Genomic DNA, 57671 nt, shown 5'->3' with positions numbered 1-57671 from the left:
CGCATTAAATTATGATAAAGATTGGTCAGTTTGATCACTTCATCATGTTGATCGCCCAGCTGTATGCGTAAGTTTTGAATAGATTGATCTAAATTAAACAACATATGACGTTCTGCTTCATCACGAATCATGCTTTGCAGCCAAAAAAATGAGGCAATACGGCAACCTGAGGTGACAGCTGTCACTTCATGCAAACTGGTCGATGGGTAGAGAATCATGTCGCCGGCCGGCAATTTGACTTCATGGTAGCCATAAGTGTCTTCAATGACTAAATCGCCCCCTTCATATTCCTCTGGCTCGCTTAAAAAAACCGTACAGGACAGATCAGTTCTTAAGCGCTCATTGGTTCCTCGGATTCGACGAATTGAATTGTCGACATGAAAACCAAAGGCTTCATTATTTTCATAACGGTTAAACAGCGGAGGAATAATGTCTAAAGGAATGGCGGCAGACAAAAATAAAGCATGCTGTCCTAATGACTCTAAAATAATGGTACTTAAATGGTGGGTTAGCGGAAGATCTTCAGGCAGTTGTTGGTTTTGTTTGACTGTGGCCGAAAGCGTACCCGCAGTGACTTTACCATTGACCCATTCAATTTTACTCATTTCTTCACGGAAATATTGAACTTGTTCTTTAGTCAGTACGTTAGGAATATGATGGATCACGGCAATACACCTTTGCAAGAATGAATTCTTTTAGCTATAAAAATAGCCTCATTATTATGAGGCTATTTTAGATTAAATCCATAATTAATTTATGGTTTTAACTGAACTTAGTATTTGAAGTTTAGCGATAATACTGCGCTACGACCTTCTGCTTCAGTTGCATAGTGAGATGCATATGCTTTGGTGAAGTAGCGTTCGTTAGACAGATTGTTTACGTTAAGTTGTAAATCAACATTTTTATTCACGTTATAACGCGCCATGGCATCGTAACGTACGTAACCTGGAACATATTTGGTATTTGCTGCATCACCATAGACTTTGTCCATTGCAATTGCGCCAACACCTAAATTAAGTTGCGGGTGTACTTGGTAAGTTGTCCAAAGTGTTGCAGAGTTTTTCGCCACGTTTTGAACTTGGTTGCCATTTGTTGAGCTTGGTACATATACCGCAGGTTGACCAGTTGCAGCAGTATTTACAAATCCAGCATCAACAATTTCACTGTCTAAATAAGTATAACCCGCCGATACAGCCCATTTATCCGTTATATTGCCGTTCGCACCAAGTTCAATACCATCCACACGAGTTTTACCAACATTACGAGTAAAACCATCAGTATCTAATGCACGTGTATTTTCTTTTTCAGTACGGAAAATAGCTGCGGTTAAATTTAACTTATCATTCAGCACATCCCATTTTGTGCCAATTTCATAAGTTTTAACTTCTTCTGGTTTTAGGTTGTTAATAGCTCTAGATTGTTCATCAGTGGTATTTCGACCAGGAACACTTATACCTTCTGAGCCATCACCTGCATCAACACCAACGGGGTTTGCAGAAGTCGCATAGCTTGCATAAATACTACTATTCTCAGTAGGTTTGAATGTTAAACCAGCTTGATAGTTAAAGAAATCATTGCTTGAGTCATAAGCTGTACCAGCTTTGATTGTTCCAGAATCTTTATTGTACTTAACATCAGTGTCAAATTTATCCCAACGCACACCCAAATCTAATAGCCACTGTGGCGTGATTTCAATATTATTTAGGGCGTAGATAGACTGTGTTTTAGATGTAATATTGGTTACATTTGGATTTGCTGTAATATTTCCTAACCAAGGGTCTTTAGAGTTAGGGTTAAATGCATCTGTACACCAACCATTTGAATTCGCTAAAGTACATGCGTTAGTTGTACCACTACCACCAATTATAGATGTATTTGGATCGGTAACGATGTTGGTACCACGATTAGAATCTTGTTTACTGTATTCAGCGCCCACATTAAAGCTGTGCTTAAGTGAGCCTGTATTAAATTTACCTGCTAAAGATAACTGATCAGTAAAACTATCAGTAGTTGTTAGATTGGTATTAACACGACGCCAAACTTTACCATTTGCAATATTCTTTTGACTATCATCGGGTTGAGTCCAAAGATAGTTATTATCTGATTTACTATATACCGCAGTATTACTCAATGTAATATTTTCAGTTATATCGTGCTCTAATTTAATAGTACCACTTTGATTTTCTTGTTTTTGGAAATCACGATCTAACCAGCCATAGTAAACACCTTGTTTTACATCTAGCGGTTTACCTGTCGCTGTATTATCAGAAGAATTCCAATATGGAACACCTGAATCTGGGGTATCATCAGATTTTAGGTAGTAATAACTTAAAGTTGCACGAGTAGGGGTGTCTAGACCAAAAGTAATGCTCGGTGCAATACCTGCACGTGCATATTCAGCACCATCGGCTTGACCCGCTTTTTCATTGTGGTGTCCTAAAACTGCAACACGAGCTGCAATACCATTACCAAAATCCTTGTTACCATCTAAGGTAATACGCTGGTAATTGTCTGTACCTGCACCAACAGAACCTTCTAAAAAGTCACCTTTTTTAGCAACCTTAGAAATCATGTTGATGCTACCGCCCGTTGTACCCGCACCACCCATTGCAGATGCAGAACCTTTCGTCACTTCAACTTGTTCTACGGCAAACATTTCACGGTTTTGCGAAGTTGAGCTACGCACGCCATCCACATACATTGAACTTTCAGAGTTATAACCACGAATAAATGGACGATCGCCATTTGGGTTCCCACCTTCACCCGCACCCAAAGTAATCCCAGGTACAGTACGCAACGCATCGCTTAAAGTTGTGACTTGAGTATCGGCAATCAGCTGTTTAGAAATGATAGAAACTGATTTAGGCGTATCAAGCAGGGGAGCCACAAACTTGGAATTCGCAGATTTATCTACTTTTAGTGTTTGTTCAGCTTCTGCTTGCATACGGATAGTATCAAGTTGAGCAACTTGATCTTGTGCAATTACATTCCCTGCCATGACTGAAAGTGATGACACAATCGCAGAAGATACGATTTTTTTGCGTGTTTTAATGAAGGCCATTTCTAACTCAAAATGTGTACTGTGAAAATGTATGAGAATAATAATGATTCTTATTTTGTATAACTATTGATTTGAATTGTAGTTTGCGATCATTATATTCTTATTAATCTGTTTACTAAATAAAAAAATACAGCAATATTTAGCTAAGTTTTTGATTTTAATTTTATATCTATAAAAACAGTTAATTTTAGATTATTGATTGTGAATTTTAATCATACTAATATTAAGAACTTTTTAAGCAATTCGGGATGATGAACAGTTAACTTAATGTTACATCGTGTTTATTAGATCGAGTAGATTTCATTCATTTACAAGATTTTGATTTAAATATCAAAGTATGGACTCATTGCAGGTATCTTGAATTCAAGACTCATGCCAAAAGTAGAAATTAAGCTTGGCTTCAAATATATGGTCTTATTTCCAGAAAATTGCTATGCATTGAATAACTAAACAGAAGTATCAGTCATTATGAATCTACCATTCTCATTCGAATTAAGAGGCTATTCAACTTTGTTCTAGAGCTCTTGTAATTAAATTACACAAAGTTCAGCCGTTTTGGCTTTAGATGATAAATATGAAAAGATTTTAGAAAGACCGCATTAGTAAGTTATAAATTTTGCGATGTAATTAAAAAAATGACTTTCAATGAGCAGGATTGTGGCAAGTGGATGCACATTTTTTCTATTGTGAACAGGACGTGATGTAACTCTAATATTGGGATGTATAAATTAAATTAAACAAAGAATCAAAATGAAGCAAACTTTAAAAAAAACTACTATTAAAGCTAAAGCACACACAAAATGAAGGTGTTTAGTCAATGAAATGTGAGGAAATTGAAATAAAAACGGATTTTTATCGGAAGAAAGCTTAAAATTTAATGGTTAAATCATCCTGTTTTGTATATCTTCCAATGTTGTCATATAATATGGCACTTTCAAAATTGCAATTACTATTTCTATATCGAGGAAGCCATGCAAGTAACTTCTGAAGCGGTTTCGGGCGTTGCCCGTCGTTTAAATGTATCTGTACCGACGAGCCGTGTGAACGAGCAATTTGAAGCTCGTTTAAAACGCACTGCTAAAACTGTGAAGATCAACGGCTTCCGTCCAGGTAAAGTGCCTTTGAATGTTGTACGTCGTGAATATGGCGCGGGTATTTATCAAGAAGTTGTGAACGATGTAATTCGTGACACAGTATTCGAAGCAATTCAGCAAGAAAAAATCAATGCTGTTGGCATGCCAAACATTGATAAAGTTGAAAATAAAGAAGATGCTCTTGTTTATGAAGCAACTGTAGAAGTTTATCCAGAAGTTGAAGTAAAAGCTTTTGACGCTTTGGAAGTTGAACGTAAAACAACTGAAGTTAACGACAAAGACGTTGACCAAATGATTGAAAATCTTCAGAAACAACGTCAAGGTTGGGCTGAAACCAAAGGCATGGCTAAAAAAGACATGCAAGTAACTTTCGATTTCGAAGGTACTGTTGACGGTGAAAAGTTTGAAGGCGGTAGTGCTGAAGACTTTAAACTTGTTTTAGGTTCTGGTCGCATGATTCCTGGCTTCGAAGACGGTATCGTTGGAATGAAGAAAGGCGAAGAGAAAGTGATTGATGTTACTTTCCCTGAAGACTACCAAGCTGAAAACCTTGCTGGTAAAGCTGCACAGTTCAAAATTACTGTGAAACTGGTTGAAAAACCAAAACTTCCAGAAATTGATGCTGAATTCTTGAAAACCTTTGGTTTAACTGAAGAAGAAGGTGTTGAAAAATTAAAAGCTGACGTTCGCAAAAACATGGATCGTGAAGTGAAGAACGGTCTTCGTAATCAAGTTAAAGCTGCGACTTTTGACGCGCTTGTAGCTGCAAACGAAGTTGAAGTTCCTGAATCTATGTTGGCTCAAGAAATTGACCGTCAACGTCAACAAATGATTCAACAATTCACTCAACAGTTTGGTGCTCAAGGTGCGCAAGCATTTGACAGCAGCATGCTTCCAGATGACTTGTTCAAAGAACAAGCTCAAAAAGCAGTTAAATTGGGTGTGTTGGTGAGCAAAGTATTAGCGGATGCTAAAATTGAAGTTGATCCTGCTCGCGTTGAAGCTTATATCGACGACATGGCTTCTTCTTACGAAGACCCGACTGAAGTGATTGAATACTTCAAAAATGACAAACAGCAACGTGCTCAAATCGAAGCGGTTGTGTTAGAAGATCAAATTGTTGATCACATTTTAGCGTCTGCTAAAGTGACTGATACAGCGGTAAGCTACGAAGAATTGTTGAAAGAGCAACAAGCTCGTCAACAAGGCTAAGTTTAGCTGATCGAAAAAAGGCGCATCATGCGCCTTTTTTTATGCATTGGCTTATACTGAGCGTGGCTTGTATTAATAATGCGTATGCAAAAAATATCTGTTATTTAATTGGGAATATTTTGCAATTTCGACAATTATCCCTCATATTGTGACTATGAGTTGAGTAACAAAAAATTTAGGAATAAATAACGTATGTATGTTCCAACAATTAATAGCGCTTTAGTACCAATGGTCGTAGAACAATCGTCTCGTGGTGAGCGTTCTTTTGATATTTTTTCACGTCTTTTGCGTGAGCGTGTCATCTTTATGAGCGGTGAAGTTGAAGACAACATGGCGAACTTAATTGTTGCGCAGATGTTGTTTTTAGAAGCAGAGAACCCAGATAAAGATATACACCTTTATATTAATTCACCAGGTGGGTCTGTAACTGCCGGTATGGCCATTTATGACACCATGCAGTTTATTAAACCAGACGTAGTAACTTATTGTATGGGTCAAGCGGCATCTATGGGTGCATTCTTGTTGAATGCCGGTGCAAAAGGCAAACGTTATTGCTTGGAAAATGCCCGTGTCATGATTCACCAACCACTCGGTGGTTTCCGTGGTCAAGCATCGGATATTGAAATTCACGCACGTGAAATTCTATTCATCAAAGAACGTTTAAACCGTTTAATGGCAGAGCATAGTGGTCAAGACTATGAAACTGTTGCAAGAGATACTGACCGTGACAACTTTATGACAGCACAAGCTGCTAAAGAATACGGTCTCGTGGATGAAGTGTTAAGTAAACGTCCATAATTTTCAGATTTTAATATTGGAGTAAATATGTCCGAACATCCTCAAGGACAAAAGCATTGTTCATTTTGCGGTAAAACGCAGTCTGAAGTCGGGAAACTGATTGCAGGTGAAGACGCTTACATCTGTAATGAGTGTGTGGACGTATGCTTAGATTTAGTCCAGACCAGTCAACAAGTAGAATCGGGTGATTGGGCAACTAAGCCTTTGCCAAAACCACATGAAATTCGTGCTGCATTAGATCAATATGTCATTGGTCAAGATGTTGCCAAAAAAACGCTTTCAGTTGCAGTGTATAACCACTACAAACGTTTAAAAGTCAGCAATTCAGGTCATAAATCTGATGAGGCGGTAGAACTTGCAAAAAGTAATATTTTGCTGGTTGGACCGACAGGTTCAGGTAAAACTTTACTTGCACAAACTCTAGCACGTCTTCTAGATGTTCCATTTGCCATGGCAGATGCAACGACTCTAACCGAAGCAGGTTATGTGGGTGAAGACGTTGAAAACATCGTACAAAAACTTCTTCAAAAAGCGGATTACGATGTAGAGAAAGCGCAAAAAGGGATCATCTATATCGATGAAATCGACAAGATTACCCGCAAGTCTGAAAACCCGTCGATTACCCGTGATGTATCGGGTGAAGGTGTTCAGCAAGCATTATTAAAAATGATCGAAGGTACGGTTGCTTCAATTCCACCCCAAGGTGGTCGTAAGCATCCGCAACAAGAGTTCATTCAGATTGATACTTCGAATATCTTGTTTATTTGTGGCGGTGCATTTTCAGGTTTAGAGAAAATTGTACAACAACGTCAAGAAAAAGGCGGAATTGGTTTCACCGCAGATGTGAAGAAAAAAGACGAAAGTAAAAAATTGTCCGATTTATTCCGTCAAGTGGAAGCAAATGACTTGGTGAAATTTGGTTTGATTCCAGAATTCATTGGTCGTTTACCGGTTATTGCAACTTTGGAAGAGTTGGATGAAGAAGCACTTATGCAGATTCTGACCGAGCCAAAAAATGCCTTAACCCGCCAATACCAATATTTATTCGATATGGAAAATGTTGACTTGGTGTTTGAAGATTCTGCATTGCGTGCTATTGCGAAAAAAGCCTTAGAGCGTAATACAGGGGCACGTGGTCTGCGTTCAATCCTGGAAAATTCTTTACTTGAAACTATGTATGATTTACCAAGCCGTACCGATGTTGGTACCGTGATTGTAAATGATGCGGTGATTAGTGGTGAAGGAAAGCCAGAGTTAAAGGCAGAGCGTCAACCTAAAACAGAGACTGAAGCTGCGCCTAAAGTAGATTTTAAAGTTATAAATTCTAAATCTGCTTAATTCGCTATTCGTCTGAAACGTGCGGAAAACTGGTGTTTTCGCACGTTTTTTATTTCCAAAAATAAAACTCAATGTTAATCTCAATCACTAGGCGTGAATGCCTAAATAAAATCAACGAAGAAAATTAATGTCGCGATCAATATAGCGAAAAATTAAATGTTTAATTGAGTACAAAAATAAAAAATACGCGGTGAGGGAAAATCATGCGTGGAGTCTGTATTGCGGTCTGTGCAAGTATTATTTTAATGGGTTGTCATGGCAAGTCTGCTGTTGAACATGCTCAAGTAACATCAACCTTAAAACCTGTGGATTTTAACAGCGAACCTAGCTTTATTGAGCAGCACCGTCTGGGTATGTTTAGCATTGGGGCTTGGGTCAATCAAAAATTAGGACAGCGCTTTCAGCCTGTACAAGCACAAAATGATCAAGCTGCTATTGTGTATATGTACCGCCCTGACAGTAAATGGAATCGTCAAGAAATTGTGGCATCCAGTCTTTTTGTTAACAGTGAGCGTATTCCGAGTCTATTGAATAATCACTATTACTGGATGGAATTGCCCGCAGGAACCTATCGTTTATCGAGCAGTCGTCCGCTAGGTGCACAGCATTTTCAAAAGCCTAAATATTTAGATTTTACCGTAGAATCGGGGCAGTCTTATTTTATTAAATATGATGAAGAAAATTTAAGTACCCGTCGTGAGGTTTCTGGACCATTGATGATTGTGTCTGAAAAAACAGGCTTAAATGAAATCGCATTTACCCAGTTAAAGTCGGAAAGTTATAATTTTGTGGCCCAAGATTCAAATACAGGTAAGGTACGTAAAAAAGCTCAGAAGCTAAAAGCTGGGAAATATGATCCTGTGGAAGATGTACAGCTGACTGCACCCTTTAAGATGTGGGATCCACGAACGTGGTAAATACACATTTCTGGATTTGAAATTCAACATGCATTGTGGGTTGAGTAAAAAATATTTTTAGAGGAATAAAAAAAGCACCCGAATGGGTGCTTTTTTTGCTTGGAAAATTAAACCGCAGCAGCATCAACTACTGGGATTTTACCAATTTTCGCTTGCCAGATTTTTGGTGCAGTTGCGTGAATAGAAGTACCATTCACATCTACTGCTACAGATACAGGCATATCTTCCACTACAAATTTGTAGATAGCTTCCATACCCAAGTCAGCAAATGCAACAACGTCAGCTTGACGAACAGCTTTAGATACTAGGTAGGCAGCGCCACCGACGGCCATCAAGTAAGTTGCTTTGTTATCCTTAATTGCTTCAATAGCAGTAGGGCCACGATCCGCTTTACCAATCATACCGAACAAACCAGTATGTTCTAAAACTTGACGTGTGAATTTGTCCATACGTGTAGCGGTTGTAGGACCAGCAGGACCAACCACTTCATCACCCACCGGATCGACAGGGCCAACGTAGTAAATGAATTTACCTTTAAGATCTACAGGAAGCTCTTCACCGTTATTGATCATGTCAACCATACGTTTGTGCGCAGCATCACGACCGGTATAGATTGTACCGTTAAGAAGTAATGTGTCACCTGGTTGCCAAGAGTTCATTTCTTCTTGAGTAATGTTATCTAGGTCAACACGTTTAGAAGTAGAAGAATCCCAAGTTACAGCAGGGTAGTCAGAAAGTTTAGGCGCCTGAATATGAGCTACACCAGAACCGTCTAACTGGAAGTGGGCGTGACGCGTTGCAGCACAGTTCGGAATCATACCGACTGGTTTGCCCGCAGCATGACAAGGGTAATCTTTGATTTTGATATCGAGAACAGTCGTTAAACCGCCAAGACCTTGTGCACCAATACCCAAAGCATTTACTTTTTCGAAGATTTCGATTCGAAGTTCTTCAAGTTGGCTTTGTGGACCACGACGAAGCAACTCGTCCATGTTGATTTCTTCCATCAATGCTTCTTTGGCAAGCATCATGGCTTTTTCAGCAGTACCACCAATACCGATACCGAGCATACCAGGAGGACACCAGCCTGCACCCATGGTTGGAACAGTTTTAAGTACCCAGTCTACGATTGAGTCAGATGGATTTAACATCGCAAGTTTAGATTTGTTTTCTGAACCGCCACCCTTAGCAGCCACAGTAATATCGACTTTGTCACCCGGTACGAGTTTGTAATGGATCACAGCAGGTGTGTTGTCTTTGGTGTTCTTACGACCAAAAGCAGGATCCGCTAAAACTGATGCGCGAAGAATGTTCGAGTTTTCAAGATAACCCTGACGTACCCCTTCGTTAATCGCGTCATCCAAGCTCATGCTTAAATCAAATTTAACGTCTAAACCAACTTCAAGAAATACGTTAACAATCCCAGTATCCTGGCAGATCGGGCGATGGCCTTCTGCACACATACGAGAGTTAATTAAGATTTGTGCAATAGCATCTTTTGCGGCTTTGTTCTCTTCACGATCATAAGCACGGCTCATCGCTTGGATGAAGTCTTGTGGATGATAGTAAGAAATGAACTGAAGCGCATCTTTTACTGATGTGATCAAGTCATCTTGCTTGATAATAGTTGTCATATCAAATATCTCTTGAGCGGGCTGTTAGCTAGCGGGCTAAATTATAAGATAAAAAGCAAGTTCTGTGGGTGTTTTGACTGCTTTTTGGCCAAAAGTTTAATGGCAAATTTCAGCTCCAGTTCACTGTCATTTTTGTCAGGGTGTCTGTCATAAATTTGAAAAAAGGCTGTCATATTTGAGGCTAAATAGAGTATTTAAAATATTTATTAAAATATTATGAGGTTGTTTTTATATTAAGTATTTGAAAATTATAAACTAATATAGTGATTTCAAGTTGTGTAAAATATGACAGTACTGTCATAAAGTTGTCATAAAACTTTTACATAATAAGTGCATTAAATCTAGAGTGTAAGACGCATATGATTACTGCAGTGGTTTCAGTTGTTGGTTTCTCTTTATATATCGCAGCGACATGGATTTACGGTCAAAAAGAAGATCAGGCTTAAGCTCTATCTTCTTTTTTTTGCTTTAATTTTTTCATTCTAATAACTTCCTATAAATTCAAATCTTCAAATGTCGATCTAAATCTGCGTATACTATTTTAATAGTATGAAAACTTCGCTGATGAAAGATCACTCCGAATATGCACAAAATATAATTGAAATCTATAAAAAACATGCCCGTGCATGGACAGAATTGCGTGGTCAATTGCTTTATGAGAAAGCATGGCTCGATCATTTTCTTTCACTCCTTCCAAAGCATTCAACCATCCTTGATTTAGGCTGTGGTTCAGCGAAACCTATTGCCGCCTATTTAATTGCACAAGGTCATTCCGTAGAGGGTGTGGATAGTTCTGAGGGCATGATTGAAATGGCACAACAAAATTTTCCTGAACAGAGCTGGATTCAGGCAGACATGCGTCAGATAAATTTAGGACAAAAGTTTCAAGGCATTTTAGCGTGGGACAGTTTTTTTCATCTTGCTCCAGATAATCAGCTAGCGATGTTTTCAATATTTCAGCAGCATAGCAAGCCCAGCGCTGCATTGATGTTTAGCAGTGGGCCAAGTAAGTCATGGAGAAGCCATTGGAGATATGTTTGGCGATGCTTTGTATCATGCCAGTTTGTCGCTAGAGGAATATACCCAGTTATTGAAGGATCATGATTTTGAAGTCGTGAAAATGGTTGCTGAAGATCAGGACTGTGCCGGGCATACGGTGTGGCTGCTACAAAAAAATTGAGTTCTATCTTTTCTAGCAATAATGGTCAAAGTCATAGCTGAGCTGATCAATTGATGTTTCTAATTCTATATTCAAGATGCTAAATATCAGATCTGTAGATGCCTGATCTTACTGAAAATAATGTTGCCTATAAAAAATGCTAAAAGCATTCATGCTGATCAATAAGAAAGTCTATTATCTGTAGTGCTTGTTCTTTTTCAAAATAAAACTCTTCACCCATCCATAGCAATTAAACACATAATTTCATCATGAGCACTGTCATAGAATTCAGAGAAATTATGATCAATATTCAGGCATAAGCTTGCTGTCTCAACAGGATCAAAGTCCGTGTTTATCCGGGTCCTAATATTTTTAAGCTCTAATTTTAAATTAAGCATGAATACAATGAGTTGTTTTCAATCTTGATGAGTTTAAAATCAGCCTATACATCATAAAAAAACCACCCAATTTTTCAATCAGATGGCTTGGAAAACTAAAATTTAACAGTTATTGAGCAGCTTGTTGCTCTGCTTGAATCGCTGTTAAGGCAATTGTGAACACAATATCATCCACCAAAGCACCACGAGACAAGTCATTCACAGGTTTATTTAAACCTTGCAACATTGGTCCCACACTCACTACATTAGCCGCACGCTGTACGGCTTTGTAGGTGGTGTTACCGGTATTTAAATCCGGGAAAATAAATACATTGGCACGGCCGGCAACCGGCGAACCCGGTGCTTTGGATTGCCCCACACTTTCAACCGATGCTGCATCGTATTGAAGTGGACCATCAATCAGCAAATCAGGACGACGTTCTTTAGCAATGCGTGTTGCTTCAGCCACTTTCTCTACATCTGCACCTGTACCGGAAGTACCGGTTGAGTAAGAAATCATGGCAATACGCGGGTCAATGCCAAAGGCTTTGGCGGAATCGGCAGATTGAATTGCGATTTCAGCTAGTTCTGTGGCATCTGGATCTGGGTTAATTGCACAGTCACCGTAAACGTAGACTTCATCCGGTAACAACATAAAGAACACAGAGGATACCAATGAGTAATCAGGTGCGGTCTTAATCAACTGGAATGCAGGGCGAACTGTATTGGCGGTGGTGTGTACTGCGCCAGAGACCAGTCCATCAACTTGATCAAGGGCAAGCATCATCGTACCGAGTACCACGGTATCTTGTAATTGCTCACGCGCTTGTAATTCGTTAATTTTACCTTTACGCAGCTCCACCATTTTCGACACATAGTTTTCACGAATTAGGTCAGGATCGATAATTTCAAGATCATGCGGCAATTCGATATTACGCGCTTTGGCAATTTCAATCACAACTTCAGGTTTTGCCAATAACACACAGCGTGCGATACCACGCGATTGACAAATGGCAGCCGCTTGAATAGTACGCGGTTCATCACCTTCAGGCAGCACAATACGTTTTTTTGCTATAATGGATTTTTGAACCAACTCATGACGAAAAGCAGACGGCGATAAACGAGGCTTATAAGAACCATTTAGCAGTAGGGCAATCCAGTCTGCATTCAGGTGACTGGATACGAAACGGCTGACTTGCTCTGCGCGTTCAGTATCATCGATTGGAATTTCATTGCTTAAATTTGAAAGTCTTTGTGCCGTTTCAAAGGTACTGAGCGGTGTATGCAGAATCGGTAAACCATTTTTGATAGCAGTCTGGCAGAAAGCTAAAACCGAAGCATTTGGCTCATGGTGTTCAGTTAACACCAAGCCGGCTAGAGGAATGCCGTTGCTGCTAGCGAGGCTACTTGCCAGTAAAACATCAATACGGTCAGAGGCACTAATAATCAGTTCACCGGCTACAAATTTATTCAGTTCATGTTCAATGTTTGAGGCAATTAAACTGCTGTGCAATACACGACGCTTTGATGCTTCACCCTGGTTAATCCATTCAGCTGAAATATGCGAAGCCAGATCCGAAATTCGCGGGACACTTAAGGTGTCGCTGAAGGGCACTAAGCCAATCACTGGAAGCTTTTCGGAACCCAGATGGGGATGAGTTTTTTGAATTGCTGTAACAAATTTTTGGGTCTCACCAATCAGGCGTAAACTGGGGTCAAATGTGACCGGCACCTGAGCAGAATCTTCATGCAAGCCCTTGGTGCGCATAAACAAGATGCCCGCCATACGGGTAGAAGAGGCACCGCCAAAATAGCGTAACTGATTTTCGACTTTTTCTGCGCTCAATTCTGGCGTATTAATATCGGCATTGCTGACAATAATGACTTTGGCATCGAGTGCTTGCGCCAAAGTCGCATTCATTTCAGAAGCAAAAGCATCCCGACTGTTCGGTAATAAGCCTTCAACAATAATCAGGTCATGATTCTTGGCGATCTGACGATGCAGACGTACTGCTTCTTCGAGTAGTTCATCACTTTCATCTTGATTAATTTGCTGAATTAATTTGGCATAAGAAATCGGTTCAACTGTTTCACTATTTGATAAATGACGATACAGCGCTGTTGTACCATCTAGTTGTTGATTTTGTTCTTGTGAAAATGGTTTAAGAAAACCGGCTTTTACCCCTTGGCATTCCAAAGCATAGACTAAACCCAGGCTGGCTGAAGTTAACCCTACGCCTTCCCCGGTTGGAACTAATAAAATTGTTTTCATAGCTTGATTCTAAATAAAAAGGATTCAGTGATGAGCATCATAAAATGTGCGATGGCTTAAGCCATCTCCACATCTGCTTCAAACTTTTTTGCAGCGGCTTGACTCACCTCATTCACAACATTTTCGGTTTCTTGTGCAATGCGACCTTCTTCATCGGTAGGAACAACCCAAATTTGAGGACCGGTACCTGCGTCTATACGACCCTCTGTTCCGCGTTTCAAGTTGTCGTTTTGTTCTTTGCTTAAGTTGAAACCGAAGTGCGGCAGGTATGCCAATGTTTTTTCACGGATATAGGCAGAGTTTTCACCGATACCACCGGTAAAGAACAGACCATCGATACGCGGCAAGCCACAGCTTAAGGCTGCAAGAGATTTAGCGAGGCGGTAGCAGAATACTTCAATGGCAATCGCGGCATCTTCATTGCCCTGTTCAGAGGCTTCAATTAAGGTGCGCATGTCATTGGATAGATTATTCGATAAACCCAATAAACCACTTTGGCTATTTAGCATTTTATCAATTTTATAAATGTCCCAGCCTAGGTTGCTGGCCAAGAAGCTATGAATACTTGGGTCAACATCACCACTACGGGTTCCCATCACGATACCTTCAAGCGGAGTTAGACCCATAGAGGTATCAACACTTTCACCATTCCAAATTGCACACGTCGAGCTACCGTTACCGAGGTGAGCAGTTAACCAGCCGCCTTGTTTGAAGCTGCCTGCCAGTTCTGAACCGCGTTCCGATACATAGGCATGGCTTGTGCCGTGGAAACCGTAACGGCGGACATTGTGCTCGGTATATAAGAATTTTGGCAAGGCATAACGGAAAGCATGTTCCGGCATGGTTTGGTGAAAAGCTGTATCAAATACAGCGACTTGCGGCAAGTCGGGAAAAAGACGTTTGGTTGCTTCAATACCGACTAAATGTGCAGGGTTGTGGAGCGGGGCAAGTGGCGTTGCTTCACGAATTTTTTCAATAATATCATCAGTCAATAATTCAGCTTTGGTGAGCGTGCCACCATGCACAATACGATGACCGATTGCATCGGGTTTATAATTGGCTAGACGTTCTAAACCTACTTCTAACGCTTCTTTGTGATCAGCATTCGGAATACGAATATCCACAGGTTCATTGCCTACGGTCACGCCTTTGATGCGCGCTTCAGGCGTACCCAAGTTTTCAGCCAAACCATAGATGCGGAATTCTTTATCTTCAAGCAAAAGTGCAAACTTAATTGATGAAGATCCGCAATTGATGACGAGTACTGATTTAGGCATGACGTATTCCTTAACTGAAAATTATCGTACTTGAATTGTTGTATTACCCCTGATCGGTAACCTTTATTTTACTAGGCATCATCCGATCTATTTAATAGTTGTACCATGTTGGTTTTTATAGCCACAAGCTAGACTTTAGCAGATTAGACTTAAGCACTATCGACCGATAAGACAATAATAATTAAAATTTGTCAGTTGATAGATTTCATTTATTAATGAAATAGTACTTAATTATAAGATATCTGCTTGGCTTTACTCTAATCTAGCATGCATGGTCAATTGTGAGCAGGGGGTAAGCGTTGTTTTAATATTTACTTTTGATACTTTATTTCTGACCAACGTACAATCACATAGGCAATCAGCGCCACCATAAAAAATACCAGCATCATCCAGGCCAAGCCCTGTAATGTTTCAATAATCGTTCGATAAATTTCCAGTACCCAGCGTTCCTGTGTGAGCTCAATGACAATTTTTTTATCATTGTCGGTGTAGGTCAGGGGGGTGATGTATTTTTCCATATCGTAAATACGAATGCCGGACGATGTACCGACAACCATGCCGGCAAATTTGGTGTATTTTGCCCAGGCTTCATGAATGGGATCGTTAATGATTCGCGCCAGAATCTGATTAATAGAATGAGAGAAAATTTTCATTACCGCAAATGAAACCAGTAATGCCAATACAAATGTACTGATCATTAAATAATAAAACATCACATTTTCCCTTTTATGATTATTTTTATCATCTTATAAAATTTAGCTTAAAAATAATGTAGTTGCTGTGTTCAGCCTCATTATTGAAGCTGAACATAGCACTGATTTTATTAAGGGTTGTACTTATTGGCGAATTTGGCCATCCCCAAACACCACCCATTTTTGTGAAGTCAGACCTTCAAGACCCACAGGACCGCGGGCGTGAATCTTGTCGGTTGAAATACCGATTTCTGCACCTAGGCCATATTCAAAGCCATCGGCAAAACGGGTAGAGGCATTGATCATCACCGAGCTTGAATCAACGCGAGCCAAGAACTGGCGAGCAAGACTGTAGTTTTCAGTAATGATGGCATCGGTATGGTGTGAACTATATTTGTTGATATGATCAATCGCCTCCTCAATACCGCTGACCACTTTAACCGCCAAAATTGGACCTAAATATTCGGTGTACCAATCTTCTTCGCTGGCAGGTTTTACAGTTGAACCTAGAATGCGCTGCGTTTCGCGGCAGCCCCGCAGTTCAACCTGTTTTTCTGCATAGAGTTCAGCAATGCTTGGTAAGAAGTCTTCAGCGACTTTCTCATCGACCAACAGGGTTTCCATGGCATTACAGACGCCATAACGATGGGTCTTGGCATTCAGCGCGATCGGTAAGGCTTTTTGCAAATCGGCTTGTGCTTCAACAAAGACATGGCAATTACCATCTAAATGCTTGATCACCGGAATACGTGCTTCATTGCTCACCCGTTCAATCAGCCCTTTGCCGCCACGTGGAACAATCACATCCACATATTCAGACATGGTAATCAGATGACCGACCGCTGCACGATCAGCTGTATTGATCACTTGCACTGAAGTTTCAGGTAAACCTGAAGTTTTTAATCCATGTTGAATCGCTTCGGCAATGGCTTTATTGGATTGCAGTGCTTCAGAACCGCCACGTAAAATAATGGCATTGCCTGACTTGAGCGCAAGTGCTGCTGCTTCAAGGGTAACATTCGGGCGCGATTCGTAAATCATGCCGACAACACCTAAAGGTACACGCATTTTACCGAGTTGAATTCCGGAAGGGCGGAAGGCTAAATCGGTGATTTCCCCAATAGGGTCGACCAGACTCATGACATCTTTTAAGCCGTGCAGCATGCCTTTAAAGCGTGTGGGGGTGAGTTCTAAGCGATCAAGTAATGCACTGTCCAAATTGTTGTTACGACCTTGGGTCATATCCAGTTGGTTCGCAGCTAAAATCGCAGCTTCACTGTCTTGTAAAGCAGTGTAAATTGCAGATAAAGCATTGTTTTTTATTTGGGTAGAAGCGCTTGCTAACACGCGAGAAGCTTGGCGTGCTTGTTGTCCTACCGTTTGCATATATTGTTCAATTGAATCTTGCATAGCGGTTGATCACTTAGAAATTACACTTCGATAGTAACAGTCTAGAACAAGACAATGAAGCATCTATCTGGAAAAAAGCGCTGAAAATTTTAAAGCACTTAATATTTTGAAATCCTTTTGTTTGTAAATTTAGATGAGTGGTCATGGAATAAGTTGCGTGTCAAATGATCCTCTGTATAGAATAAAAAATAGTGACATTGATGTCTGATAATTAAAGCAAATGAATGGATGCAGTGCAGAAATTCAATATTTATTTTCTTGAAAAATAAAAATAAGGCAAGATGGAGGAAGGGATATGAATTCCATGATCCAAATGGACTCGGAAGTACAAGAATCAAACACGAGTTTTGGCTTTTTTGATCTTTACCATAGAAACAGTTTTAAACAACCTGCACGTACAACGTGGATCAAGGGCTGGAAAATTGAATATATGGCGATTACTCAACCTGAAACGATTCACAACACTCCAATCGTCATTGTTGGCGGGGCATTTCAAAATTTTAACTCTTATAAATATTGTGTTGAACAATTGCTGAGTGCAGGTCCGATTATCCTCATTGACTTACCTTCTATGGGTGCCAATCAGCAAATTACCAATCGTGATACAGGAGTTTCCGCAGGAACTTTGGAATTACCGGATTTGGCATGTATGCTCGGTGAATGGCTGGATATAGAAAATTTGTCCAAAGTTTCAGTCATGGGGATGTCTTTAGGTTCAGTAGTGGCTTCAGGCTTGGCACATCAACGCCCTGAATTGATTGACCGGATGATTCTGATGGGCGTGATGCAAAAAACCCGTAAAAGCTGGCGTATGCTGCTGGAAGAGTCTTTGCATTTAATGAAAGAACAGCGCATGGATGAGTTTGGTCAAGCGGTGATTTTGTATTTGGTCAATCATGCCAAAATGGATAAAACCCGCATGTCACCGACTGCAAAACGTTTGTTCTTTAAACAGATGGCTGAATTTACTGCAACCGAGCAAGATCGCTATGAAATTAACTGTAGTCGTTTATTGCGTTTAACCGATGTCCCTATTCCGCAATGTAAAGTACTAGTCGCATGTGGGCAATATGACAGTTTTACCTTGCCGCATGAAAATGCAAATTTTGCCTTGCAATGTCCCGATATGGAATTTGCAATGATTGCCAATGCAGATCATGTACCGCAATTACAGCGCCGTAAGGAAACCATGAGTTTGTTTGCAACTTTTTTACAGGGTCAATCGATTGATCAGGTGGAAGGGATTATTGCGATGACACGGGCGCAGTTGTTGACTTTGGAACGTCGCGGTGAAGAGCGGATTGCGGTACAAAGCCCAATGACTGTATTGACTCATCGTCATTCAGCATTGCAATTGCCTACTCATATTATTGATCTAAACTTCTTTGGGGTTTTACTTGAGTTTGCTGAAGGCTTAACTAAAAAAGCTGAACAATATCCGCGTGATTTGGCTTTGCATTTGGAAGATGATGAAGGCCAGTTTAAAATCGAATGTTTAATATTTTCAGTAGACTCAACACAAATCCGTGCCCTATTTAAACATGGCAGTTTTGAGGTGGCAGAACGTTTATTGCGTTATGTGCAACGACAAAAAGAAGCGATGCTGGTACTGGAATCAGTCAGTTAAGCGCTTCCTTGCCAAAATGAAAACAGCGTTATTCAACGCTGTTTTTTTTGCTCGCATGGATCATCCAAACCAAATCCCCCAAGTGTTCATCGCTAGGTAATTGGTGGTTTTTCTGATTCTGAAAATACTGCTGAGGTTGAACAACTGTGGTCTGTTCAAAACCGGCTTGCTGGAAAAAATCTTGCGCTTGTTGAGGGTTGATGAAATGGAAACTAAATGCGCTACGCGACATCCATTTCAGTAACTTGCTGCTGGCCCAAATAAAATTGGCTAATTTATTTTTCACTGGTTCCGGGTAAACATCGGTCAGGTAATGCAGTTCTTTGAAGTCCTGACCATAATGGGTAATTGCTTGCAGCAATTGCAATAACATGTCTTTGTTAAAGTAGTTAATTAGTCCTTCACTAATCACCACCAATGGGCGAGTTGGGTCAAATACCTGAAATGCCTGTGCAAAATCTGTCGTGAATAAATCAACTGATAAAACCTCAGGGCTATTCACATCAATTTGTTTCAAGGCTTGAGTTTTGACTTTTGCCATAGCGGGTAAATCGAGTTCACGATAATTAATGTTGGGATACTTTTGTCGAAAGTTCCAACCGCGTGGTGATAAGCCACTGGCGATTTCAAGGACCTGTAAATCTGGATGTTGCTCAATTAATTGCGTGAGATGCTGATCAATCATACGGTGACGCTGTTTCAGCGTGGTACGCATACTGCCACCGACAAATTTTTCAGCCCAACTTTCTAAAGGATGTACCAGTTTGGCGAGCATTTTGCCTTTAGAAGTTGCAAAAACGGGATGTGAAATTCCCATGGTGTACCAAATATAGCCGGTATAATGCGCAGTAAATGAAATGTGGCGATGTTCTGAAAGCGGTTGTGTCATGTCATCCTGACCTTTTATGTTTTTGTATTTTTAAATAAAGAAATCATTGTTTGATAGGCTTCTCATATGACTGATTCATATCTTTTAAGAGTGAAGATCAGCAAATATGTACAGCAAGTCTATGACTTTATGTTTGATTATCATAAAGAAAAAGGAACACCTTGTCGTGTTCCTTCTGTCGTATTAATTAAATGAATTTTTAAACTTTTCGATCGTATCGCGAACTTTTTTCCATTCAGTACCTAACTCTAGTGTTTCGCCAACCGTAAGTTGAGGAATTTTTCCACGCATACGCTCTAAACGCTCCTGATTGGGTAAAGGCAAGTCACAAATTCCTTCTAAAGCAGTACACGCTGCAGCGCGGTCGTTACAGACCAAGCCCATGTCGCAGCCGGCTTTGAGTGCAGCCTGAATGCGGGCATCAGCACCACCGGCTACACAGGCAGCTTGCATGGTTAAGTCGTCTGAGAAAAGCACGCCATCAAAGTTCAACTGTTGACGTAAGATGGTTTGAATCCAGTATGGCGAGAAACCGGCAGGGTTAGGGTCGACCTGATCGTAAATCACATGCGCTGGCATGAGCGCATCCAGTTGCGGCATGAGCTGAATAAAGGTCTGCATATCCTTATTGTAGATTTCGTCATAAGAACGTGAATCTACTGGTGCTGCCACATGCGAATCCGCTTTGACTGAACCGTGACCTGGAAAATGTTTACCCGTATTGGCCATGCCCGCACGTTTCATGCCTTTTAAAAAGGCACGTGCCAGCGGGACAATGTCTTGAATATTTTTGGCAAAGCTACGATCACCTATCACATCGCTGACATCATTTAAGTCCAAGACTGGGGCAAAGCTAAAGTCGATACCGACAGCCAGAACTTCAGCTGCCATCAGCCAACCGCATTGCTCAGCCAAATCAACCGCCTGTTCAGGTTCAGTTAAATACAGTTCACCTAAAAGACCCATGGCAGGAAGCAGGCTAAAGCCCTGTTTTAAGCGTTGTACACGCCCGCCTTCCTGATCCACCGCAATTAAAATGTCGGGTCTGATACGACGCATATGATCGGTCAAAGCACGAACTTGTTGGGGGGATTTTATATTTCGAGAAAATAAAATCATGCCACCTACTTGCGGTGTTCGTAATAGTTCAATATCTTCTTGAGTAAGTTCTGTGCCAGCGATGTCTAGCATCAATGCGCCAATCATATCGGTGTCCGTGTTGGAATTTTATAAAGAAAAAACAATACCCGAATTCTGCAATGATTTGCTACATTTTGACAGTACAGAATATGATAAAACTACACGTCATACACATATTAAGTTGTTTAAGATTTTGAATATACTGCATTCATGTTGAAAAACGACGTTGCAATATTGGTCAAAGACCAAGGAATTACGAATTATTTATGAAACTTCAAACATTAGCTTGTGCAGTTGCAATTGCGACTGGCGGATTTTTCTTTTCTCATGTAGTGAACGAGGCCATTGCAGCTAATGATACAGTTGCAGTTTCTCAATCTATCCAACCCACGCAAGAACAAGCGCTGGTATCACGCCAGTTGGCCACGTTGGTTGACCGTCAGCATTATTTAAATCAGCGCTTAGATGCAGCGACCTCTAATCGAATTCTTGATTTTTATCTCGATAGCCTGGATGCAGATCATTCATTATTTTTAGCACCTGAAGTTGAACAATATAAGAAAAAGTATGGCGCAAATTTTGGTGCTGCGCTAAAAGCAGGGGATTTGTCGGGTCCATATTTAATTCATGCCCAATATCGTGAACGTTTGAAACAGTTTTATGAGTTCATGTTGGCTGAATTGAAAAAACCGCAAAACTTGAAACAAACCAATGTTTACATTGATACTGATCGGGAAAAAGCGCCTTATTTCAAATCTGCAACAGAGCAACATGCACATTGGCAGAAAATGTTGGTGTCGCAGCTGATTAACTTAAACATTAGTAAAGAAGAAGAGGCTGCAAAGCAGAAAGCACTCAAAGACAATCCTGCTTTAGCCAATGGTCAGGACTTAACCAGCCCTGAAGATTTAACTCCAGTGCAAACTTTGACCAAGCGCTATACCCGTCAACTTGAACGCATTAGCCGTGTTAAAAGTGATGATGTCTTGGACAAAACTTTAAATGCGATGATGTTGACCTATGATCCGCACAGTAACTATTTCCCGCCTGTCGATGCGATGGAATTGAACCGTCAAACCACCTTGCAATTAGAGGGGATTGGGGTTTCGATTCGTCCGGAACGCGGTAATGAAGATTACACCAAGATTGAAACCATTGTTGAAGGTGGGCCGGCCAGTAAATCAGGTCAGATTAAATCGGGTGATCGCATTATTGGTGTAGCACAAGACGGCGATAAAATGGTCGATGTTGTGGGTTGGGCAAGTAACGAGGTAGTGGGCTTAATCCGCGGTAAACGTGGAACCAAGGTCAGCCTGCGTTTACTCGGTCCTGGTGCATCCATGAGTCAGGCGCGTACCGTAAGTCTGGTTCGTGACGTGATTCAGGAAGAAGATGCCGGTGTACGTTCACGTACCGTGGATATTAAGCGTGATGGTAAAAACTACACTTTTGGTGTGATTGAAATTCCATCGTTCTATTTAAACTATCGCGCGCGCCGTGCAGGCACAGATTATCGTTCAGTTTCTGAAGACACCAACAATGCTTTAAAAGCGTTGGCTGCGAAAAATGTGTCCGGGATTATTATTGATTTACGTAACAATCCAGGCGGTTCACTTGAAGAAGTGGCTCGCATGTTGGGTCAAGTGATTAAGTCAGGTCCCGTGGTGCAAATTCGTGATGGCAATGGCAATGTCAGCGTGTTTGAAGATAACGATGGCGGTGCGCAAACCTATGCAGGCCCACTTGCAGTCATGGTCAACTTGGCATCAGCATCAGCCAGTGAAATTTATTCTGCAGCCATTCAGGATTATGAACGCGGTATTGTGATTGGTAGTACAACCACCGGTAAGGGTACAGCGCAAGTTCAACTGGATACTCTGGCGCATGGTCAGGCGACTCTAACACAACGTAAGTTCTATCGCGTGACGGGTGGAAGTACCCAAAATAAAGGCGTAGTGCCGGATATTAAACTGGTGGATATCTACAATGAAGAATTTGGTGAGCGTAAAGCCAAGAATGCCTTGAAGTGGGATACCATTCCAACTGCTCCATTTAAGCGTGAAGGTTCTGTACAACCCTATGTACAAAATCTGGCTAAAATGTCGCAACAGCGCGTAGTGGCCGATCCGCAATTTAAGTATTTAGAAGAACGCAAAGCGATTGCCAAAAAAACCGAAGAGCAAAAGCGTGTAGTTCTTGATATTGATCAGCGTAAAGCAGAGTTGAATGCGCTGGAACAAAAAACTTTAGAGGCAGAGAATCAGCGTCGTGCGGTGACAGGTCAAAAGCCGTATCCTAATTGGGAAAGTTACCAAGCGTCTATGGATGCATTGATTGAGTCACGTTCAAAAATGAAGGCAACACAACGTCCGGCTTTACCTGAGGAAGAAGTGTTTGTCACTGAATCTGCCCATATTTTATTGGATTATGCGAAATTACAATCGGGTAAAGCGACTGCAAACTAAGCTGACTCATTACACGTTACTTTTTTAAATATCCAAAAAACCAGTTAGTTCGTCTGACTGGTTTTTTATTTGTCTATGTATCGCTGCTTTTAAAATTAATCGTCCCTTTTAAAGAAGGTGGATATACAACAAGATATAATGCATCCGATTGGACTTTTGGTCGTCATTGGCAAACAGATTTTTTATTAGCGCTGAATTTTATCCAGAAACATAAAATGCCTTGAACCACAACAAATATGACCGGTGTAGGGATAATGAATAAAAGTTTGATCTATGTTTCTATAATTAAATAAAAAAATTAGTAATAAAAATGAATGGAGTAATAATCACTTGACCAAAATAGAATAGTATTAGATGCTTGTTTTAATTGACTGTTTTTTTATTCCTCTTTAATTGGTAAAAAGCTTCTGTGAAAGGATAAATGAGATTAATAACGTGGATTAAAACAAGAAAGATAACCTATACGGAAGCTTGATATGGTTCATATACATTATGATTTTAGCCTCGTGATAGGTTCAGTTATTGTTGCTGTTTTGGCCTGCTATTTTGCAGTGTCGATTGAACAATCATTATTCCGTGGCTTACGTCAACAATATGAAAAAATTCTTCTTGTGATAAGTGGAGCTATGTGGGGTGCTGCAATTTGGTGTATGCACTTTGTGGGCATACTTGCTTGTCATTTACCTGCTGACTACTCTTTTGACTACGGCTTTACTTTTCTGTCTTATGTGATCGCATTTGTCGCTTCTACCTTTGCGGTCTGGCTCACGACCAGAGCAACCTTACCATTTTTACGCCTTGTTTTAGGTGCGGTACTGATGGGCTTGGGCATCGCTGGAATGCACTATACCGGAATGATGGGTTTAGTCATTGATCAACATGAAATTTATTATCATCCGCTCTTAGCCCTTTTCTCAGTTTTGATTGCCATAAGTGGTTCAGGTTTAACCTTTTGGCTGACCTTTAAATATAAAAAATCAGTACACAAGTTGCTGTATATTAAAGCCTTTATTGCTTTCATGATGGCACTTACCATTGTCGGCATGCACTATACCGGTATGGCCTCTGCCGCTTTTTATTCTATTGATGCGAATCAGCTGCTTTCCAATTATAAAAATGGACAAGGATTAATTTTATTTAGCCTGGTTTTTGTAAGCAGTTTAATACTGGTGGCTGTATTTACCGTCGCGGTATTAGAACAACGCTTGGAAGCACGCAATAGACAGCTTTCTAAAGCCAAACGAGAGCTTGCCAATCAAGCAGTTCAGGATAATTTAACCAAATTGCCGAATCGTTTATTCTTGGCTGAATATTCACATTTGTTATTTACTGAACATCGTTATAGAGATGAAAAAATTGCATTTCTTTATATTGATTTAGATCGTTTTAAAGCAGTAAATGATGTATTTGGTCATCATGTCGGTGATCAATTGTTGGTCCAACTCTCTACACGCATTCAGCGCATACTGGAAAAAAAGGAAAAACTGCTTCGTATCGGTAGTGATGAGTTTTTGATGGTGCTCGAAACAGCAAACATTGAAAAAGCGATTGAAAAATCGGAACAAGTATTGCGGCTGATCCAAGACAGTTTCTTAATTGCCGGTAAAGAGATTAATATTTCGAGCAGTATCGGAATTGCAATGTATCCAGACCATGGCAATAATTTACAAGATTTGCTGATCAATGCCGATGCTGCAATGTTGATGTCTAAATATCATGGCCGAAATACTTATTCGGTGTTTAATTACAGTGTGGATCAACAGGAGGCCAAAAGCCAAACCAAACTGATCAATGATTTGTATAAAGCGGTTGAAGAACAACAATTTATTCTATTTTATCAACCTAAATTTAACACCAAAAGCCATGAAATTTGTGGTGTGGAAGCGCTAATTCGCTGGAATCATCCAAGCTTGGGACTGTTGACCCCGAATATGTTTATCGATGGTGCTGAAAAAACCGGACTGATTATTCAAATGGGTTATTGGGCACTCGAGCAAGCCTGTAAACAGATTCAAATCTGGGAACAAAATGGTTCAAATTATTTCCCACTCGCCGTGAATTTGTCGGCGGTGCAATTTGAACATAAGCATTTGTTTTCAACACTGGAGCGCTTATTTGATCAGTATCAAATTAATCCCAATCATTTAGCCATTGAAATTACTGAATCGACCGCGATGCATCATATTGATGCCAGTATTCGCAGTTTTGAGCGCCTACGTCAGATGGGCATTAAACTTGCGATTGATGATTTTGGAACAGGCCATTCCAGTTTCTTGTATTTAAAGAACTTACCTGTAGATGAATTGAAAATAGATCGAGAGTTTATTCGTGATCTGTCCGTCGGTTCAAAAGATGAAATGATTTTAGAAAGTATTATCCAGTTAGCGATTAAATTAGGCTTGGTGGTCACCGCAGAAGGCGTGGAAACACCATTACAGGCCGATATCCTAACTCGTTTAGGTTGTCAGCAATTGCAAGGATATCTACTAGGAATGCCAGTTAAGGTTGATCGATTGGAAGAGAGCAAATACGCGCTACCTATTTAAGATGGGTCAATTTTGAACAAGTTTAGTTCATTTCAAAAGTTGGATGATCTGCTACAATATCGCCAAATTTTTATATTGATCAGTTCTGATCTTTGACACTGCCATTCTGCAGTAGGTATCTTTCATGAGTTTTAAAGACGAATTAGCGGCACAGGTCGCGCAGCGACGGACGTTCGCGATTATTTCCCACCCCGATGCTGGTAAAACCACCATGACAGAAAAACTGTTGTTATGGGGTAAAGCAATTCAGGTTGCCGGGATGGTCAAAAGCCGCAAGTCAGACCGTGCTGCAACGTCTGACTGGATGGAAATGGAAAAAGAACGTGGTATTTCCATCACCACATCAGTTATGCAGTTTCCTTTTAAAAAGCATGTGATTAACTTACTGGACACCCCAGGACATGAAGATTTCTCGGAAGATACTTATCGTACGTTAACTGCAGTTGACTCGGCACTGATGGTGATTGACGGTGCCAAAGGGGTCGAAGATCGTACCATTAAATTGATGGAAGTGTGTCGTATGCGCGACACACCGATTATTTCCTTCGTCAACAAAATGGACCGGGAAATCCGCGAGCCGTTAGAATTGCTTGATGAAATTGAAAACGTATTAAAAATCCGTTGTGTACCACTGACTTGGCCAATGGGCACAGGACGTGATTTTGCCGGTGTATTCAATCTGTTAGAAGAAAAATTTTACGTTTACAAAGCCGGTTTTGGTTCGACCATTACCGATATTGAAATCCGCGATGGTTATGACTATCCAGACTTGCGTGAAAAAGTCGGTGATCTCGCTTTTGCTGCTTTTGAAGAGTCGTTAGAGCTTGTTCAAATGGCCAATGATCCGATTGATCGTGAGCTATTCTTGCAAGGTAAACAAACACCAGTTCTGTTTGGTACTGCTTTAGGTAACTTTGCGGTGGATCATGTTCTGGATGCTTTCATTAAATGGGCACCTGAACCGAAGGCGCATCCAACCAAAGAACGTATTGTAGAAGCGACTGAAGAAGGTTTCACCGGCTTCGTATTTAAAATTCAGGCCAATATGGATCCGAAACATCGTGACCGTATTGCCTTCATGCGGATCTGTTCAGGTAAGTATGAGAAAGGTTTAAAAATGAATCATGTCCGTCTGGGTAAAGATGTGCGTATTAGTGATGCATTAACTTTCTTGGCGGGTGAACGTGAACAGCTAGAAGAAGCGTGGCCTGGCGATATCATTGGTTTACACAACCACGGTACGATTCAGATTGGCGATGCTTTTTCATCGGGTGAAGATGTTCATTTTACCGGTATTCCGCACTTTGCGCCTGAAATGTTTCGTCGTGTCCGTTTAAAAGATCCGCTCAAATCCAAGCAACTGCAAAAAGGTTTGAAAGAGCTTTCTGAAGAGGGTGCAACTCAGGTCTTTATGCCGCAAATCAGTAATGACTTGATTGTGGGTGCAGTCGGTGTACTTCAGTTTGAAGTGGTGGCATACCGCTTAAAAGAAGAGTACAAGGTGGATTGCGTTTATGAGCCGGTAAACATTAATACGGTTCGTTGGGTTTCATGTGATGATGAAAAGAAATTCAACGAATTTAAGAAAAAAGCCCATGATCAATTGTCGATTGATGGTGGTGGTCATTTGACTTACCTTGCGCCAAGTCGTGTGAACTTACAGCTCATGCAGGAGCGTTATCCGGATATCCAATTCCGTGCTACACGCGAACACTAAACATAACGAAAAATAAAACAGCTTCTTTATGAAGCTGTTTTATTATGTAGAATCATTTAGATAGATATATTTATATAGATCAGTCACTTTAGAAAAAGAGTTGTAAGCATGAACGGGAAAATAGTGGGTGCATCAGTGATCATCATGGGTCTGCTGCTGAGTGCTTGCGATGCTTCAAAAAAAGAACAACCAGATCAATTACATGAAAAAGCTGAATCTCCGGTAGTGAAAACTGAGAAAGCAGAGGTTTTACCCTATCTAAATATTCAAGAACAGGATGCCAAAATAGCTTTACCCTTTTGTGAAACCAAAAACTGTATTGATTTAAGTATTCAAACGGTACATACCGAAGATGCCTGGTTAAATGACTGGATTGCCAAAAGCCAGGCCGTGGTCATTCAAGATCAGATTGGACTTAAACAGGACATGAGTTTACAGCAGGCGATCAATGCGTATGTGAAAAAGTCGGATGCATGGCAAGCTGAATTTTCCAAAAATAAAGCCTATGAACTCTCGATGTATACACGAATTGCCTATCAGCGTAATCAATATGTCTTGATGCAATTAGGGGTGGATACCAATCAGGAAGGTATTAAAGTTAAAGAACGCTATTACTTTTTTGTGGCCGATCGCAAGAAACAGAAAGCAGTGCCTGTATTGGAGTTGATTGAGCCTAAGCAGCAAAACAGCATGAATAGCATTGTGCAGCAGGCTTATCAAAAGTGGTTAAAAGAACAAACAGCTGAAGTAAAGCAGAAGGCACCGAAAAAACTGTCTTGGGGACAAGCGGACTGGTTCTTTGATCAAGAAGGGATTGGTTTACATTATCGTACCCATGAAATTGTTCAGGATGGTAAACAACTGGATATTTATTTAAGCAAAGAACAAACGCAACAGTTATTGAAAGTTGATGTGTATCAGCATATGTTCTAGTTATCTGTAGTAAATACAGGCATCTAACAGAAGTCAATTTACGAAATTAAAGTTATGGGTCAGATAATGGTAAAAAATAAAACAATATTTTCAATAACGGTGCTTGCCACAGCAATTGCATTAACAGCATGTCAACCTAAGCAAAGCGAACCTAAACAGGATCAAACGGCAGCATCGGAAGCGGTTCAAGCTGAAGCCTTAAAATTGGCAGGGGATTCTGAAAAATTAACTTTAGATTTACCTGAATGTGATGGCAATAGTTGTCCGGAAATTTCAATTGAACGTCTTTCCAGTAACCAAGCCTTTATTGATAACTTTATTGACCAGAAAATCCTAAAACAGCTGGATCAAATTTTGGATATTTCGCCAAAATTGTTGAAAGAAAATCAGCAGGCAACTACCGAAAATTTAAAAGATTCAAAAGCACAGGATCAAGCTGCTAAACAGGCAGCATTATTAGCAGTTGAAACGCCAAAGCAAAAACTGGAACAACAAGTTGCACCTTATTTAGAGAATTTCTTGTCTTTGGATAAAGAATTGAAGGCATTAAGTGCCAATCATCAAATCAGTTTAATGATTAAGCCGAAAATCTTAAATGCAGACTTGCCTTTAGCGACTGTTGTTTTGAATTCGAGTAGTTATTTGGGAGGAGCACATGGTTCTTCGTCTCAGCGCTACTATAACTTTGACTTGGAACAGAAAAAACAGGTTGAACTGAATGATATTTTAGCGCCGAATCAAAAAGCGGCTCTGGAAAAGAAAGCGCATGAAGTGTTTAAAACCTGGGTGGTAGAGTCTAAGTTAGCCAACAGTGTTGAAGAATATGAACAGGCATGGAAATTCACCTTATCGGATAACTTTTATTTATCAAGCCAAGGTTTGATTTTACAATATGGTGAATATGAAATTGGCCCGTATGTGGTGGGATTGCCACGTTTAACCATTCCTTATGATCAATTGCAAACTGTGCTGAAGAAACAGTATTTACCTCCGGTTGAAGTACCAGCAAGTAGCGCTATGGAAAATAAAGCTCAATCTTAATGTCTTATCCACTGTTTGATACCCACACCCATTTTGATGTTGCCGATTTTGATCCGGATCGGGAACCACTGGCGTATGCTGCAAAAGCGGTGGGGGTTGAACGGTTGATTTTGATTGGTTTTGTGCAATCTCGCTTTAAAAATTTAGTTCATACTCAGCATTTTTTAAATCACTTGCCGGATGCACCCAAAAGCTATCTAGCTCCCGGGCTGCATCCTTTTTATATTGAACAGCATCAAAGCTCACACCTTATAGATTTAGAACAACTTTTAAAAAATGAAGAATGTGTCGCGATTGGCGAAATTGGTTTAGATACTTTCCTAAAACAGCACAAGCAAGCTGAAATTTCTAAAAAACAACAAGATTTTTTCTCTGCGCAACTTGAATTGGCACAACAGTTTGATAAGCCTGTGTTATTACATATCCGTAAATCGCATGCTGAAACATTGGCTATTTTAAAGCAGCATCAATTTAAAGGAGGCGGTATTGCGCATGCGTTTAGTGGCGGCATAGAAGAAGCCAAAGCCTTTATTAAGCTTGGTTTTAAAATTGGTGTAACTGGGCAAATTACCAATCCGAATGCAAAAAAATTACATGCTGTGGTTCAGGAGGTGGGTGCTGAACATCTGGTTTTAGAAACCGATTGTCCGGATATGACGCCATTATGCTGTCAAAGCTCAACAGAACACCGCACCCGAAATACCCCGGCCAATTTGCCTTATGTTTTAGCTGGACTGGCACAGTCTCTACATCTTGAACCCGATAGTCTCGCCTTACAATTATGGCAAAATTCACTCCTTGCTTTAAAAATTGATATCTAAAAAATGATATGAAATAACCTTTTATCTATAAATATTCGTATTTCATTGCTGGGTTTGTTATGAATATAAGAGATTGAGTTACGCTGTTTTGTGGAATATTGCAAATATCCATCTTGTATCGTTAAAACCTGCCTATACTGTTTTAAAAATCTAAATGAAAAATAAAGAGTGAATTATGCAAAGTAATAACCCTATTTTAACCCGGGTGGAAACCCAGAGTGATTTTAACCAAACCATGACTGTGCAAGGCGCGATTCAAAAATCGGTATTGCTGACTGTGATTGCGGCTGCGGTAGGTTTGTCTCTGTTTTTTTATAGCTTCATAACCCTAAATTTATCTCTTGCCTATGCCGGGGCAATGGTCGGTGCGATTGGTGGATTGATTCTGGCACTTGTCGCGACATTTAAACCTAAGACAGCACCTGTATTGGCGATTCCTTATGCCTTGTTTGAAGGTGCTTTTTTAGGCGGAATTTCAGTGATCTTTCAGGTGAAATTCCCCGGCGTACCTTTACAAGCTTTACTGGCTACTTTTATTACCACTTTGGTAATGTTCGCGTTATATCGCTTTCAGATTATTCGTGCCACAGAAAAATTTAAAGCCGTAGTGCTATCTGCATCCATTGCAATCGCAATTGTCTTTGTGGTGCAAATTGTCATGCGTCTGGCTTTTAGCTCAAGTGTTCCTTACATTTTTGAAAGCAACTGGCTCGGGATTGGCTTTGCAGCATTTGTTGCAGTGATTGCCTCTTTAAACCTGATTCTCGATTTTGACCTGATTGAATCATCTGCTGCACAGTATGCGCCGAAAGCGATGGAATGGCTGTGTGGTATTGCCTTATTGGCGACTTTGGTCTGGATGTACTATTCATTCCTGCGTTTGCTCGGTTTATTACAGGGTGATGATTGATCATCCTTCCTATGCAACGAATTTAAATAAAATGCTCCTACAGAATAGGGGCATTTTTTATGATTTTTACAGAACATACTAAAAAAGGCGCATTATGCAATTTCGCAAATGCTCCAGACTTGGCATTATGCTTGTAAATTATTTTGAGTGAGATTCACATGGCACAAGGACTATTAGCGGGTAAGCGTTTTTTAATCGCAGGTGTTGCAAGTAAATTATCCATTGCATTTGGTATTGCTCAAGCCTTGCACCGTGAAGGTGCAGAACTCGCATTTACCTACCCAAATGAAAAATTAAAAAAACGTGTTGATGATTTTGCTACTCAATTTGGTTCAACTTTAGTTTTCCCTTGTGACGTGGCTGTCGATGCTGAAATTGATCAGGCTTTTATCGACTTGGCAAAACATTGGGATGGTTTGGATGGCGTGGTTCATTCAATCGGTTTTGCACCAGCGCATACTTTAGATGGTGACTTTACCGATGTTACCGACCGAGAAGGTTTTAACATTGCCCACGACATCAGTGCATACAGTTTTGTTGCAATGGCACGCGCTGCGAAACCATTACTCAAAGTTCGCCAAGGCTGCTTGCTGACGTTGACTTACCAAGGTTCTGAACGTGTGATGCCTAATTACAATGTAATGGGTATGGCGAAAGCATCATTGGAAGCAGGCGTACGTTATTTGGCGTCAAGCTTGGGTAGCGAAGGTATTCGTGTGAATGCCATTTCAGCGGGTCCAATTCGTACCCTTGCGGCATCAGGCATTAAATCTTTCCGTAAAATGCTCGATTTAAATGAAAAAGTTGCGCCCCTTAAACGTAATGTAACCATTGAAGATGTGGGGAATGCGGCTTTATTCCTATGCTCGCCTTGGGCAAATGGGATTACTGGCGAAATTATGTATGTTGATGCGGGCTTTAATACCGTCGGTATGAGCGCAGATTTGATGGCAGATGCTGAATAAAAAACACCTTAGGTCCTCTCCCCTATGGGGGGAGCGTTAGAGAGATTATTCATTAAGTTTATCTCTCCCTGAGCCTCTCCTTTAGGAGAGGGAATTTAGGCATTAAAAAAGACCGCAAAAGCGGTCTTTTTTATTAGGCAGGCTTATATGATTAAGCTTGACCTTCAGCAGCAACTTGAGCACGTTGCATATTCGCTTCGAATTCAGCATCGAAGTTAATTGGAGTAAGCAACAATTGCGGGAAGCTTCCTTTCGTTACCATGTCATTTACAGCTTCGCGTAAAAATGGGAACAAAATATTTGGGCAATATGCACCTAAAATATAAGGAAGACGTTCTTCTTCAACGCTATCTATCAAGAAAATCCCGGATTGGGTTACATCAACGATGAATGCTGTTTCACCTGCGTTATTCGCTTGAACAACCACTTGTAATGCAACTTCATAATGGGTCGCATCAATTTTTTCTGCCGAAGAAGACAGGTTGATATTTAATTCAGGTTGCCATTCTTTGGTAAATACTTGCGCCCCAGGAACTTCAAAAGAAATATCTTTAGTATAAATGCGTTCAAGTGCTAATTGCGGTTGAGCTTGTTGTTCACTCATTTTTTAATCCTTAATATGAGGGTGACTTAATGAAAGTGTTAAGCCAATAATTCGTTGAGTTTTCCTTCACGCTCTAAAGCATAAAGTTGATCAAAACCACCGATAAATTGGTCGTTAATAAAAATTTGTGGAACAGTACGGTGATTGGTGCGTTGCATCAATTCAAGACGTACTTCAGGCGCTTCTTTAGATAAATTAATTTCTTTATATGCAACGCCTTTACGCTCAAGAAGTTGTTTTGCGCGAACGCAGTAAGGGCATACAGTTGTTGAATAAATTACTACTTCAGCCATTAAGATATCTCCTTAAGCGAATTATTTACTTTTAATCAGCGGTAAGCCTTGGACTTTCCAATTATTCACACCGCCATCTAAACGGTAGCTATCAGCATGACCGACCTGTTGCAGAGCTGTACCTGCGATTTGACCGAGGTTACAAATAAACACCAGTGGACGCTCCGAAGATTTTAACTCTTCAAGATGGCTTGTAATTTGGCTATACGGAATATTACGGCTACCGCTGATATGACCTTCACGAAAGTCTTTCGCATCGCGTAAATCAATCAGCAGAGCATTTTTAGCTTTGACTAAAATACCCAAAGACTGTGGTGAAATCTTACGACCATTGCGTTGTCCTTCTAAAACGAAGAACAAAACGATGAGAACCCCAAGTGTTCCAAACAAGAAGGGGTGATTCCCCATAAATTCCAACCAACGTTCCACAAGTCACCTAAATACAATTTTAAATTGCGTAGAGTATAGCTCATAAATATGGCGATCAAAATCGCCGCTTCAAGGGCTAAGGGTTAAGAAAAACTAATTTTTTTGCTGTGCTTCAGCAATTTCATCGCCTAAACGTAAATAACTGTCTAAACGACGCTGTAAAATTTCACCATTCGCGGCTGCCTGACGCAACGCACATTGTTTTTCGTGCTTGTGGGTACAGTTACGGAACTGGCAATGGCCCAGCAGATTTTCTATTTCAGGAAAACCGCGCTGAACTTTGTCTGGGTTCAAATGCCATAAACCAAATTCACGAATTCCGGGGGAGTCGATCAGTGCCGCCCCTTCACCAAACGCAATTAAACGTGTAGAGGTGGTGGTGTGCTGACCCAGTGCAGAGTTTTCAGAAATGATATTGGTCTTTTGCGCAGCATTGGGAACCATGGCATTAATCAGCGAGCTTTTTCCCACACCAGACTGTCCCACAAAGGCAACAGTTTCACCTGCCAAACGATTGGCCAATTCCGATAAATCACCATCAGATTGAGTTTGCATTACTTCATAACCTAATGCTTGATACTCTTTCATCAAGTTTAAAATCGGATCATTTTCTTTAATTAAATCAGCTTTGTTCAACACCAAAAGCGCGGGAATTTCTGCATCGGCACACGCCACGATATAACGGTCAATCAGGCTAGGTGCAACTTCGGGGAAGGATGCAAACACAATCACAATTAAACTGACATTGGCTGCGACCGGTTTAACTTTATGGTAACGGTCAGGACGGGTCAGCAGAGATTGACGTGGATGAATCGCAGTAATAATCCCCAGTCCGGTATTCGGGTCAGCCTGCCATTTAACCCGGTCACCTGTAACCAATGCTTCTAAATTGGTCCGGGTATGACAGCGCCAGACACTGCCGAGTTCAATCGGCTTCCAGAACGGGTCTGGCTCACCTGCAGGTACTTCAGGTTTGATCGGATGCTCATCAGGCGTTGATAGGGCTTGAACCTCAAGTTGACGACCATAGTGCTGTACCACCAAGCCTTCTAAATCACTTGAAGTGTCGAGTTCTTCTTGACGTGTTTGCTGTTGTTTCTGAATGCGGCGTTGCTGCTGTTCAGTTAAACGACGTTTACGAATTAAAGCCATTCATATCCTAAAAAAACCATGAATTAAGAATGTCAAAAATAGCATGAAGCGGGGTACGAGTTACACCCAAGATGCAATAAATTTGCTACTATAGCGATTTTTAAGCCTAATAAGATTGCACATTTATGAGCAGCACTCCTGATACCCGCCTCATTTGGATTGACCTTGAAATGACAGGTCTCGATACTGATAACGACCAAATTATTGAAGTTGCAACTATTGTGACGGATGATAACCTCAATATTTTGGCGGAAGGCCCTGTGCTTGCTGTTCACCAGTCGGATCGCGTGCTCAATGCGATGGATGAGTGGAATACCCGTCAACATGGACAATCAGGTCTGATTGAACGTGTACGTCGTAGTAAACTCACGGCGCAAGATGCGGAACAACAAACTTTAGAATTCCTGAAAAAATGGGTGACACCAAAATCCTCCCCGATGTGTGGTAATTCTATTTGCCAAGACCGTCGTTTCTTGCACCGTTTAATGCCGGAAATGGAACAATTTTTCCATTACCGTAATCTTGATGTATCTTCAGTGAAAGAGTTGGCAAAACGCTGGCGCCCAGAAATCATGAGTGGCTTGAAAAAGAATGCCTCGCATTTAGCTATGGATGATATTCGTGATTCGATTGTTGAACTCAAATATTATCGTCAGTATTTCTTTATTACCAATTAAGTAAATATTGAGAAAAAGAGGCGAAAGCCTCTTTTTTTATAACTAAAAATTTTTTTCTCAATTGTATGAACATTTTTATATTTATTTCATCCATTGGAAAAAGCTGACGATATAGATTATCGAATATAGCCAGAATTTGATAAAATGCGCCGGTGTTTTTTAGATACCCGATGACGAATGACTGATCTTCCTGAAGATGATGAATATGAGCGCCGCTTTGCAGGGGTGGAAAAAATTTATGGAGATGAAGCTTTCCGTCAGTATGAACACAGCCATGTGATGGTAATCGGGATTGGCGGTGTCGGTTCGTGGGCGGTTGAAGCTTTGGCACGTACCGGTATTGCTGAACTGACGATCATTGATATGGATGTGGTTGCTGCATCCAATATTAACCGTCAGTTGCCTGCCATGAGTTCGACCTTGGGGCGTGAAAAAATTGAGGTGATGGCAGAGCGTTGTTATTCGATTAACCCACGGATTAAAATTAATCTGGTGGATGACTATTTAACACCTGACAATATCAAAGAACTTTTAGAAAACCAACCTGATGTGGTTCTGGACTGCATTGATGATGTCAAAGCCAAATTGGCCTTAATTCTACATTGCAGATTCAATAAAATTCCTTTAATTGTGTCTGGCGGGGCAGGCGGTAAGCTGGATCCCTTGAAAATTCGTGTTGCAGATTTGTCTAAAACCGAACAAGATCCGATGTTAGCCAAGTTACGTACTCAGTTACGCACCAAGGGGATTGGTAAAAAGCCCAAAGAGAAATTTGGCATTACCTGCGTGTATTCGATTGATAATTCATTATCAAACGCAGATGTGTGTCCAAGTGCCGGCTTGCGTTGCGGCGGTTATGGGTCAGCAGTCGTAGTTACTTCTAGCTTTGCCATGGTTGCAGTTTCAGAAGTTCTGAAGAAGCTGACGGTTAAGAAAGTGAAAATGGAAGTATCCAAATCGTGATGTAAACCCGAGTCTGTTGATCTTTGAGCTGAGCATTGAATACATTTGGACACTCCTCTTAAATTTCTGCAGACCCTCTTGCTATACACAAAAATTAAAATAATTTAACAGGATACATTTAACCTGGTTGAAAATGCCCCAGACATTTTCAACGCTGCTATAACCTATAACTATTTCGTCTTTAAAATATAGATAGCTTTAGCATTTATTTTCTATTCAAGTTTTAAATTTTAAATAGATAAATATCTATATTAACTTGATCATTCAGCCTATTCATCTCTTGGTCTTTTACACCTATTCAGCGAGTTTTCTACAGTGTTAAAACTCTAAAGATAAAGTCGATTTCTCAGCTCTCTTGCTTAGCAAATTCTTTTTCGTTGTTTCTTATGACCTTTAAGTCAATCTTTTATTATTCAAATGTATAAGTTGAGTAAGGTGGCATATTCAAAGTGAAAAATATCACTAATCTAGAAAACAAATGAATGTATAAAATTAAATAATTTCTTATTTCTAAAGTTTAGCTTCAGGAGAAAAGTCATGACCGATCATCATAATCGCGAAAAATTATGGGAACTGATCAAGGAAGTACGCTATGCAATGATCAGTCACACCACTGAAACGCAAGAATTACATTCACAACCCATGACTATGCTAAATTCTGACAAGACTGAAAAGATCAGTGAAGGTCATAATCTTTATTTTATCTTGAAGGATACCAACGATCTGGTCAGTGCTGTGAATTCTGGGCGTAATCAGATTGGACTGTCTTTTACCAAACCTTCGGATGGCATTTATGTCTCAATCAGTGCCCATGCACATCTCAGCACCGATCCAGCCTTGATTGATCTGCTCTGGAACCCTTGGGCGGAAAATTGGTTTACAGGCAAGGATGACCCGAGTGTGCGCGTATTGGTTGCTGAAGGTGTCAGCGCAGAATACTGGAACGTGACTGACAATAAAGTAACTCAGCTATTTAAATTAATCAAAGGCAGTGTGACTGGCCATGCTGGTGAAGTAGATTCGGATCACAAAAAACTCGATTTATAATCTGTCCGTATTTCAGGTCGAAAAATATAGCTTAAGCGTTTTAGGCTAAGTAAGAAGAACACGTATAGAGCAAAATACGTGTTCTTCTTTTTCTATTAAGTAAAATGAATTTTTTAGTATCTTTAAAAAATTAGAGTCCAAAATAATAAGCCAAGAGACAAATCACAATAGTTAACAAAATCAGTTTAATTACACCCGATGCACCGACTTTATGATGCGTAGGGGTTGTATGGGTTTTTAAATGAGGTGAGTTAAAGGGTAGGGTAGGAGTACCATCTAACGGATTGGCAATTTCTACTTTGGTCAGTTTTGCAGACTGATAATGATTGGCGACTTTAACAATAAATTTTGTCATCAAATCATCCAGTTTTTGCGAAAAGTGACGCAGATTCAGCTGTTCTTCAGGTGTCAGTTCACTGCCAGCAGCATGATAGGGGTGCTGCTGTTGGTGTTTAATATAGGTCGATAGTGCGTCTAAACGATGTAATGTCTTATGAGCATAATCCGCCTGATATTCACTTGGAAGCAAAGGTAGATATTTACTTTCCAACAGAGGCGTGCCATCAGCATTTTCGGTGTCAGCTTGAGTGAGACCGTAATAAGGAAAATCCCGATTTGCCGGTTCGCTCATGCCTTGGGCAAATTTGCTATCAAACAGTTCGTTATCGGTATAAGCCTGAATATCATCCCAATTCGGCTGTTGTAAATCGGCATCTAGGCGTTTTGCAAGTTTGGGATTGAGCTCGAAACGCCAGAATGTTTCCTGACGGCATTGTTCCTGTTGCGGTTTAGGCGCTTGATAGTCATTGTCAGCGCTATACCATTCGGGTAGTTCTTTACCAAAAATCCATGCGGTCTTTTTATGATGTTCATGGCTGACAATAAAATGTGGAATCGGTAGCAGCTCTACATTGGCATTTGGGTTTTTTTCGTCTACCAAAAGACTTGAGCTATGTAGGCTAATACGGTGACAGCCTTGTTTTTTCAGACCTTCAAGCCAAATTTGAAAATGTTGCGCAAGTAAATGTTGTGACATGAGATCACGGAAACGCAAGTTATGCTGGTTAAAAATGGAATGCTGTACCCAATAATTAAAGCTTAAATTCTGGCTGAGATATTCATTACCATAGCTGACCAAGGTCAATTGTTGTTTCCAGATTGGATCGAGTGCCATTTTTTATTGATCTCGCGAATAATGCCTTTATCTTATACTTTTTATAAATCTGGATGCCAATCTAATTTTCCTCTCTACAGAACTTCATCAATACGTTCAAAAACTGTTAGAATATGGGGTTTTATTATATTTTTAAATTGTTGCTTTGAGAGTTACTATGTCACTGGAAGCCCTGACCACTGAAGCGCTCGCTGCGATTGCAGCAGCTCAAGACCTTGCTACACTCGATCAAGTACGAGTGCAATTTACAGGGAAGAAAAGCCAGCTCGCGGAACAATCGAAGGCGCTGGGTAAAATGGATCCTGAAGAACGTAAAGTTTTTGGGGCGAAAATTCACGCTGTACGTGAGGCCATTACCAGTGCATTAACAGCGCGCCAGGCGGAATTACAAAAAGCTGCACTAGAACAAAAACTTGCTAGCGAAATGATCGACATTACCTTGCCAGGTCGTGGTCAAAGCGTGGGAAGCATCCACCCTGTGACTCAAGTGCAAGAGCGTATTTGCCAGTTCTTTACCAAAGCAGGTTTTACGGTTGCGACCGGTCCTGAAGTTGAAGATGATTATCACAACTTTGAAGCATTGAACATTCCCGGCCATCACCCTGCACGTGCCATGCATGACACGTTCTATTTTGATGTAAATCATTTGCTACGTACGCATACTTCTGGTGTGCAAATTCGTACCATGGAAACTCAACAACCGCCAATTCGTATTGTATGTCCTGGTCGTGTATACCGTTGTGACTCGGATCAAACCCATTCGCCAATGTTCCATCAAATTGAAGGCTTATACATTGCGGAAAATACCAGTTTTGCGGAACTGAAAGGTTTGTTGATTAACTTGTTAAATGAATTTTTCGAAAAAGATTTAACTGTTCGTTTTCGTCCATCTTACTTTCCGTTCACTGAACCAAGTGCGGAAGTGGACATTATGGATGAACGCGGTCGTTGGTTAGAGGTTTTGGGCTGCGGTATGGTACATCCGAATGTACTTCAAGCTGCGGGCATTGATCCTGAAAAGTATAAAGGTTTTGCTTTTGGTCTGGGTGTGGAGCGCTTTGCAATGCTTCGCTATGGTGTGAATGACTTGCGTATGTTCTTCCAAAATGATGTGCGTTTCTTACGCCAATTTGCTTAAACGAATTTATTAACCTCTCCCTGACCTCTCCTAAAAGAAGAGGGGTTTCACTATGAAACAGGGGTCTCTTTTTGAAAAAAAGAGGTAGAGGGGATTCAAAAAATTAGATTTATAGGTTTTTATAGAAATGAAAATTAGCGAAAATTGGTTACGCACGTGGGTCAACCCAGCCATTGATAGTGAAAAACTGTCTGATCAATTGACTATGCTGGGTCTGGAAGTTGATGAGTTGGCTCCAGCAGCTAAACCATTTACCGGTGTCGTTGTAGGTGAAGTTCTGACTGTAGAACAACATCCTGATGCAGACCGTTTACGTGTGACTACAGTAAATATCGGTTCGGGTGAACCTTTACAGATTGTCTGCGGTGCGCCAAATGTCCGTGCAGGGATGAAAGCACCAGTAGCAACGATTGGTGCAGTATTGCCGGGTGATTTCAAAATTAAGAAAGGCAAGCTTCGTGGGGTTGAATCACAAGGCATGCTGTGCGGTGCTTCTGAAATTGACCTTGAAGATAAACTTGATGGTTTATTGGAATTACCAAGTGATGCACCCGTCGGTGTAAATGTACGTGAATATCTAAATCTTGATGATCATGTGATTGATATCAGCATCACGCCAAACCGTGGTGACTGTTTCAGCATCCGTGGCATTGCCCGTGAAATTGCTGTGATTAATCAATTGCCTGTGACAGCACCTGAAATAAAAGAAGTTGCTGCAACCATTATCGACGTTAAAAATGTGGTTGTTGATACAGACGGCTGTCCGCGTTACTTAGGCCGTGTGATTAAAAACGTCAATACCAAAGCGCCCACACCTGAATGGATGGAACGTGCGCTGGCGCGTTCCGGTATCCGTCAGCACAGTATTCTTGTCGATATCACCAACTATGTATTGATTGAACTGGGTCAGCCGCTTCATGCTTTTGATGCTGCTAAAGTTCAAGGTTCAGTGCATGTCCGTCAGGCCACTGCTCAAGAGAAACTGGTTCTGTTAAATGAACAAGAAGTTGAGCTCACTGAAGATGTGATGGTAATTGCCGATGATGAAAAAGCATTGGCAATTGCCGGCATCATGGGTGGCTTGTCTTCATCGGTAAACGATGAGACCACTGAAATCTTCCTGGAATCTGCATTCTTCGCACCATTACACATCGCAGGCCGTGCACGTCGTTATGGTTTACATACCGATGCATCACAGCGTTATGAGCGCGGCGTAGACTTTGAATTGCCAAGTATTGCTATGAACCGTGCCTCAAAGCTTATTGCTGAATTGGCGGGTGGCGAGTTTGGTCCAATTGCGGTTGCAGAAAAGGTTGAGCTTTTACCAATACGTGACGCGATTGAATTGAACCAAGTTCAAGTCGATCAATTACTAGGTTATAAAGTTGAAAGTGACTTTATTACTGATGCACTACACCGTCTCGGTTGTATCGTGATGGTGAAAGCACCAGGTGAGTGGAGCGTTGTTCCGCCTTCACATCGCTATGATATGGCTATTTATCAAGACCTGATTGAAGAAGTTGCTCGTATTCACGGTTATGACAATATTCAGATCAGCCTACCTGTGATCGATGTCAAACTTGCAAAGTATCAAGATCAGTTTGAATTACCGCAACTTCGTCAAACCTTGGTGACTTTAGGTTATCAAGAAGCCATCAGCTTTAGCTTTGCCGATGCCAAACTTGAAAAGCAGTTGAATCCAGACGTTAATCCATTAATGTTGGCAAATCCGATCTCAAGTGAATTGGCTGCAATGCGTTCGACTTTGCTAGCAAGTTTGATTCCATGCGTGCAATACAATATTAACCGTCAACAAAGCCGCGTACGTTTCTTTGAGCTGGGCTTACGTTTTGATTATCAAGATGCAAAAAGCATTCATGATCTGAAACAAATCCCGACTTTGGCATTAATTGCCGTGGGTGCTAAAACTGCTGAATCTTGGCATGCGAAAGCACGGCCGATGGATTTCTTTGACCTTAAGGGTGAAGTTGAGGAAATTTTCGCTGCTGGACGTGTGAAAGTTGAATATGTCCGTTCAGAAAGAGCATGGTTGCATCCAGGTCAATCTGCTGAAATTTTAGTAGATGGCAAGTCTGTCGGTTACCTGGGTCGTTTACATCCATCTTTGGAAGATGAGCTTGATTTAGGTATCACTTGGGTGGCAGAACTCGATCAACAGGCTGTTTTGCAAACTTATGTATCTAATTTTACAGAATTATCACGTTTTCCATCGGTTAGACGTGATATTGCGCTTTTAATTAGTGATAAGATTAATGTTAGCGAAATTCAGCAACTTATCGGAAAAACGGGTGGAGCATTATTAAACTCGACCTGGTTGTTTGATGTGTACACTGGACAAGGTGTCGAACAGGGTAAACGCTCATTGGCATTTGCACTTTTATGGCAACATCCATCCCGTACACTTGAAGATGCTGAAATTAAATCGGGTATGGATCAAATAATCGAAGTGTTGCAAAACACTTATCAGGCGACATTGAGGGCTTCATGACAGCATTAACAAAAGCAGAAATGGCTGATCATTTAAGTGAGCTCACGAGTTTAAACCGTCGTGAAGCAAAACAAATGGTCGAGTTGTTCTTTGATGAGATTAGCCAAGCGCTAATCTCAGGCGAACAAGTAAAACTTTCGGGGTTTGGTAACTTTGAGTTGCGTGATAAACGTCAACGTCCAGGTCGAAACCCGAAAACGGGTGAAGAAATTCCAATTTCTGCACGCCGTGTAGTCACATTCCGTGCAGGGCAGAAATTCCGCCAGCGCGTAGGAAATGAGCAGATCGATTGATCTGCTTTTTTTATTTTAAAATATGCAAATTCTATCACTTGAGTGATGGGGCGGTAGATTGGCTATGACTGGAAGTCAGGTTGTAGCTGAAAATAAGATTGGGTAATTTATATTTTACTGATCTTTATTTTAGGTATAAAAAAAGAGAGCCGGTAGGCTCTCTTTTTTTACTTAATAATCGTAAAGATTATTGAGCTTTAGGTGCAGCAGCATTAGAAGCAGCAGTAGCATCAGCAGCAGCGTCAACAGCTACAGAAGCAGAGTCAGCAGCAGCAGCAGCTTCAGCAGCAGGAGCAGCTTCAACAGAAGCAGCAGAAGCAGCAGCTTCAGCTTCAGAAGCAGCAGCTACAGCTTCAGATGCAGCAGAGTTAGCGTCAGCAGCAGCTTCTTCAGTTTTTTTAGCACAACCAACGAAAGCTAAAGTAGTAGCAACTGCAGCAGCAATAGCGATTTTTTTGAATAACATGGCATCACTCTCTAAAATATGAGATAAAAAAAAACCTTTGTTAGCCTGTTGAGTGCTTTTATTCTTCCTAATATTTGTTAGGCAGTAACAATGCAAAGGCAGTCTAACTGGTCTGCAAATATGCTATCACTGCGCATTTTTAATTACTACTAGGGTGCGAGCGAAAAATGCAAAAAATGATGAAAAATGAGCAGTTTATTAACAGAAAATAACAATCAAGTAGAGGGTTTATATTGGAGAAGTACTAAATAACTTGCTAAAAAATATCATTTTTTTTATCTGATTATTTTAATAATCATGAACTTGCATAAAAGTTTACAAGAAAAAAGCTCAATTGTGTCTTTATGTAAACCAAGTCAACCAAATAAAAAGGCTATCGTTATAGATAGCCTTTTATATACAACATAATAATGAATCGAATTAGTTAGTAGCTTTACCTTTCATTTGATCGAAGAAATCGTCATTGGTTTTGGTTTCTTTCATACGATCAAGCAAGAATTCCATGGCCACCAATTCATCCATAGGATGAAGTAACTTACGAAGAATCCATACTTTACGTAAGTTATCTTCGCTCATGAGACGTTCTTCACGGCGTGTGCCTGATTTCTTGATATTCATCGCAGGGAAGACGCGTTTTTCAGAAATACGGCGATCAAGAGTGATTTCTTGGTTACCGGTACCTTTGAATTCTTCGTAGATTACGTCATCCATTTTACTGCCGGTTTCAATCAAGGCTGTAGAAATGATTGTTAGTGAACCACCTTCTTCAATATTACGTGCTGCACCGAAGAAACGTTTTGGACGTTCTAGTGCATGTGCATCCAAACCACCAGTCAGTACTTTGCCAGATGAAGGAATAACAGTGTTATATGCACGTGCCAAACGGGTAATCGAATCAAGCAAAATCACGACATCTTTTTTGTGTTCAACCAGACGTTTTGCTTTTTCAATCACCATTTCAGCCACTTGTACGTGACGAGCAGGTGCTTCATCGAATGTTGATGCAATCACTTCACCACGAACGGTACGTTCCATTTCGGTAACTTCTTCTGGGCGTTCGTCAATTAGAAGAACGATCAGGAATACTTCCGGGTTATTACGAACAATCGACTGTGCGATGGTTTGCAACAACATGGTTTTACCGGCTTTAGGCGGTGCCACAATAATTGAACGCTGGCCTTTACCAATTGGCGCAACCAAATCAACCACACGTGAAGTTAAATCTTCAGTGGTACCGTTACCTAGCTCCATAATTAACTGTTCAGTTGGGAACAATGGAGTTAAGTTTTCAAACAGGATTTTGTTACGTGAGTTTTCAGGCGTGTCATAGTTAATTTGATTAACTTTTAATAAAGCAAAATAGCGTTCGCCTTCTTTCGGTGGGCGAATCGTACCTGTGATGGTGTCACCTGTACGTAAGTTAAAGCGACGAATTTGAGACGGGCTGACATAAATGTCATCAGGACCTGCAAGATATGAACCTGATGCAGAGCGTAGGAAGCCAAAACCATCAGAGAGAATTTCTAAAACACCATCACCAAAAATCTCTTCGCCATTCATTGCATGGCGTTTTAAGATGGCAAAAATGATGTCTTGCTTACGGTTACGAGCCATTCCTTCTAGGCCCATAAACTCGGCAATCTTGATGAGTTCGCCAATCGGTTTTTTCTTGAGTTCAGTTAAATTCATAGGGGGTCAGATAGAATCAAAATTCTGGAATAGAGATGAGGAAAGGGAGCAACATTCAGCCGCTTGCACGCAATAAAAGTAACGTAATTGTATTTGCACAATAACAATTCAGAGGTCTGATTCATTGTTTCGAAGAAAAAAGTGTAAAACAATTTCTGTTGCCGAGCGGCGATCTTATGTGTTGTGTCTTTTAAGAAAATTGCGGATTGAAAATCCTTTATTCCTTGAACATGCAATATAAGAGAGAATACAACTTTTGTCAATTTATAGACGAAAAAAATACGCTATCCGGAAATAGCGTATTGGATTAAATTGTACTGTTTTTAAATTAGATGTTTTCTTCAATAAATGCAGTCAATTTAGATTTTGGTGCTGCGCCTACTTGTTGCGCAACCACTTCACCATTTTTGAACATCAATAATGCAGGAATGTTACGGATGTTGTAATTCACGGCAGTTGCTTCGCAAGCAGTTACGTCAACTTTAACAACCTTCATTTTGCCTTCGAATTCTGTAGAAAGCACTTCTAATACAGGTGCAATCGCCTTACATGGTGCACACCAACCTGCCCAGAAGTCGACAAGTACAGGAACGTCAGATTGTAAAACGTCAGCTTCGAAGTTTGCATCAGTTGTGTTTACGATATTGCCAGACATGGATATGCTCCAAATAAAATTTTAAGTTAGTTCTATAACTATAAGTATTACATAGCCTCGTTTAACTATGTAGTGGGATATGTAGATTTTCAAACATTATAGTGAGTTTGTCTAATTGATGCTGACGATATTGGTAATCGTGTCATGCAATTGTCAATGATAAAAACATAGAAACTGATTCATTTGAGCTGATAAATGGCTTTTAAATTGTATGTATGTGAATTACTCTAAGCATAATTCTTATAGGTTCGTTGAATAATGTCGGATTTTTTGATTGATGAAGAGTTACTTGCTGCCATCGATATGGGGTCGAACAGTTTTCATCTTGCTATTGCGCGTGTAGATCATGGCGAAGTAAAGAAAGTTGCTTCAATGTCAGAAAAAGTACAGTTGGCTGCAGGTCTGGATGAAAATAAAAACCTGACTGAAGCCGCCCAACAACGGGGTTTGGCTTGTTTGGCACGCTTTGTCGGACGGCTAAGTTCAGTACAAGCGAACCGTATGCGAATTGTAGCGACCAATGCTTTACGTCAAGCCAAAAATGGTCATGAATTTATTCAAAAAGCCGCAGAAATTTTACCCAAGCCGATTGAAATTATTGCCGGTCGTGAAGAAGCCCGTCTGATTTATTTGGGCGTCTCGCATACCATGGCCAATAGTGGTCGTCGTCTGGTGATTGACATTGGTGGTGGTTCAACTGAACTGATTATTGGCGAGGAATTCGAGCCGATTCATACCGAATCTTTACAAATGGGCTGTGTGGCTTTTACAAAAGCTTATTTTAGTGATGGCGAGATTAACCAGAAAAATTTTGATAAGGCGGTCGTTGCTGCACGTAAAGAACTTTCAGGTATTGCCAATACCTATAAAACAGCAGGTTGGGATACGGTTGTCGGTTCAAGCGGCACCATTAAAGCCTGTCGTCAAATTACCGTAAATATGGGCTGGAGTGATGCGCAAGAAAACTTGACTCGTGAAGGTCTGGAAAAACTTAAAGAAAAATTACTCAAATTTAAACATATTTCTGAAGTTGATTTTGATGGTCTAAAAGAAGACCGCCGAGCAGTTTTGCCAGCAGGGGTTGCCATTTTATATGCGGTATTCGATGTACTAGAGTTGAACAAACTGGTGTATTCCGATGGTGCATTACGTGAAGGCGTGATGTATGACTTGCTGGGCCGTTTCCAGCATGAAGATATCCGCGACCGAAGTGTGCAAGCTTTGATGGGACGCTATAACGCAGATCCCAAGCAGGCTGAACGGGTGGTGAAAACTGCACAGCATTTGTTTGATGGAGTCGCTAAAGCACTGAATTTAAACAGTGAAGACAGTGATTTATTGCGTCGTGCTGCATATTTACATGAAATTGGCTTGGCGATTAGTCATGCAGGTTATCACCGTCATGGGGCGTATTTGTTGCAACATTCAGATATCGCCGGCTTCTCGCAAATTGACCAAAACCATCTTTCCCACTTAGTTGCGCATCATCGTCGTAAGCTACGTAATGATAGCCGCGTTGATGTAATGAGAGTAGGTGGTAGCAAATTAGTTTACTTAAGTCTATTGCTTCGTCTTGCAGTTTTACTGAATCATAGTCGTAGCGATGAGATGCTTCCTGCCATTGAATTAAGTGTCGACAATGAGCAACAATGGCATCTAAGCGTTTCTGGCGATGCCAAACAATGGCCTTTGCTTGTAGCAGACTTGCATGATGAACAGGTGCAGTTCAAGCATTGGGATATTGAATTGAATATTCAGTCGGAACAATTTATCTATTAACAAGTTATTGGTTAACAAGCTATTGTTAGTTTTGGGATAATGGTCGACCTATGAAAAATAAAGCTGCTAAATCTAAGGCATGGACAACGGTTCAAATTGCACGTCATCCGGAACGTCCGCAATTTTTGGATTATGTTGGTGAAATTTTCACTGAATTCGATGCTTTACATGGTGATCGGTTATTTGGTGATGATGGTGCAATGATCGGTGGTTTGGCACGTTTTAATGGTCAGCCAGTCATGATTGTTGGGCAACATCGTGGCCGTAGCACACGTGAAAAATTGCAGCATAACTTCGGGATGAGTAATCCTGAAGGTTATCGAAAATCACAGCGCTTGCTGGATATGGCTGAACGTTTTAACCTGCCTGTCTTTACTTTTATCGACACCATGGGTGCATATCCTGGGGTAGGTGCAGAAGAACGTGGTCAGGCAGAAGCGATTGCCACCAGCCTTGCACAACTTTCAAGTTTGAAAGTACCTGTGATTGCCACCGTATTGGGTGAAGGCGGTTCAGGTGGTGCGTTGGGTATTGGTGTAGCAGACCGCGTGGTGATGCTATCTCACAGTATTTATTCAGTCATTTCACCGGAAGGTTGTGCATCCATTTTATGGAAAACAGCTGAAAAAGCCGAACAAGCCAGTGAAGCCTTGGCATTGACTGCTGAAAAACTCAAAAAAATGGGTATTGTGGAATATGTGGTTGATGAAGGTGAAGGTGCACATTTGCAGCCGGAACAAGTCATGCAAGACCTTAAAGATGTGTTACAACAGGCTTTAGAAGAATTGCAATCGATGGATGCGAATGAGAGATGCGAAGCACGTTACCAGCGTTTAATGAAGTTTGGCAGCGACAATTTAGGTCTGGCGTCTTAAATCAAATCCAGTGCTTTCCTACAGGAAGCACTTTTTTAATTGGATGTAGTGGCGGCATGGATTCCATGCTGCTTTTGCATTTAATGTCTTATTTATATCCTGAAAAAATCCGTGCGATCTATATAGATCACCAGCTGCAAGCAATAAGTGCAGATTGGGGAAAGTTTGTGTCTGAACAATGTGCAGCACTGAATGTCCCATGTCTGGTTGAAAAGGTTGATGTGCAGCAAGGCAACCTGGAACAGCAGGCACGTACCGCACGTTATCAAGCCTATTCAAAACATCTAAAACCGAATGAAATTCTGGTTCTGGCGCATCATCAGCAAGATCAGGCTGAAACCTTAATGTTGCATTTGCTCTCGGGTGCAGGGGTGCAGGGTTTGGCGGCCATGAAATCGGTCGATGTGCGTGAGCAATTCACCATTTGGCGACCACTGCTGGATATCTCGCGTGAGCAGATTTGCCAATGGGCAACTCAACTGAATGTGCAAAATATTGAAGACCCCACCAATTTGGACACCCATTATGATCGCGCCTGGTGCCGTCATGAATTATGGTCAGTCTTACAAAATCGCTATCCTAAAATGCAGCAGGCACTTAGTCGCACCAGTTATATAATGCAAGATGCGGATGAAATTCTGTACGAAGTACTGCAGCAAGATTTAGCACTTTGCGGATCGGCAACTGAACTCGATTTAAGAAAATTATCCCAATTATCTAAACCACGTCAAAGACAACTGTTATCCGTCTGGATGAAAGGGCAGGATACCTATCGCCCGGGTTTTGAGATGGTGGAACGCCTGTTGCATGAAGTGATCGCATCGAAGTCGGATGCACAGGCTGTCTTGCATTGGAATCAATATTATTATGTGCGTTATCAGCAAAAGCTTTATCGGTTAACTCCGGAAGAATATCTGGCTGAAAAAAATGAAAACCAGATTTCCGAACAAACCGCCGGTCTGGAATTAGGTCAAAAAATAAATGTCCTTTCAGGGCAGTATGTTGCTGAAAAAGCAGAAATTGGATTATCAGCCTTATTGTTGGGCAAAGAATTAAATCTGTTGCTGCGCCAAGGGGGAGAAAAAATTCATTTGTATGGACGAGTGGGGACGTGGCCATTAAAAAAAGCCATTCAAGAAGCACAAATTTTTCCTTGGCAGCGTTATACAATTCAAATATTAAGCATAGATAATGTTATGCTTGGTGTTTTTACACCGAAAGGGTTTTGGTTAGCTCAATCTGAATATTGTGAAGTCGGTGGTTGGCAGCCAAATTTGATCTCTTCGTTAAAAAATTCTAAGTCGAGTATTGATTCATGAGTGCAGCTTTAAATTGTAATATTTGTTTTATTGGTGGCGGTAATATGGCTCAAGCCTTAATTGGCGGGCTCATTTCGCGTGGTTTGCCAGCAACACGTATTACAGTTTCTGATCCGGTGGAAAAAGTACGTCTTTTATTAGAAGAAAAAGATGTGCAGGTCACCGATGACAATATTGCTGCCATTCGTGATGCCGATATCGTCCTTTTTGCGGTGAAGCCACAAGTGTTGGCGAGCGTATTAAAACCGCTTAAAGGTTTATTCGATGGAAAATTAGTGATGTCGATTGTTGCGGGGGCTGAAATTGCAACCATCGCAAATCTGCTAGACACCGATCGAATCGTTCGGGTAATGCCGAATACGCCTGCTTTGGTACAAACAGGGGCACACGGCTTGTATGCCAATGATGCGGTGGATAGTAAAGACCGTGAGCTTGCAAGCCAAGTTCTGGCAGCAACCGGTTTAACCCTTTGGGTGAATACAGAAGCACAGATTGATGCAGTGACTGCAGTGTCAGGTTCGGGTCCGGCATATTTCTTTTATATGATGGAAAGCATGATTCGTGCAGGCAAAAACTTGGGACTGGATGAGAAAGTGGCGACAGCCCTGACTTTACAAACGGCTCTAGGTGCTGCGCAAATGGCGATCACCAGTGCCAACACACCTGCTGAGTTGCGTAAAAACGTCACCTCTCCAAACGGTACCACACAGGCTGCACTTGAAGTCTTTGATCGTGCACAAATCTCTCAGAATATTCAGGCCGCTTTGGCTGCAGCTCAAAAGCGCAGTCAAGAACTTGCTCAAGAGCTAAGTGAAAGTAGCAAATAACTCGTTTTTATTTAGGAAAGTTCCAGTATGGGTGCAAACTCTGCGCTAATTTTTGGCATTATCATTAACGTAGCGATTTTGCTCGTGTTCTTCCGTTTTCTCATGCAGTTGGCAGCGGTGAATGCTTATAATCCGGTGGTCATGTCTACGGTAAAAGCCACGAAAATCGTTGATGTCTTTGGTCGTATTTTTCCCACTGTAGGGAAAGGTCGTGTGAACCTAGCGGCTTTGGCGTTGGTGGTACTTTTATATTTACTCAAGATTTTTGGGGTGATGTATTTATCCGGTGCCATGCCGAACAGTCCAGTGCATTTGGTGATTTTGACTTTTGTCACCATGATTCAGGACCTGATTCGGTTCTGTCGTTATTTGATTTTTGCGACAATTATTTTAAGTTGGGTGGTGATGTTTACACAGTCTCGCTCACCTTATATTGAAGTGGTTCAAGAACTGGCAGAACCATTATTGGCGCCATTCCGTCGTATTTTGCCCAATATGGGGATGATTGATTTATCTCCAATCATTGCATTTTTAACGTTGTATATTGCTGAAATCATTATGAATCAAGTGGCGATTGTGCTTTTGACTGGGCTTTAAACTTTGCGCAATAAAAAAGGACTCGATCGAGTCCTTTTTTATTGGAAAAATTCCTCTCCTTCTGGGAGAGGTGAGGAGAGGGCTAAATTTCTTTGCGAATAACCATCATCCAGCCTTCTCCCTAGGTATATAGCGAAAGAGAAGGAGTTTTAACAACGAGAAGGCATTTAATCCAAGATTAATGCGCCTCATCCCAATTCATACCTTTGCCGACTTCTACAATCAGTGGCACGGAAAGCTGGACAACGGATTGCATGACTTCCGCCAGTTTTGGTGCCAGTTCATCGGCAATGTTGGCATCAACTTCAAACACCAATTCATCGTGTACCTGTAACAACATTTTGGCCTGATCTTTCGGTAACATTTTATCGACTTCAATCATTGCCATTTTAATGATGTCGGCTGCACTGCCTTGTAGCGGTGCATTAATTGCAGCGCGTTCAGCGCCTTTACGCACCATCATATTTCGTGCATCAATATCCGGTGTATAAAGGCGACGACCTAAGATGGTTTCGACAAAACCTTGTTCTAAAGCCACCTGACGCGTACGTTGCATATATTCGTAAATGCCCGGATAACGATGGAAATATTGCTTGATATAGTCTTGCGATTCTTGGCGAGTAAAGCCCAGTTGGCGGATTAAGCCAAATTCAGACATGCCGTATAACAGACCGAAGTTAACGGCTTTAGCTTGACGACGCTGGTCATGGGTCACATCTTCTAGCGCCACCCCCAATACTTCAGCCGCGGTACGACGATGCACATCTTGGCCATGCTTAAAGGCATCGACCAAAGCTTCATCCTGGGAAAGATGCGCCATTAAACGCAATTCAATTTGTGAGTAATCGGCTGCCAGCAAGACCCGACCTTCAGGTGCAATAAAAGCTTTACGAATCTGACGACCAATTTCTTCTCGAATTGGAATATTTTGCAGGTTGGGATCAGTCGATGACAAACGACCGGTTGCGGTTAAAGCCTGATGATAACTGGTATGTACCCGGCCGCTGTCATTGTTGGCCTGTTTTTGCAAACCATCGGTATAGGTGCTTTTCAGTTTAGAAAGACCGCGGTATTCCAAAATTAAGGCAGTAATCGGATGGTCGATTTTTTCCAAGATACTTTCACTGGTACTGTATTGACCCGTGGCAGTTTTCTTGCCGCCTTTGAGTCCCAGCTTATCAAACAGTACTTCACCGACCTGTTTTGGTGAGCTGACATTAAAGGGTTGTCCAGCCATTTCAATAATCTGGCTTTCCAGATTTTGGATGGTACTGGAAAAATCCACACTCAATTGATCCAGAAATTTAATATCAAGCTCGATGCCATTTTCTTCCATAAGGGTCAGAACACGGGCAACCGGCATTTCAATATTGTGCAAAATAGTGTTGAGTTCAGGCACTGCTTGTAGTTTTTTAGACAGCACTTCATATAAACGATAAGTGACATGCGCATCTTCAGCAGCATAATGCGCGGCTGTTTCAATCTCGATTTGATTAAAGGTTTTTTGTTTAACCCCTTTACCGGCCACTTGTTCAAAAGTTGTGGTCAAATGACTCAAATAAACACGTGCCACATCATCCATGCCGTGACGTGTTGCCACAGAGTTTAGAACGTAGGAAGCCAGCATGGTATCGAAATACCAGCCTTGCAATTCAATGCCGTGATTATGCAAGATGTGGGCATCATATTTTAGATGATGGCCAATTTTTTCAACACTTGCGTCTTCTAAAACCGGTTTGATTTGCGCAAGGATGGTTTCACGATTCAGCTGTTCAGGTGCACCTTCATAGTCATGTGCCAGTGGAATGTAATAGGCATCGTTGGCATCAAATGCGACTGAAAAACCGACCATTTCTGCAATACGATAATCCAGACTGGTGGTTTCGGTATCAAAGGCAAAGCGTTTTTCAGTACTTAAACGAGTAAACAGGTTATCCCAGTCAGACTGAGTTAAAATAGTATGATAAGTGGCTTTTCCCAGTTGATCATCCACACTGGTCAGCTCTGCCTCATCTTCGGTATTAATCACCACTGCAGTATCTACAGAAGTTTCAATTCCTTTAGATGCTTGTTTATAAGATGAATTATTTGGATTATTGGGGTGGTCAAGAGACTGTAACTGGTTACGGAATTCAAGTTCGGTATACAAGCGACGCAGTTCGTCAACATTCGGATCAACCACTTTAAGATCTTCATAAGTGAGGTTCAAATCAAGATCACAGACAATACTCGCCAGCTGATGATCGAGAGTAATGCCTTCTACATTGTCTTTAATACTTTGACCGACTTTGCCTTTAATTTTATCGACATTTTCCAAAATGCCACCAATTGAACCATATTCGGTCAAAAGTTTAGCCGCAGTTTTAGCCCCCACACCCGGTACGCCACGAATGCCATCAGACGCATCGCCCATCAGGGTTAAATAATCAATCATCTGATTCGGCCACACCCCGAATTTTTCAAATACGCCATCGACATCCATCGGCTTGTCTTTAAAGCTGTCTTCCAGAGTGACTTTGTCAGTCACTAACTGTGCCATATCTTTGTCGCCAGTGGAAATGAGGACCTGATAACCGGCTTTTTCAGCACGCTTCGCCAAGGTGCCAATCACGTCATCCGCTTCAGCCCCTGGAAGGGTGTGCAAAGGAATACCCAAAGCGCGAATCAGGTTATGTAAATAAGGAATCTGCTGCGACAGCTCATCCGGCATACTTGGACGGTCACCTTTATAAACGGGTGAAAGTACATGACGGAAAGTCGGTTCAGGGGTATCAAAAATCACCGCCATATGGGTCGGTTGAATCCGGCGCATCAATTTTTGAATGGCAGAAATGGCACCACGAATTGCATTGGTCTGTAAACCAGTCGAAGTGGTTAGTGGTGGCAGTGCATGGTACGCACGAAATAAAAAATATGAGCCATCGACCAAAACAAATGGTGGCATTGAAAGATTCCTAATTCAAATATCGGGCTTATTGTACGTGATTTTGCACATGAACATAGCCACATCATCAAACATGCGTGTTACCCAATATCTGATGAATGCTTAAAAATCAAAGTCTGAGCTGTTGTATGATCAGCTTAAAAGGATTGAGATAAAGAAAAAATGCATAAAGGGCAGAGCGAAATCCGGATGATTTGGCTGATGGTATTGATTATTGTCGGGGTGGGATCTTGGTTTTTAGATCAACACATATTTACCTATTTATGTGGCTTGGCCTTTGTCATGAGTGTGATGCAATATGTCGATACCATTCAAAAACCAGCAGCACAAATTGCTCTAGAAACAAATCTTTCTTACCCAGAAACGTCTAAAGTCCCTTTATATCTTTCTTCAATTGTTGCCGTTGTCGGAGGCATTCTCGATTGGAAGTTTATTGTAGGGTTAGGTATTACGGCGTGGATTTTTTTCTTTCTGCGATGGTTACGCCATTTAGAAGATTTATTGAGCCAAGTTCAAATGCGATTACAGCAGACGCCAATAAACCAATCTTCTACTGTCGAAAATCAATCTGCTCAACGTCCTGAATCTCAAACTGCCTCACCTTCAATAGAACTGATTGATCAGTTAAAACAGTGGATCTTTCAAGGGAATCCGGTTTTAAAAGCGGCAATATTGGTGTTGGTAATGGGCATTGTATTGTTGCTGCGTTTTGCCACCGAACATTGGCAACTCAGTCTGGCTGTGAAACTGGGAGTTGTAGCCAGTGTGAGTGCCGCAGTAACAGCATTGGGGTATTGGCTGCAGACTAAAAACCGCAGTTTTGCTCTGGCTTTGGAAGGCTTAGGTTTGGCGGCATTATTTTTGACCTTATTCTTTGCCTATTACAATGCCGTGATTCCCACTTTAGGCATAGCTGCATTGTGCTTTGCTCTAATTATGTCTGTGACACTGGCGCTAAGTTTAAAACAACAATCAATTGAACTTGCATTGATGGCGCTGATCATTGCCTATATCGCACCGTTTACCTTGCCGGTGCGCAATGCAACTGCGATTGAATTGATTGCCTATTATGTGTTGATTAATCTTGCTGTTGCCGTGTTAAGTACCTTACGTCCGTGGAAAATTCTCAATCAAATTGCCTTTTTAATGACGGTGATTGTCGGGGGAGGCTATGCCTTTTATCAGGGCGAAGAACAGGAACGAAATACGTTAACGCTATTGGTTGCTGTGCATACCGCCATATTTGTCTGGCTGAGTTTTCGATTTAGCCAGCTGATTGCCAAAGATGATCTGGTGCAATTCAAACTGAAACCTGCTTTGGATATTGCCCTGATTTTTGGTGCACCGATTGTGGGTTATATTTTTATTTATTTAATGTATTTTGATGAAATGCTGCGACAAGCAGGTGCCAGTCTGGCTTTTGCAGCCGTTTATGCAGGTCTGTATCAACTGTCGAAACGCAATCATGCAGTGCAGTTGATTTCACAAAGCTATTTCAATTTAATGCTGATTTTCTTGGCCTTGATTCCACCCATTCTGTTACACCAACAATGGAGTGTGATTGGCTGGGCGGTAGAAGGACTGATTATTTTTACTTATGCCTTGTATCGCCAGTCGGAGATCAGCCGTTATCTAGCTATGGGTTTACTGATCGTGGCTGGCTTATCCAGTCTTTATTATCTGGTGGAGCTGAATGACTTCCCGCGTGAGATGTATTGGGGACTCTGTCTGAGCTATTTTGCGGTGGTTCTGGTTGCCAATAGCCGAGCATCGTTTAGCAATCAGCTGACCAATTCAACCATCGCTTTTCATTGTTTACAAATGCTGTCTGCAACCACCATGTTGATTGTGCTGTTGCTGGATGAAATTGAGGGTTCTCATCAGTTGGTGATGAGCCTGTTGATTGTTAGTGGATTCTATCTGCTGATGAATGAAGTAATGTTAGCTGCTAAAGCCACATGGTCATGGTTATTTCCGAAATGGCTGGGTCTCATTCCAGTTTTTGTATTTGCACTGATTATCGTGATTGACCAGAGCAAGCACGGTATTCTTGTGTGGGAGTCTGCTTTTGATCGAGTGGGTTTTGCATTTTCGGGCTTGATGTTGACTGCATTATTGCTGCGCCCGATGTTGGGCGTGCGGACTGAAAAAGAGTGGGTCAGTTTCGGCACCTTGATCAGTCTTGCCATGACCAGTTTAACCTTGCTTCCGAGCATACCTTATATCAGTGTGGTGATTTTACCTTTGCTGTTCTGTGCCTGGTGTTATTGGCAGGTGAATAATCCCGACTGGAAAATGTTCTGGCAAGCACGCAGTACTTTGTTGCTAATGGCAACCTGGATTGTCTGCTCACAACTGTTTACCCAGCAAGCATTTCAAGGTTATATCTTGCCGATCATCAATCCATTTGATCTGGTCAGTATTGCCATGCTGGCAGGTTTTATCTGGATGTTGTCCTTACAGGTTAAAACGGGTCTAGATAAAGGTATTGTGGCGGTGCTGATGGTACTTAGTCTGCTTTGGCTGAGCAGTTATATTGTGCTACGTGCATTACACATGTATTTGGGCACGCCGTTTAACCAGCTTGCCTTATGGGGTAATGCCACGGTTCAACTCAGCTTGACTTTGCTTTGGGTCAGTTTGGCCTTTATGACGATGAGTTTGGCGAGTCGTAAACAACTGCGTTCAGTCTGGATTCTAGGCGGCAGTATTCTGGTGATTGTCACTTTGAAGCTGGTGTTGTTTGATTTATCGCATATCGGGACTTTAAGCCGGGTAATTTCATTCTTGGGTGCAGGCTTTGTGATGTTGCTGATTGCTTATATTGCACCGATTCCTGAAGGCTCTCTGACCAAAAAATCCTCCTAAACTCCCCTTTGATAAAAGGAGACTAAATCTGAGTTATTCTTTAATTGATTTCTCCCTCCTTCTTAAAGGAGGGGTGAGAAGGATTAAATGATTAAAAAACTATTTTAACCCCGTCTCACGCTGCACTTCTTTGGCATTGGCATAAGGGTCAATATCTTCCTCTGTTAAAGGCTGAACATTTGCTGGACGATCGACAAAGCCCATTTTCGGTACAGGGATTTCTATCTGATTGTCCAAGAAACCATTCCGGATACGTTCCTGCATCTCATCACGGACTTTTAAAAAGTTTTCACCGTCACACCAAACCGCAAATAACAGTTCAATCGAGGATTCACGAAAGGCTGTGACGGTAACCGCAGGTTTTGGATCGGCTAGAACCAGTGGATATTTAGTCGCAACATCGAGCAACACTTCACGAACTTTAATGATGTCTTCATGAAAGTTGATGGCGAGGGTAATGGGAATACGTCGAATGGGGAATTTGGACAGGTTATACACGGGGGCGCGAATCAGCTGTTCATTCGGTACACGCACATAGACATTGTCCTGAGTCAGCAGTTTGACCGAAAGTAAGTCAATTGAAATCACTTCACCTTCGATGGTATGACCACGAATCAGGGTCATTTGTACGGTATCACCAATTTCAAAAGAACCCTCACCAATCAAAAATAAGCCACTGATTAAGTTGGAGGCAGACGTTTGCGATGCAAAACCCAAGGCGACCGTTAAAATACCGGCCGCGCCTAAAAAGACACTCAGTTTAAAACCGGCTTCTTTCAGGCTGGCCATCACAAAAATCAAGAAGATGAAATAAAAAATACCGCGTCGCCAGACCAGACTTTGGTGCGCATTAAAGCGTGAACCAATGGTGCGAATAAAGGCATTCGAGATAAAGCGCGCAATCAGGAAACCAATAATGGATAAGATCACCGCCACTAAAATTTCAGTGAGACGTTCCGTATTGATATTGGTGAAGATACCTTTGACACTTTGGGTGATTTCTTTTGGAATATTTGAATCTGCCATATTGCCCCCTAGAAAAATGAATCAAACATATTAAACAAAGCACTGGCGGGAG

At 41.1% G+C, this 57671-nt stretch carries 44 protein-coding genes and 1 pseudogene (1 of these 45 running past the window's edge); 26 read left to right on the top strand and 19 right to left on the bottom strand.

What is annotated here, in order from left to right:
- Window positions 1-665 carry the 5' portion of a Fe2+-dependent dioxygenase gene (locus E0H80_RS03180; protein ID WP_131363084.1) on the bottom strand. It extends 19 nt beyond the left edge of the window, so the window shows 665 of its 684 coding nt (coding positions 1-665); it begins with the start codon at window positions 663-665; its stop codon lies off the left edge, out of view.
- Window positions 666-772: 107 nt separating this feature from the next.
- Window positions 773-3061 (bottom strand): TonB-dependent receptor, encoded by a 2289-nt coding sequence (locus E0H80_RS03175; protein WP_131363082.1) that lies wholly within the window; start codon window positions 3059-3061, stop codon window positions 773-775.
- Window positions 3062-4032: 971 nt separating this feature from the next.
- Between E0H80_RS03175 and tig the strand changes: the two genes are divergently transcribed.
- From tig to E0H80_RS03155, 4 genes are all read left to right on the top strand, one after another.
- Window positions 4033-5367, top strand: a complete 1335-nt coding sequence (gene tig, locus E0H80_RS03170) for a trigger factor (RefSeq protein ID WP_131363080.1) — start codon at window positions 4033-4035, stop codon at window positions 5365-5367.
- Between the two features lie 192 nt (window positions 5368-5559).
- A complete protein-coding gene (gene clpP, locus E0H80_RS03165) occupies window positions 5560-6165 on the top strand; it encodes an ATP-dependent Clp endopeptidase proteolytic subunit ClpP (RefSeq protein WP_067866498.1) in 606 nt (201 codons plus the stop codon).
- 27 nt (window positions 6166-6192) lie between these two features.
- Window positions 6193-7503 (top strand): ATP-dependent protease ATP-binding subunit ClpX, encoded by a 1311-nt coding sequence (gene clpX / locus E0H80_RS03160; RefSeq protein WP_131363078.1) that lies wholly within the window; start codon window positions 6193-6195, stop codon window positions 7501-7503.
- 203 nt (window positions 7504-7706) lie between these two features.
- Window positions 7707-8420, top strand: a complete 714-nt coding sequence (locus tag E0H80_RS03155; protein ID WP_131363076.1) for a DUF2846 domain-containing protein — start codon at window positions 7707-7709, stop codon at window positions 8418-8420.
- Window positions 8421-8527: 107 nt separating this feature from the next.
- Here the strand turns inward: E0H80_RS03155 and E0H80_RS03150 are convergent, their stop codons facing one another.
- The gene (locus E0H80_RS03150) at window positions 8528-10054 is read right to left on the bottom strand and encodes a fumarate hydratase (protein WP_067866504.1); all 1527 of its coding nucleotides are present in this window, start codon (window positions 10052-10054) and stop codon (window positions 8528-8530) included.
- Window positions 10055-10618: 564 nt separating this feature from the next.
- Here E0H80_RS03150 and E0H80_RS03145 point away from each other — a divergent pair.
- Window positions 10619-11234, top strand: a pseudogene (locus tag E0H80_RS03145) (class I SAM-dependent methyltransferase).
- A 486-nt stretch (window positions 11235-11720) separates the two neighbouring features.
- Here the strand turns inward: E0H80_RS03145 and pta are convergent.
- The 4 genes from pta to E0H80_RS03125 all read right to left on the bottom strand — a co-directional run bounded on the left by pta (window position 11721) and on the right by E0H80_RS03125 (window position 17241).
- A complete protein-coding gene (gene pta / locus E0H80_RS03140) occupies window positions 11721-13862 on the bottom strand; it encodes a phosphate acetyltransferase (protein ID WP_131363074.1) in 2142 nt (713 codons plus the stop codon).
- A 56-nt stretch (window positions 13863-13918) separates the two neighbouring features.
- Window positions 13919-15139 carry an acetate/propionate family kinase gene (locus tag E0H80_RS03135; protein WP_131363072.1) on the bottom strand — a complete coding sequence of 407 codons (1221 nt, stop codon included), beginning with the start codon at window positions 15137-15139 and terminating at the stop codon, window positions 13919-13921.
- A gap of 311 nt (window positions 15140-15450) precedes the next feature.
- On the bottom strand, window positions 15451-15852 hold the full coding sequence (locus tag E0H80_RS03130; RefSeq protein WP_131363070.1) for a hypothetical protein: 402 nt from the start codon (window positions 15850-15852) through the stop codon (window positions 15451-15453).
- Window positions 15853-15975: 123 nt separating this feature from the next.
- Window positions 15976-17241, bottom strand: coding sequence for a glutamate-5-semialdehyde dehydrogenase (locus tag E0H80_RS03125; protein ID WP_131363068.1), 1266 nt, complete (start codon window positions 17239-17241; stop codon window positions 15976-15978).
- A 295-nt stretch (window positions 17242-17536) separates the two neighbouring features.
- Between E0H80_RS03125 and E0H80_RS03120 the strand changes: the two genes are divergently transcribed.
- Window positions 17537-18868, top strand: coding sequence for an alpha/beta fold hydrolase (locus tag E0H80_RS03120; protein WP_131363066.1), 1332 nt, complete (start codon window positions 17537-17539; stop codon window positions 18866-18868).
- A gap of 28 nt (window positions 18869-18896) precedes the next feature.
- Here the strand turns inward: E0H80_RS03120 and E0H80_RS03115 are convergent, their stop codons facing one another.
- Both E0H80_RS03115 and nagZ read right to left on the bottom strand, forming a co-directional pair.
- Window positions 18897-19757, bottom strand: coding sequence for a class I SAM-dependent methyltransferase (locus tag E0H80_RS03115; RefSeq protein WP_131363064.1), 861 nt, complete (start codon window positions 19755-19757; stop codon window positions 18897-18899).
- A gap of 183 nt (window positions 19758-19940) precedes the next feature.
- Window positions 19941-20963 carry a beta-N-acetylhexosaminidase gene (gene nagZ / locus E0H80_RS03110; protein ID WP_131363061.1) on the bottom strand — a complete coding sequence of 341 codons (1023 nt, stop codon included), beginning with the start codon at window positions 20961-20963 and terminating at the stop codon, window positions 19941-19943.
- Between the two features lie 200 nt (window positions 20964-21163).
- On the opposite strand from nagZ, the gene E0H80_RS03105 reads away from it, so the two are divergent.
- The 8 genes from E0H80_RS03105 (at window position 21164) to E0H80_RS03070 (ending at window position 32295) form a co-directional block, all read left to right on the top strand.
- On the top strand, window positions 21164-23362 hold the full coding sequence (locus tag E0H80_RS03105) for a carboxy terminal-processing peptidase (RefSeq protein WP_131363059.1): 2199 nt from the start codon (window positions 21164-21166) through the stop codon (window positions 23360-23362).
- A gap of 476 nt (window positions 23363-23838) precedes the next feature.
- On the top strand, window positions 23839-25908 hold the full coding sequence (locus tag E0H80_RS03100) for a putative bifunctional diguanylate cyclase/phosphodiesterase (RefSeq protein WP_131363057.1): 2070 nt from the start codon (window positions 23839-23841) through the stop codon (window positions 25906-25908).
- 124 nt (window positions 25909-26032) lie between these two features.
- Complete coding sequence (locus E0H80_RS03095) at window positions 26033-27625, top strand: peptide chain release factor 3 (protein WP_067866528.1); 1593 nt, start codon at window positions 26033-26035, stop codon at window positions 27623-27625.
- A gap of 108 nt (window positions 27626-27733) precedes the next feature.
- The gene (locus E0H80_RS03090) at window positions 27734-28558 is read left to right on the top strand and encodes a hypothetical protein (RefSeq protein WP_131363055.1); all 825 of its coding nucleotides are present in this window, start codon (window positions 27734-27736) and stop codon (window positions 28556-28558) included.
- A gap of 66 nt (window positions 28559-28624) precedes the next feature.
- Complete coding sequence (locus E0H80_RS03085) at window positions 28625-29599, top strand: RsiV family protein (RefSeq protein ID WP_131363053.1); 975 nt, start codon at window positions 28625-28627, stop codon at window positions 29597-29599.
- Complete coding sequence (locus E0H80_RS03080; RefSeq protein WP_131363051.1) at window positions 29599-30420, top strand: TatD family hydrolase; 822 nt, start codon at window positions 29599-29601, stop codon at window positions 30418-30420. The genes E0H80_RS03085 and E0H80_RS03080 overlap by 1 nt, the downstream gene beginning before the upstream one ends.
- A 175-nt stretch (window positions 30421-30595) precedes the next feature.
- Complete coding sequence (locus E0H80_RS03075; RefSeq protein ID WP_131363049.1) at window positions 30596-31330, top strand: Bax inhibitor-1/YccA family membrane protein; 735 nt, start codon at window positions 30596-30598, stop codon at window positions 31328-31330.
- A 158-nt stretch (window positions 31331-31488) separates the two neighbouring features.
- Window positions 31489-32295, top strand: coding sequence for an enoyl-ACP reductase FabI (locus tag E0H80_RS03070; RefSeq protein WP_131363047.1), 807 nt, complete (start codon window positions 31489-31491; stop codon window positions 32293-32295).
- A gap of 151 nt (window positions 32296-32446) precedes the next feature.
- Here the strand turns inward: E0H80_RS03070 and secB are convergent, their stop codons facing one another.
- From secB to rsgA, 4 genes are all read right to left on the bottom strand, one after another.
- Complete coding sequence (gene secB, locus E0H80_RS03065; protein WP_067866540.1) at window positions 32447-32899, bottom strand: protein-export chaperone SecB; 453 nt, start codon at window positions 32897-32899, stop codon at window positions 32447-32449.
- 38 nt (window positions 32900-32937) lie between these two features.
- Window positions 32938-33192 carry a glutaredoxin 3 gene (grxC, locus tag E0H80_RS03060; RefSeq protein WP_131363045.1) on the bottom strand — a complete coding sequence of 85 codons (255 nt, stop codon included), beginning with the start codon at window positions 33190-33192 and terminating at the stop codon, window positions 32938-32940.
- 21 nt (window positions 33193-33213) lie between these two features.
- Window positions 33214-33621 carry a rhodanese-like domain-containing protein gene (locus E0H80_RS03055; RefSeq protein ID WP_067866544.1) on the bottom strand — a complete coding sequence of 136 codons (408 nt, stop codon included), beginning with the start codon at window positions 33619-33621 and terminating at the stop codon, window positions 33214-33216.
- Window positions 33622-33714: 93 nt separating this feature from the next.
- Window positions 33715-34773 (bottom strand): small ribosomal subunit biogenesis GTPase RsgA, encoded by a 1059-nt coding sequence (rsgA, locus tag E0H80_RS03050; RefSeq protein WP_131363043.1) that lies wholly within the window; start codon window positions 34771-34773, stop codon window positions 33715-33717.
- Between the two features lie 125 nt (window positions 34774-34898).
- Between rsgA and orn the strand changes: the two genes are divergently transcribed.
- From orn to E0H80_RS03035, 3 genes are all read left to right on the top strand, one after another.
- Window positions 34899-35450: an oligoribonuclease gene (gene orn, locus E0H80_RS03045; RefSeq protein ID WP_067866548.1), complete on the top strand. Its 552-nt coding sequence runs from the start codon at window positions 34899-34901 to the stop codon at window positions 35448-35450.
- Window positions 35451-35627: 177 nt separating this feature from the next.
- Entirely contained in the window at window positions 35628-36413 is a 786-nt protein-coding gene (locus E0H80_RS03040) for a ThiF family adenylyltransferase (protein ID WP_131363041.1), read from the top strand.
- A 537-nt stretch (window positions 36414-36950) separates the two neighbouring features.
- A complete protein-coding gene (locus E0H80_RS03035; protein ID WP_131363039.1) occupies window positions 36951-37460 on the top strand; it encodes a pyridoxamine 5'-phosphate oxidase family protein in 510 nt (169 codons plus the stop codon).
- Between the two features lie 130 nt (window positions 37461-37590).
- On the opposite strand, the gene E0H80_RS03030 is transcribed toward E0H80_RS03035, so the two are convergent.
- Window positions 37591-38634, bottom strand: a complete 1044-nt coding sequence (locus E0H80_RS03030; RefSeq protein WP_131363037.1) for a hypothetical protein — start codon at window positions 38632-38634, stop codon at window positions 37591-37593.
- A 157-nt stretch (window positions 38635-38791) separates the two neighbouring features.
- On the opposite strand from E0H80_RS03030, the gene pheS reads away from it, so the two are divergent.
- The 3 genes from pheS (at window position 38792) to E0H80_RS03015 (ending at window position 42574) form a co-directional block, all read left to right on the top strand.
- The gene (pheS, locus tag E0H80_RS03025; protein WP_131363035.1) at window positions 38792-39772 is read left to right on the top strand and encodes a phenylalanine--tRNA ligase subunit alpha; all 981 of its coding nucleotides are present in this window, start codon (window positions 38792-38794) and stop codon (window positions 39770-39772) included.
- Window positions 39773-39899: 127 nt separating this feature from the next.
- A complete protein-coding gene (pheT, locus tag E0H80_RS03020) occupies window positions 39900-42281 on the top strand; it encodes a phenylalanine--tRNA ligase subunit beta (protein ID WP_131363033.1) in 2382 nt (793 codons plus the stop codon).
- Entirely contained in the window at window positions 42278-42574 is a 297-nt protein-coding gene (locus tag E0H80_RS03015; RefSeq protein ID WP_004649746.1) for an integration host factor subunit alpha, read from the top strand. Before pheT ends, E0H80_RS03015 begins: the two co-directional genes overlap by 4 nt.
- A 187-nt stretch (window positions 42575-42761) precedes the next feature.
- On the opposite strand, the gene E0H80_RS03010 is transcribed toward E0H80_RS03015, so the two are convergent.
- The 3 genes from E0H80_RS03010 to trxA form a co-directional block, all read right to left on the bottom strand.
- On the bottom strand, window positions 42762-43040 hold the full coding sequence (locus E0H80_RS03010) for a hypothetical protein (protein ID WP_131363031.1): 279 nt from the start codon (window positions 43038-43040) through the stop codon (window positions 42762-42764).
- 420 nt (window positions 43041-43460) lie between these two features.
- Window positions 43461-44729 carry a transcription termination factor Rho gene (gene rho / locus E0H80_RS03005; protein ID WP_067866562.1) on the bottom strand — a complete coding sequence of 423 codons (1269 nt, stop codon included), beginning with the start codon at window positions 44727-44729 and terminating at the stop codon, window positions 43461-43463.
- A gap of 328 nt (window positions 44730-45057) precedes the next feature.
- Entirely contained in the window at window positions 45058-45384 is a 327-nt protein-coding gene (gene trxA, locus E0H80_RS03000) for a thioredoxin (protein ID WP_067866564.1), read from the bottom strand.
- Window positions 45385-45642: 258 nt separating this feature from the next.
- Here trxA and ppx point away from each other — a divergent pair, with 258 nt between their 5' ends.
- Genes ppx through E0H80_RS02975 form a run of 5 tightly spaced genes read left to right on the top strand, consistent with a single transcriptional unit; the run spans window position 45643 to window position 50781 of the window.
- A complete protein-coding gene (gene ppx, locus E0H80_RS02995) occupies window positions 45643-47163 on the top strand; it encodes an exopolyphosphatase (protein ID WP_131363029.1) in 1521 nt (506 codons plus the stop codon).
- A gap of 50 nt (window positions 47164-47213) precedes the next feature.
- The gene (locus E0H80_RS02990) at window positions 47214-48038 is read left to right on the top strand and encodes an acetyl-CoA carboxylase carboxyltransferase subunit alpha (RefSeq protein ID WP_131363027.1); all 825 of its coding nucleotides are present in this window, start codon (window positions 47214-47216) and stop codon (window positions 48036-48038) included.
- Window positions 47975-49357 (top strand): tRNA lysidine(34) synthetase TilS, encoded by a 1383-nt coding sequence (tilS, locus tag E0H80_RS02985; RefSeq protein WP_131363025.1) that lies wholly within the window; start codon window positions 47975-47977, stop codon window positions 49355-49357. Before E0H80_RS02990 ends, tilS begins: the two co-directional genes overlap by 64 nt.
- On the top strand, window positions 49354-50184 hold the full coding sequence (gene proC, locus E0H80_RS02980) for a pyrroline-5-carboxylate reductase (RefSeq protein ID WP_131363023.1): 831 nt from the start codon (window positions 49354-49356) through the stop codon (window positions 50182-50184). Before tilS ends, proC begins: the two co-directional genes overlap by 4 nt.
- A 27-nt stretch (window positions 50185-50211) precedes the next feature.
- A complete protein-coding gene (locus E0H80_RS02975) occupies window positions 50212-50781 on the top strand; it encodes a YggT family protein (RefSeq protein WP_131363021.1) in 570 nt (189 codons plus the stop codon).
- Window positions 50782-50959: 178 nt separating this feature from the next.
- Here E0H80_RS02975 and polA read toward each other — a convergent pair whose 3' ends face one another.
- A complete protein-coding gene (polA, locus tag E0H80_RS02970; RefSeq protein ID WP_131363019.1) occupies window positions 50960-53725 on the bottom strand; it encodes a DNA polymerase I in 2766 nt (921 codons plus the stop codon).
- Window positions 53726-53887: 162 nt separating this feature from the next.
- Here polA and E0H80_RS02965 point away from each other — a divergent pair, with 162 nt between their 5' ends.
- Window positions 53888-56593, top strand: a complete 2706-nt coding sequence (locus tag E0H80_RS02965) for a DUF2339 domain-containing protein (RefSeq protein ID WP_131363016.1) — start codon at window positions 53888-53890, stop codon at window positions 56591-56593.
- A gap of 99 nt (window positions 56594-56692) precedes the next feature.
- Here the strand turns inward: E0H80_RS02965 and E0H80_RS02960 are convergent, their stop codons facing one another.
- Window positions 56693-57619, bottom strand: a complete 927-nt coding sequence (locus E0H80_RS02960; protein ID WP_131363014.1) for a mechanosensitive ion channel family protein — start codon at window positions 57617-57619, stop codon at window positions 56693-56695.
- Window positions 57620-57671: the final 52 nt, after the last annotated feature.

It is taken from the genome of Acinetobacter sp. ANC 4779 (assembly GCF_004331055.1).
Taxonomy (GTDB): Bacteria; Pseudomonadota; Gammaproteobacteria; order Pseudomonadales; family Moraxellaceae; genus Acinetobacter.
The sequence above is the reverse complement of the archived record's forward strand: the minus strand, read 5'-3'. Positions and strand labels throughout refer to the sequence as shown.

Coding starts and splice junctions, on each gene's coding strand:
- E0H80_RS03175 (WP_131363082.1), bottom strand. CDS start 3,061: ATGGCCTTCATTAAAACACGCAAAAAAATCGTATCTTCTGCGATTGTG.
- tig (WP_131363080.1), top strand. CDS start 4,033: ATGCAAGTAACTTCTGAAGCGGTTTCGGGCGTTGCCCGTCGTTTAAAT.
- clpP (WP_067866498.1), top strand. CDS start 5,560: ATGTATGTTCCAACAATTAATAGCGCTTTAGTACCAATGGTCGTAGAA.
- clpX (WP_131363078.1), top strand. CDS start 6,193: ATGTCCGAACATCCTCAAGGACAAAAGCATTGTTCATTTTGCGGTAAA.
- E0H80_RS03155 (WP_131363076.1), top strand. CDS start 7,707: ATGCGTGGAGTCTGTATTGCGGTCTGTGCAAGTATTATTTTAATGGGT.
- E0H80_RS03150 (WP_067866504.1), bottom strand. CDS start 10,054: ATGACAACTATTATCAAGCAAGATGACTTGATCACATCAGTAAAAGAT.
- pta (WP_131363074.1), bottom strand. CDS start 13,862: ATGAAAACAATTTTATTAGTTCCAACCGGGGAAGGCGTAGGGTTAACT.
- E0H80_RS03135 (WP_131363072.1), bottom strand. CDS start 15,139: ATGCCTAAATCAGTACTCGTCATCAATTGCGGATCTTCATCAATTAAG.
- E0H80_RS03130 (WP_131363070.1), bottom strand. CDS start 15,852: ATGTTTTATTATTTAATGATCAGTACATTTGTATTGGCATTACTGGTT.
- E0H80_RS03125 (WP_131363068.1), bottom strand. CDS start 17,241: ATGCAAGATTCAATTGAACAATATATGCAAACGGTAGGACAACAAGCA.
- E0H80_RS03120 (WP_131363066.1), top strand. CDS start 17,537: ATGAATTCCATGATCCAAATGGACTCGGAAGTACAAGAATCAAACACG.
- E0H80_RS03115 (WP_131363064.1), bottom strand. CDS start 19,757: ATGACACAACCGCTTTCAGAACATCGCCACATTTCATTTACTGCGCAT.
- nagZ (WP_131363061.1), bottom strand. CDS start 20,963: ATGATTGGCGCATTGATGCTAGACATCGCTGGCACAGAACTTACTCAA.
- E0H80_RS03105 (WP_131363059.1), top strand. CDS start 21,164: ATGAAACTTCAAACATTAGCTTGTGCAGTTGCAATTGCGACTGGCGGA.
- E0H80_RS03100 (WP_131363057.1), top strand. CDS start 23,839: ATGGTTCATATACATTATGATTTTAGCCTCGTGATAGGTTCAGTTATT.
- E0H80_RS03095 (WP_067866528.1), top strand. CDS start 26,033: ATGAGTTTTAAAGACGAATTAGCGGCACAGGTCGCGCAGCGACGGACG.
- E0H80_RS03090 (WP_131363055.1), top strand. CDS start 27,734: ATGAACGGGAAAATAGTGGGTGCATCAGTGATCATCATGGGTCTGCTG.
- E0H80_RS03085 (WP_131363053.1), top strand. CDS start 28,625: ATGGTAAAAAATAAAACAATATTTTCAATAACGGTGCTTGCCACAGCA.
- E0H80_RS03080 (WP_131363051.1), top strand. CDS start 29,599: ATGTCTTATCCACTGTTTGATACCCACACCCATTTTGATGTTGCCGAT.
- E0H80_RS03075 (WP_131363049.1), top strand. CDS start 30,596: ATGCAAAGTAATAACCCTATTTTAACCCGGGTGGAAACCCAGAGTGAT.
- E0H80_RS03070 (WP_131363047.1), top strand. CDS start 31,489: ATGGCACAAGGACTATTAGCGGGTAAGCGTTTTTTAATCGCAGGTGTT.
- secB (WP_067866540.1), bottom strand. CDS start 32,899: ATGAGTGAACAACAAGCTCAACCGCAATTAGCACTTGAACGCATTTAT.
- grxC (WP_131363045.1), bottom strand. CDS start 33,192: ATGGCTGAAGTAGTAATTTATTCAACAACTGTATGCCCTTACTGCGTT.
- rsgA (WP_131363043.1), bottom strand. CDS start 34,773: ATGGCTTTAATTCGTAAACGTCGTTTAACTGAACAGCAGCAACGCCGC.
- orn (WP_067866548.1), top strand. CDS start 34,899: ATGAGCAGCACTCCTGATACCCGCCTCATTTGGATTGACCTTGAAATG.
- E0H80_RS03040 (WP_131363041.1), top strand. CDS start 35,628: ATGACTGATCTTCCTGAAGATGATGAATATGAGCGCCGCTTTGCAGGG.
- E0H80_RS03035 (WP_131363039.1), top strand. CDS start 36,951: ATGACCGATCATCATAATCGCGAAAAATTATGGGAACTGATCAAGGAA.
- E0H80_RS03030 (WP_131363037.1), bottom strand. CDS start 38,634: ATGGCACTCGATCCAATCTGGAAACAACAATTGACCTTGGTCAGCTAT.
- pheS (WP_131363035.1), top strand. CDS start 38,792: ATGTCACTGGAAGCCCTGACCACTGAAGCGCTCGCTGCGATTGCAGCA.
- pheT (WP_131363033.1), top strand. CDS start 39,900: ATGAAAATTAGCGAAAATTGGTTACGCACGTGGGTCAACCCAGCCATT.
- E0H80_RS03015 (WP_004649746.1), top strand. CDS start 42,278: ATGACAGCATTAACAAAAGCAGAAATGGCTGATCATTTAAGTGAGCTC.
- E0H80_RS03010 (WP_131363031.1), bottom strand. CDS start 43,040: ATGTTATTCAAAAAAATCGCTATTGCTGCTGCAGTTGCTACTACTTTA.
- rho (WP_067866562.1), bottom strand. CDS start 44,729: ATGAATTTAACTGAACTCAAGAAAAAACCGATTGGCGAACTCATCAAG.
- trxA (WP_067866564.1), bottom strand. CDS start 45,384: ATGTCTGGCAATATCGTAAACACAACTGATGCAAACTTCGAAGCTGAC.
- ppx (WP_131363029.1), top strand. CDS start 45,643: ATGTCGGATTTTTTGATTGATGAAGAGTTACTTGCTGCCATCGATATG.
- E0H80_RS02990 (WP_131363027.1), top strand. CDS start 47,214: ATGAAAAATAAAGCTGCTAAATCTAAGGCATGGACAACGGTTCAAATT.
- tilS (WP_131363025.1), top strand. CDS start 47,975: ATGCGAAGCACGTTACCAGCGTTTAATGAAGTTTGGCAGCGACAATTT.
- proC (WP_131363023.1), top strand. CDS start 49,354: ATGAGTGCAGCTTTAAATTGTAATATTTGTTTTATTGGTGGCGGTAAT.
- E0H80_RS02975 (WP_131363021.1), top strand. CDS start 50,212: ATGGGTGCAAACTCTGCGCTAATTTTTGGCATTATCATTAACGTAGCG.
- polA (WP_131363019.1), bottom strand. CDS start 53,725: ATGCCACCATTTGTTTTGGTCGATGGCTCATATTTTTTATTTCGTGCG.
- E0H80_RS02965 (WP_131363016.1), top strand. CDS start 53,888: ATGCATAAAGGGCAGAGCGAAATCCGGATGATTTGGCTGATGGTATTG.
- E0H80_RS02960 (WP_131363014.1), bottom strand. CDS start 57,619: ATGGCAGATTCAAATATTCCAAAAGAAATCACCCAAAGTGTCAAAGGT.